Annotated in this window: 52 protein-coding genes, 1 tRNA gene and 1 pseudogene (1 of these 54 running past the window's edge); 22 read left to right on the forward strand and 32 right to left on the reverse strand. The window is 42.0% G+C overall.

Annotated features, from left to right (window positions below; genetic code table 11):
* Nucleotides 1-250: 250 nt before the first annotated feature.
* Both pyrE and rph read right to left on the reverse strand, forming a co-directional pair.
* Entirely contained in the window at nucleotides 251-895 is a 645-nt protein-coding gene (pyrE, locus tag H5203_RS07785) for an orotate phosphoribosyltransferase (RefSeq protein WP_145237117.1), read from the reverse strand.
* A gap of 20 nt (nucleotides 896-915) precedes the next feature.
* A complete protein-coding gene (gene rph / locus H5203_RS07790; RefSeq protein WP_145237114.1) occupies nucleotides 916-1,629 on the reverse strand; it encodes a ribonuclease PH in 714 nt (237 codons plus the stop codon).
* A gap of 178 nt (nucleotides 1,630-1,807) precedes the next feature.
* Here rph and H5203_RS07795 point away from each other — a divergent pair, with 178 nt between their 5' ends.
* From H5203_RS07795 to H5203_RS07805, 3 genes are all read left to right on the forward strand, one after another.
* Nucleotides 1,808-2,668 carry a YicC/YloC family endoribonuclease gene (locus H5203_RS07795; RefSeq protein WP_145237110.1) on the forward strand — a complete coding sequence of 287 codons (861 nt, stop codon included), beginning with the start codon at nucleotides 1,808-1,810 and terminating at the stop codon, nucleotides 2,666-2,668.
* A 315-nt stretch (nucleotides 2,669-2,983) separates the two neighbouring features.
* Nucleotides 2,984-4,234, forward strand: coding sequence for a site-specific integrase (locus tag H5203_RS07800; protein WP_182819554.1), 1,251 nt, complete (start codon nucleotides 2,984-2,986; stop codon nucleotides 4,232-4,234).
* Between the two features lies 1 nt (nucleotide 4,235).
* Nucleotides 4,236-4,574 (forward strand): hypothetical protein, encoded by a 339-nt coding sequence (locus H5203_RS07805; protein WP_182819555.1) that lies wholly within the window; start codon nucleotides 4,236-4,238, stop codon nucleotides 4,572-4,574.
* A 211-nt stretch (nucleotides 4,575-4,785) separates the two neighbouring features.
* Here H5203_RS07805 and H5203_RS07810 read toward each other — a convergent pair whose 3' ends face one another.
* Together H5203_RS07810 and H5203_RS07815 are read right to left on the reverse strand one after the other, a co-directional pair.
* Entirely contained in the window at nucleotides 4,786-6,015 is a 1,230-nt protein-coding gene (locus tag H5203_RS07810) for a type II toxin-antitoxin system HipA family toxin (RefSeq protein ID WP_182819556.1), read from the reverse strand.
* Nucleotides 6,008-6,319, reverse strand: coding sequence for a helix-turn-helix domain-containing protein (locus H5203_RS07815; protein ID WP_182819557.1), 312 nt, complete (start codon nucleotides 6,317-6,319; stop codon nucleotides 6,008-6,010). Before H5203_RS07815 ends, H5203_RS07810 begins: the two co-directional genes overlap by 8 nt.
* Nucleotides 6,320-7,083: 764 nt before the next feature.
* Between H5203_RS07815 and H5203_RS07820 the strand changes: the two genes are divergently transcribed.
* Nucleotides 7,084-7,773: a hypothetical protein gene (locus H5203_RS07820; protein ID WP_182819558.1), complete on the forward strand. Its 690-nt coding sequence runs from the start codon at nucleotides 7,084-7,086 to the stop codon at nucleotides 7,771-7,773.
* A 144-nt stretch (nucleotides 7,774-7,917) separates the two neighbouring features.
* Here the strand turns inward: H5203_RS07820 and H5203_RS07825 are convergent.
* The 9 genes and pseudogenes from H5203_RS07825 to H5203_RS07865 form a co-directional block, all read right to left on the reverse strand.
* A pseudogene (locus H5203_RS07825) lies at nucleotides 7,918-9,676 on the reverse strand (DUF927 domain-containing protein).
* Entirely contained in the window at nucleotides 9,663-9,905 is a 243-nt protein-coding gene (locus H5203_RS07830; RefSeq protein WP_182819559.1) for an AlpA family transcriptional regulator, read from the reverse strand. The pseudogene H5203_RS07825 and the gene H5203_RS07830 overlap by 14 nt, the downstream one beginning before the upstream one ends.
* A 526-nt stretch (nucleotides 9,906-10,431) precedes the next feature.
* Complete coding sequence (locus tag H5203_RS07835) at nucleotides 10,432-11,019, reverse strand: 4Fe-4S single cluster domain-containing protein (RefSeq protein WP_259401921.1); 588 nt, start codon at nucleotides 11,017-11,019, stop codon at nucleotides 10,432-10,434.
* Nucleotides 11,020-11,023: 4 nt separating this feature from the next.
* Entirely contained in the window at nucleotides 11,024-11,536 is a 513-nt protein-coding gene (locus H5203_RS07840) for a hypothetical protein (protein ID WP_182819561.1), read from the reverse strand.
* Nucleotides 11,520-11,744, reverse strand: a complete 225-nt coding sequence (locus H5203_RS07845) for a DUF2997 domain-containing protein (protein WP_182819562.1) — start codon at nucleotides 11,742-11,744, stop codon at nucleotides 11,520-11,522. Before H5203_RS07845 ends, H5203_RS07840 begins: the two co-directional genes overlap by 17 nt.
* On the reverse strand, nucleotides 11,737-13,962 hold the full coding sequence (locus H5203_RS07850) for a hypothetical protein (protein ID WP_182819563.1): 2,226 nt from the start codon (nucleotides 13,960-13,962) through the stop codon (nucleotides 11,737-11,739). The genes H5203_RS07845 and H5203_RS07850 overlap by 8 nt, the downstream gene beginning before the upstream one ends.
* Nucleotides 13,959-15,536: a hypothetical protein gene (locus H5203_RS07855; RefSeq protein WP_182819564.1), complete on the reverse strand. Its 1,578-nt coding sequence runs from the start codon at nucleotides 15,534-15,536 to the stop codon at nucleotides 13,959-13,961. Before H5203_RS07855 ends, H5203_RS07850 begins: the two co-directional genes overlap by 4 nt.
* 97 nt (nucleotides 15,537-15,633) lie before the next feature.
* Nucleotides 15,634-19,083 carry an AAA domain-containing protein gene (locus H5203_RS07860; RefSeq protein WP_182819565.1) on the reverse strand — a complete coding sequence of 1,150 codons (3,450 nt, stop codon included), beginning with the start codon at nucleotides 19,081-19,083 and terminating at the stop codon, nucleotides 15,634-15,636.
* A 10-nt stretch (nucleotides 19,084-19,093) separates the two neighbouring features.
* Nucleotides 19,094-20,689 (reverse strand): AAA family ATPase, encoded by a 1,596-nt coding sequence (locus H5203_RS07865; protein ID WP_182819566.1) that lies wholly within the window; start codon nucleotides 20,687-20,689, stop codon nucleotides 19,094-19,096.
* A 167-nt stretch (nucleotides 20,690-20,856) separates the two neighbouring features.
* Here H5203_RS07865 and H5203_RS07870 point away from each other — a divergent pair, with 167 nt between their 5' ends.
* The 6 genes from H5203_RS07870 (at nucleotide 20,857) to H5203_RS07895 (ending at nucleotide 28,161) form a co-directional block, all read left to right on the forward strand.
* Nucleotides 20,857-22,170 (forward strand): ATP-binding protein, encoded by a 1,314-nt coding sequence (locus H5203_RS07870; RefSeq protein WP_182819567.1) that lies wholly within the window; start codon nucleotides 20,857-20,859, stop codon nucleotides 22,168-22,170.
* Nucleotides 22,171-22,750: 580 nt separating this feature from the next.
* A complete protein-coding gene (gene gmk / locus H5203_RS07875) occupies nucleotides 22,751-23,371 on the forward strand; it encodes a guanylate kinase (RefSeq protein ID WP_145237107.1) in 621 nt (206 codons plus the stop codon).
* 117 nt (nucleotides 23,372-23,488) lie between these two features.
* Nucleotides 23,489-23,764: a DNA-directed RNA polymerase subunit omega gene (gene rpoZ / locus H5203_RS07880; RefSeq protein WP_064667923.1), complete on the forward strand. Its 276-nt coding sequence runs from the start codon at nucleotides 23,489-23,491 to the stop codon at nucleotides 23,762-23,764.
* A gap of 128 nt (nucleotides 23,765-23,892) precedes the next feature.
* On the forward strand, nucleotides 23,893-25,998 hold the full coding sequence (spoT, locus tag H5203_RS07885; protein WP_145237104.1) for a bifunctional GTP diphosphokinase/guanosine-3',5'-bis pyrophosphate 3'-pyrophosphohydrolase: 2,106 nt from the start codon (nucleotides 23,893-23,895) through the stop codon (nucleotides 25,996-25,998).
* Nucleotides 25,999-26,010: 12 nt separating this feature from the next.
* Complete coding sequence (locus tag H5203_RS07890; protein ID WP_145237101.1) at nucleotides 26,011-26,403, forward strand: RidA family protein; 393 nt, start codon at nucleotides 26,011-26,013, stop codon at nucleotides 26,401-26,403.
* A 153-nt stretch (nucleotides 26,404-26,556) separates the two neighbouring features.
* A complete protein-coding gene (locus H5203_RS07895) occupies nucleotides 26,557-28,161 on the forward strand; it encodes a DUF342 domain-containing protein (protein WP_182758928.1) in 1,605 nt (534 codons plus the stop codon).
* Nucleotides 28,162-28,212: 51 nt separating this feature from the next.
* Here the strand turns inward: H5203_RS07895 and asnA are convergent, their stop codons facing one another.
* Complete coding sequence (gene asnA, locus H5203_RS07900; RefSeq protein ID WP_145237095.1) at nucleotides 28,213-29,208, reverse strand: aspartate--ammonia ligase; 996 nt, start codon at nucleotides 29,206-29,208, stop codon at nucleotides 28,213-28,215.
* 198 nt (nucleotides 29,209-29,406) lie between these two features.
* Between asnA and asnC the strand changes: the two genes are divergently transcribed.
* From asnC to recG, 3 genes are read left to right on the forward strand one after another with little or no spacing between them, the layout of a single operon-like run.
* Nucleotides 29,407-29,865: a transcriptional regulator AsnC gene (asnC, locus tag H5203_RS07905; RefSeq protein WP_145237092.1), complete on the forward strand. Its 459-nt coding sequence runs from the start codon at nucleotides 29,407-29,409 to the stop codon at nucleotides 29,863-29,865.
* A 54-nt stretch (nucleotides 29,866-29,919) separates the two neighbouring features.
* Entirely contained in the window at nucleotides 29,920-30,606 is a 687-nt protein-coding gene (gene trmH / locus H5203_RS07910) for a tRNA (guanosine(18)-2'-O)-methyltransferase TrmH (RefSeq protein WP_145237089.1), read from the forward strand.
* A gap of 60 nt (nucleotides 30,607-30,666) precedes the next feature.
* Nucleotides 30,667-32,748 (forward strand): ATP-dependent DNA helicase RecG, encoded by a 2,082-nt coding sequence (recG, locus tag H5203_RS07915; protein WP_145237086.1) that lies wholly within the window; start codon nucleotides 30,667-30,669, stop codon nucleotides 32,746-32,748.
* A gap of 50 nt (nucleotides 32,749-32,798) precedes the next feature.
* On the opposite strand, the gene H5203_RS07920 is transcribed toward recG, so the two are convergent.
* Entirely contained in the window at nucleotides 32,799-33,716 is a 918-nt protein-coding gene (locus H5203_RS07920) for a porin (protein WP_145237083.1), read from the reverse strand.
* Between the two features lie 159 nt (nucleotides 33,717-33,875).
* Nucleotides 33,876-34,751, reverse strand: a complete 876-nt coding sequence (locus H5203_RS07925; protein WP_145237078.1) for a LysR family transcriptional regulator — start codon at nucleotides 34,749-34,751, stop codon at nucleotides 33,876-33,878.
* 91 nt (nucleotides 34,752-34,842) lie between these two features.
* Here H5203_RS07925 and H5203_RS07930 point away from each other — a divergent pair, with 91 nt between their 5' ends.
* Nucleotides 34,843-35,217, forward strand: coding sequence for a DUF413 domain-containing protein (locus tag H5203_RS07930; RefSeq protein ID WP_145237075.1), 375 nt, complete (start codon nucleotides 34,843-34,845; stop codon nucleotides 35,215-35,217).
* A gap of 89 nt (nucleotides 35,218-35,306) precedes the next feature.
* Nucleotides 35,307-36,542 carry a response regulator gene (locus H5203_RS07935; RefSeq protein WP_182758926.1) on the forward strand — a complete coding sequence of 412 codons (1,236 nt, stop codon included), beginning with the start codon at nucleotides 35,307-35,309 and terminating at the stop codon, nucleotides 36,540-36,542.
* On the opposite strand, the gene rarD is transcribed toward H5203_RS07935, so the two are convergent.
* Together rarD and H5203_RS07945 are read right to left on the reverse strand one after the other, a co-directional pair.
* Nucleotides 36,539-37,462, reverse strand: a complete 924-nt coding sequence (gene rarD / locus H5203_RS07940; RefSeq protein WP_145237068.1) for an EamA family transporter RarD — start codon at nucleotides 37,460-37,462, stop codon at nucleotides 36,539-36,541. The genes H5203_RS07935 and rarD overlap by 4 nt on opposite strands.
* A 52-nt stretch (nucleotides 37,463-37,514) precedes the next feature.
* Entirely contained in the window at nucleotides 37,515-37,970 is a 456-nt protein-coding gene (locus tag H5203_RS07945; protein ID WP_145237064.1) for a thioesterase family protein, read from the reverse strand.
* 111 nt (nucleotides 37,971-38,081) lie between these two features.
* On the opposite strand from H5203_RS07945, the gene recQ reads away from it, so the two are divergent.
* The 4 genes from recQ to H5203_RS07965 all read left to right on the forward strand — a co-directional run bounded on the left by recQ (nucleotide 38,082) and on the right by H5203_RS07965 (nucleotide 42,615).
* Nucleotides 38,082-39,905 (forward strand): DNA helicase RecQ, encoded by a 1,824-nt coding sequence (gene recQ, locus H5203_RS07950; RefSeq protein WP_145237061.1) that lies wholly within the window; start codon nucleotides 38,082-38,084, stop codon nucleotides 39,903-39,905.
* Between the two features lie 15 nt (nucleotides 39,906-39,920).
* Nucleotides 39,921-40,220: a DUF3630 family protein gene (locus tag H5203_RS07955; protein WP_145237057.1), complete on the forward strand. Its 300-nt coding sequence runs from the start codon at nucleotides 39,921-39,923 to the stop codon at nucleotides 40,218-40,220.
* Nucleotides 40,221-40,289: 69 nt separating this feature from the next.
* Entirely contained in the window at nucleotides 40,290-41,996 is a 1,707-nt protein-coding gene (locus H5203_RS07960) for a POTRA domain-containing protein (protein WP_404936449.1), read from the forward strand.
* 52 nt (nucleotides 41,997-42,048) lie between these two features.
* Nucleotides 42,049-42,615, forward strand: a complete 567-nt coding sequence (locus tag H5203_RS07965) for a mechanosensitive ion channel domain-containing protein (protein WP_145237051.1) — start codon at nucleotides 42,049-42,051, stop codon at nucleotides 42,613-42,615.
* Nucleotides 42,616-42,687: 72 nt separating this feature from the next.
* Here the strand turns inward: H5203_RS07965 and H5203_RS07970 are convergent, their stop codons facing one another.
* The 3 genes from H5203_RS07970 to H5203_RS07980 are packed head-to-tail and all read right to left on the reverse strand — an operon-like array spanning nucleotide 42,688 to nucleotide 45,077.
* Nucleotides 42,688-43,746 carry a succinylglutamate desuccinylase/aspartoacylase family protein gene (locus H5203_RS07970; protein ID WP_145237048.1) on the reverse strand — a complete coding sequence of 353 codons (1,059 nt, stop codon included), beginning with the start codon at nucleotides 43,744-43,746 and terminating at the stop codon, nucleotides 42,688-42,690.
* Nucleotides 43,733-44,638, reverse strand: a complete 906-nt coding sequence (gene rimK, locus H5203_RS07975) for a 30S ribosomal protein S6--L-glutamate ligase (RefSeq protein WP_145237045.1) — start codon at nucleotides 44,636-44,638, stop codon at nucleotides 43,733-43,735. Before rimK ends, H5203_RS07970 begins: the two co-directional genes overlap by 14 nt.
* 10 nt (nucleotides 44,639-44,648) lie before the next feature.
* Nucleotides 44,649-45,077: an ATP-dependent zinc protease gene (locus H5203_RS07980; protein ID WP_182778620.1), complete on the reverse strand. Its 429-nt coding sequence runs from the start codon at nucleotides 45,075-45,077 to the stop codon at nucleotides 44,649-44,651.
* 149 nt (nucleotides 45,078-45,226) lie between these two features.
* On the opposite strand from H5203_RS07980, the gene H5203_RS07985 reads away from it, so the two are divergent.
* Nucleotides 45,227-46,198, forward strand: a complete 972-nt coding sequence (locus H5203_RS07985; RefSeq protein ID WP_145237039.1) for a zinc transporter ZntB — start codon at nucleotides 45,227-45,229, stop codon at nucleotides 46,196-46,198.
* A gap of 6 nt (nucleotides 46,199-46,204) precedes the next feature.
* On the opposite strand, the gene H5203_RS07990 is transcribed toward H5203_RS07985, so the two are convergent.
* Nucleotides 46,205-48,310, reverse strand: coding sequence for an ATP-binding protein (locus H5203_RS07990; protein WP_145237036.1), 2,106 nt, complete (start codon nucleotides 48,308-48,310; stop codon nucleotides 46,205-46,207).
* 351 nt (nucleotides 48,311-48,661) lie between these two features.
* Nucleotides 48,662-48,736 (reverse strand) — tRNA-Arg (locus tag H5203_RS07995).
* A gap of 256 nt (nucleotides 48,737-48,992) precedes the next feature.
* Here H5203_RS07995 and H5203_RS08000 point away from each other — a divergent pair.
* Complete coding sequence (locus tag H5203_RS08000; RefSeq protein ID WP_145237033.1) at nucleotides 48,993-49,175, forward strand: helix-turn-helix domain-containing protein; 183 nt, start codon at nucleotides 48,993-48,995, stop codon at nucleotides 49,173-49,175.
* Here the strand turns inward: H5203_RS08000 and H5203_RS08005 are convergent.
* From H5203_RS08005 to H5203_RS08015, 3 genes are read right to left on the reverse strand one after another with little or no spacing between them, the layout of a single operon-like run.
* On the reverse strand, nucleotides 49,172-49,978 hold the full coding sequence (locus tag H5203_RS08005) for a phosphotransferase (RefSeq protein WP_145237030.1): 807 nt from the start codon (nucleotides 49,976-49,978) through the stop codon (nucleotides 49,172-49,174). The genes H5203_RS08000 and H5203_RS08005 overlap by 4 nt on opposite strands.
* Before the next feature lie 8 nt (nucleotides 49,979-49,986).
* Nucleotides 49,987-50,610, reverse strand: coding sequence for a nicotinamide riboside transporter PnuC (gene pnuC, locus H5203_RS08010; RefSeq protein ID WP_145237027.1), 624 nt, complete (start codon nucleotides 50,608-50,610; stop codon nucleotides 49,987-49,989).
* A gap of 25 nt (nucleotides 50,611-50,635) precedes the next feature.
* Nucleotides 50,636-50,887 carry a hypothetical protein gene (locus H5203_RS08015; protein ID WP_145237024.1) on the reverse strand — a complete coding sequence of 84 codons (252 nt, stop codon included), beginning with the start codon at nucleotides 50,885-50,887 and terminating at the stop codon, nucleotides 50,636-50,638.
* 131 nt (nucleotides 50,888-51,018) lie between these two features.
* Between H5203_RS08015 and H5203_RS08020 the strand changes: the two genes are divergently transcribed.
* Entirely contained in the window at nucleotides 51,019-51,258 is a 240-nt protein-coding gene (locus H5203_RS08020; RefSeq protein WP_145237021.1) for a DUF2960 domain-containing protein, read from the forward strand.
* Between the two features lie 9 nt (nucleotides 51,259-51,267).
* Here the strand turns inward: H5203_RS08020 and alr are convergent, their stop codons facing one another.
* The 6 genes from alr to H5203_RS08050 all read right to left on the reverse strand — a co-directional run.
* Nucleotides 51,268-52,347, reverse strand: a complete 1,080-nt coding sequence (gene alr, locus H5203_RS08025; RefSeq protein ID WP_145237018.1) for an alanine racemase — start codon at nucleotides 52,345-52,347, stop codon at nucleotides 51,268-51,270.
* On the reverse strand, nucleotides 52,347-53,726 hold the full coding sequence (gene dnaB, locus H5203_RS08030) for a replicative DNA helicase (protein WP_145237015.1): 1,380 nt from the start codon (nucleotides 53,724-53,726) through the stop codon (nucleotides 52,347-52,349). The genes alr and dnaB overlap by 1 nt, the downstream gene beginning before the upstream one ends.
* A 100-nt stretch (nucleotides 53,727-53,826) precedes the next feature.
* Entirely contained in the window at nucleotides 53,827-54,771 is a 945-nt protein-coding gene (locus tag H5203_RS08035; RefSeq protein WP_145237012.1) for a DUF4097 family beta strand repeat-containing protein, read from the reverse strand.
* Nucleotides 54,772-54,782: 11 nt separating this feature from the next.
* Entirely contained in the window at nucleotides 54,783-55,265 is a 483-nt protein-coding gene (locus H5203_RS08040) for a hypothetical protein (RefSeq protein WP_182731620.1), read from the reverse strand.
* Complete coding sequence (locus tag H5203_RS08045) at nucleotides 55,252-55,803, reverse strand: RNA polymerase sigma factor (RefSeq protein WP_182718069.1); 552 nt, start codon at nucleotides 55,801-55,803, stop codon at nucleotides 55,252-55,254. The genes H5203_RS08040 and H5203_RS08045 overlap by 14 nt, the downstream gene beginning before the upstream one ends.
* 191 nt (nucleotides 55,804-55,994) lie before the next feature.
* Nucleotides 55,995-57,671, reverse strand: partial view of a hypothetical protein gene (locus H5203_RS08050; protein WP_182819569.1) — the 3' portion only. 156 nt of this gene lie beyond the right edge of the window; the window shows 1,677 of its 1,833 coding nt (coding positions 157-1,833); the start codon falls outside the window, past its right edge — the gene reads right to left on this strand; its stop codon occupies nucleotides 55,995-55,997.

Consider the following 57,671-nt stretch of genomic DNA (forward strand, 5'->3'; position numbering starts at 1 on the left):
CTGATTAACTCTTGCCTCGCTAAGCGTTGCTGTCTGCCGTCTCAGTGGGGTCGCATTATAGGGCGCGGCGAATTTTACGCAAGCGTTTTTTAAAGAAAACTTGAAATAAAGTGCTGTTCGTTCAAAATTCAAGCCAAACCCTACAAAAGAGATACTTTTTTAACTTCAAAATAACTTTATACGGTTATAAAACGCAAAAGCCCGATGAAAATCATCGGGCTTTTGTTGAATAGCTTTAAGTATACTTAGATTAAGCTATACCATATTGCTCACGATAAGCTTTTACTGATGCAAGATGCTCGTTCATAGTACCTTTAGTTTCAAGGTAGCTAATTAAATCTGCAAGTTTTACTATTGAAACTACTTTAGTATTAAAGTCACGTTCTACTTCTTGAATTGCAGACAGTTCAGCTTTGCCTTTTTCTTGACGATCAAGAGCTATCAAGACACCACTTAAATCCGCACCATTTTCTGCAATAATTTCCATAGACTCACGAATTGCTGTACCAGCAGTGATCACGTCATCTACTAACATGATTTTGCCTTTTAGCTCAGAGCCTACTAATGTGCCGCCTTCACCGTGTGCTTTCTTCTCTTTACGGTTAAAGCAATAAGGCACATCTTTATTGTGATGATCTGCAAGTGCTACTGCGGTAGTTGTTGCAATTGGAATACCTTTATAAGCAGGACCGAATAAAACATCATATTCAATGCCTGCATCTTCAAGGGCGGCAGCATAAAAACGACCAAGACGTGCAAGGTCACGACCTGTATTAAACAACCCCGCATTAAAGAAGTAAGGGCTAGTACGGCCAGACTTTAAAGTAAACTCACCAAACTTTAACACCTGTTTTTCTAAGGCGAATTCAATAAACTCTATTTGATAATCTTTCATTACTATAAACCTATTACTTATTAAGCTAATGCTTGCTTCTGAACGTCAATGATTTCGCGGATTGAATGCTTCGCAAGAGTGAGTAATTCATCAAGCTCATCAAACGAGAAAGGTTCGCCCTCGGCTGTACCCTGCACTTCAATAATTTTACCTGTTTCGGTCAGAATTACGTTCATATCTGTTTCAGCGTCAGAATCTTCTAAATATTCTAAATCGCTAATAGCTTGGCCTTTATAAATACCTACCGAAATAGCTGCAATCATAAATTTAAGAGGATTTGAATTGATCATACCCTTGCTACGCATATGTGTTAACGCATCGACTAGAGCAACACAAGCACCACTGATTGATGCAGTACGAGTTCCGCCATCAGCTTGAATAACATCACAATCAATAGTAATGGTATTTTCGCCTAACGCTTTTAAATCAACTGCGGCACGAAGTGCGCGTGCAATTAAACGTTGAATTTCCATAGTACGACCGCTTTGCTTGCCACGCGCCGCTTCACGGCCATTTCGGGTATGGGTAGAGCGCGGTAACATACCGTACTCAGCTGTGATCCAGCCTTTACCTTGGCCTTTCATAAAACGCGGTACACCTGATTCAACAGTGGCTGTACAAAGTACTTTTGTGTTACCAAACTCAACCAACACAGAGCCTTCAGCATGCAAAGTGTAATTACGTGTAAATGTAACCGGTCTAATTTGGTTAGGTGTTCTTTCGCTTGGACGCATTCACGATCCCCTTAATTCAGAATTTCCCACATTATATGTATATATAGCTGTAGATGCCATGCTGATTTAAACAAAAGCAAATTGTAAAATTCGCAGCAACAAAAATTTCCGCTAGAGCTTAACCAGTGTTACGGTATAATCACTTTTAATATTGTTTAATAAAACTAGGAAACCATCCATGATCCACAGTATGACTGCTTACGCGCGTCGCGAAATAAAAGGCGATTGGGGCACTGGCACGTGGGAAGTTCGTTCAGTTAACCAACGCTACCTTGAAACCTTTATTCGCGCACCTGAGCAATTTCGTGGCATGGAGCCGGTGATCCGTGAGCGCCTACGTAAACATTTACAACGCGGCAAGGTTGAAGTGTTCTTAAAGTTTGTGGCAAACCCAGCCCATGTTGGTGAACTTTCAATTAATGAGGCGTTGGCTGCACAACTGATCAATAGCGCCAAATGGGTGCAACAACAAAGTAATGGCGATATTAATCCTGTCGACATCTTACGTTGGCCTGGTGTTATGGAAGCTGAAGAGCTAGATATGGATAGCGTTAACACCGCACTCATTGCTGGTTTTGATCAAGTGATTGAAGATTTTAAATCTGCACGTGGTGATGAAGGCGCTAATCTTGAAGAGATGATAGCCACTCGCCTTGATGCTATTTTAGAGCAAGTAGCGATAGTTGAAACTCACATGCCAGAAATTGCCAAATGGCAGCGTGAAAAATTAGCACAAAAATTAGAAGATTTAACTGCAAATATTGACGAAGCTCGCCTTGAGCAAGAGCTCATCTACCTTGCACAAAAACAAGACGTAGCTGAAGAACTAGACCGTTTAAAATCTCATGTCAAAGAAACTAAAAAAATCCTTAAAAAAGGTGGCGCTTGTGGTCGTCGTTTAGATTTCATGATGCAAGAGTTTAACCGCGAAGCAAACACCCTCGCCTCTAAATCAATCAATAGCGACATCACCAATGCTGCGGTTGAGCTTAAAGTATTGATAGAGCAAATGCGTGAGCAGATCCAAAACATCGAATAGTTTTTTTACCCGTCCAAGAATGTCTTAGAAGCCCTGTTATTTGCTTGTAAATACAGGGCTTTTTTATTTTTCCCGTCCAAATCGGTTTGCAGATGTCCGTTACCAACTACCTGTTTAGTGGTGGGCAGAATGGTGGGCAGCCCCCTCATTTTGGCTCAATAAGCGTTTTGCGGTGAGCAAATTGGTGAGCAGTAAGTTGCCCAATTTTCGCATTTAACTCGCCACCACAACAGGTTAGCTGCTGATTCAATAAGCAAATCGGTGGTGGGCAGCCATTATTGCCCCCTCCATTATTTCAGCAACTATGGAGTAAACATGGGAAAACTCACAGCAAAACAGGTTATTGCATACAGCAAAGCCGAACCAAAAAAATATTCAGATGGTGAAGGTCTATACTTTTGCGTCCGCAAACAGGGCTCGCCTTACTGGATGATCCGCTACACCACAGCCAAAGGAAGACGGGAAGCAACCTTGGGGCAATTTCCTTTAATGTCGTTGGCAGACGCTAGAATTGCCGCCGCATACTTTCGAAAGGAAGTACGTGACGGCATAGACCCTCTGCTAGAGAAACAGAAAATCGAGTTACCTGACATTGAAACCGTGGATCAATTGTTCCATGACTGGTATCGAACCGATCTGAGCCGACGACTAAAGCATCCCAAGATTCCGTATCGGGTTTACACCAAAGACATAAGCCCAGTCATTGGCATTAAGTGTATTGCTGAGGTGACTGCACGTGACGTGCGCGAAGTATTAGAGCGCATTCGAGAAAGTAAACGCCCTACCATCGCCAACGATACCTTGATGTACATGAAGCAGCTGTTTCGACATGCGATAAAGCTCGACTTAACGCTGAATAACCCCGCCGCAGCATTTACCGTGGACGATGCCGGTGGCGTAGAGTCCAGTAAAGACAGGATGCTCAGCAAAGAGGAAATTCACTACGCCTTCAGCGTGTTCCATACCCATATCAATAGCTTTGGCCGCGATAACTACCTCGCTTGCTGCCTGTTTTTGGTGTTGGGCGTGCGTAAAAGCGAACTATGCGAAGCCATGTGGCGTGAAATGGATTTAACCACGGGCGTGTGGGACCTACCCAAGGAACGAAGTAAAACTGGCGTGCCGATAAGCATTCCCTTACCACGCCAAGCCATTGCCTGGTTTAACGAGCTGCAAATCCGCGCTTGTGGCTCGCCTTATGTTTTCCCAGCCAGACGAGCAAGCCATCGTCCACATATGGGGCCAGATACGCTAAACCGAGCCATTTCTAAACTCTTTGGTCGCGAGCCTGGGCGCAAAAAACAGCCACCCAATAAAATGGGTAAACTCGAACACTTTACCGTACACGATTTACGCCGCACCTTTCGCAGTCTTGCTGCATCTTTAGGCATTGCAGGCAACGTGGCCGAACGCTGTCTTAACCATAAGCTAAAAGGCGTTGAGGGTATCTACGACCGACACGATTACTTTGAAGAGCGCCGTATTGCCCATCAAACCGTGGCTGATGTGGTTGAACCGCTGGTGAACTTTGAGCACCCTTCACAGCACAACACAGAAGGGCGTTAACATGCAACTGATGATGCGACTCGCCCCCATTACCTTTCCAATAGCCATGCTGGCAGGCCTTGGCTGGTGTATTGGCATTGCTTTACTCGAGCAATCTCATGGCGTAGGCTACACACTTACCCGATATTGCCTGACGACATTGGTGGTTTTCGCCCCGTGGCTGACGCTAAAACTCACGTTCTACGTGATTGTCAGCCTAGGACGTAAACTAGGACTCATCCCGCCTGCACGCCCAACGTATAGCCTAGGTTATGAAGAATCCCTCTATTGGTTCAGAGTATTGGCGTTCTTCGATGGCAAACGCAGCCGTATGCCAAAAAAGCCATACAGGCGAAACTAACTAGCCACCCACTTGCTCACTTACCGTGGGCAGTTGGGACAATGGGGCAACATTTGATACCACAAGCTTTAGAAGGTGAATAAGAGGAAATTAAACTGCCCCAAGGAATGGGGCAATTGTGGGCTTTGATTGACAAAAATAGGTCACTAAACATAATCTTCAAGCCAATATGGCCGACGCCTCTGCATTTCTGTACGCGTCGGTTCTCATTTTAGCGAAGCGGTATGCTTCGTAAGTGTGTTTCGATTGCTTCAATCATCGACTTGGTAAGGGGTAAATGCGCTTTTTCTTTCGCCCAGATTTCATGAAAGCCTGCCACGGTTTGCTTGGCGGTATCTAACACCAATTTTTCTGGCAACATGGCTTTAGCGGCTAAGTGTGATAACTCATCCAGCGTGAAATCACTGAATTTCTTGCTACGGCTAACCTTTAACGACGCACTATCATCGGGGATATAGGGAATGGTCGAAACAAAGTCATAAGCGGGCGCAATGGATGCCGTGCGCTTGTCTTTGTAAATCACAGACCAATTCTTCAAATGCATATCGGCATTGCCAATTAACGTATTGAACACCAATCTGCGTGTAAATTCTGCGATGTCCTCGTCTTGACCTTCGATGCCGATAACCTGAGCAATATTGCGCATACTGGCTTTTTTGTATTTATCTTGAGGATAGACGCCAAACACTTGCGCAAAATCTTCAATATGTACGGCTTGATCACCTGCACGATCAAAGCGCTTGATCACACACGCCTGAGCATTTTTAAAAGCATCACCAAATTTACCAATACCATCTGGGATATTAGCAATCTGGTTAATGGGGAGTAGCTGAGTCTCCGGCACATTCATGCCCAACATGCGCGCCAATTCCATCATCGAATATTCATTTTCTGGCACTGCTTCAAATCGAGACGACGGTAATTTCACAATCCACGAGCCACCTTTACCGGTTGCTGGAATGGTCAAACCACCGTTTGTCTGTTGTACGGCTGAAAACTTCAATTGCACACCCGCCAATGAAAAACGCATTGGAGCATCTATTTTCGTTTTATCTTCAATACCTTGGAGCACATTAGGTGGTAAGACTTCACCATCGGCCGGTTCAACCGTGATCGCGCCAGCTAAATCCTGCCCCAGTACCCACAATAAAAAAAACTCCCGCGCTGGATTAACACCGGCACGCTCTGCCAGGTAATTTCGCATGGTTTCTTCTGGCAAAAGGTTAGAGAAAAACGGAGTTAATTTGGTTTGGGTCGGTTTAAAATTAGTCAGTAAGCCACCCAGTGCATCTTTAAAACCCAGCCCCAACACAGGCCGCGATTCGTCATGAATGTACGAATCCATAAAAGCAAAAAGTGTTCTGTCATTGCCCACGTTGGTGATCGTTGCGATGGGTTCGCCATAGAGCAACACGTTGAGCGTAGAAACATGATTAGTCATCGTCGTCTTCCCCTAACTGATATGCGGACGACATTGTCTCACCTTCGTCGATGCTCTCTTGGCTGCTTCGAATAATCGACTTGATAGCTGGCACAGACTTTTTAGGCACAACAAATAACTCTAGGTCGAGTACACGGGCAAGTGCAATCAAACTGGACATTCTTAAATCAACACCGCCAGACTCGATTTTCGATATATGGCTTTGCGGCACACCCGAACGCGCACTTAACTCTCTCTGGCTAAACCCTTTTCGTACCCGAGCTTTTCGAAGACTTTCTAGAATCTGCTCTGTTACATAGCTCATTTCGATATGCCTTAATACATCAATTAACAATAATCATATACAAAAACATATCATCCTAATTCGAATACCACAAGAATGATTAGTTATTACACATCAAAAGCCTATATTTGATATGTAATTATAGATAAAAGTAACATCTACTCTCATTTACTGTGGGCAAATTGGACAATGGGGCATTAATTAGAACAGTTCGCTTACAAAATACCACACCCAGCTTTAAGCTAAATCAACCAACCCAATTACTTACTTTGAACAGCTGATGCAATCCCCCTCTATGCGTCATTTTCCATTCATGAGTTTCAACAGCCGCCACACACTTCCCCATGCCTTTACCCCCATACGCCAAAACCACTATCCGTTTGGCTTTTGGATCGAAACGCCAAACAGGGAAATTAGCCCATTTACTGTTTGGCTTCTCGATTGAAATCCAACGCTGATAGACCCTGCTAAGACTGGCTCAAAGCAAGGTTTGGCACTTTTTGTACCCTAAACCAACCTCGGCATCAAAGTACAAACCGTTTGTTTTTTCTAACCCAGAATGCAAACGATCGTTTGGCGTCTCGATTTTTTTGCACTAGTTGAATGCCGCCAAACAGCACCGTATTGGACTATGTATATCAAACAGTTAGCCGTACACAGGTCAGCATAAAAAACTGATTTGACTGGTTAGTTTGATGGCCATTTCTTTCATCTATTTCACCACCGAGTCTGCACCCGACGACTGAAAATAGACGGCATGAAAAATCAACAAGGGGATAAGTGACGTGTTATGGGCAAGTGGTAACGATTGGGATAGAGAATGGATACAGCAGCTAGTCGCGTTACTGGTTGGGCATGGCGCGTTTACCCTCTACCCAGTATTAAGCCAGTGCGATAATGCCGCCGAACGTTTAAGCCGCTGGTTGACCTATCAGTTACCGCGCGTTAAACAAGCGCACCCAGGCTGCCCAATTCACCAATGGCTGAATAGCATTGGCGCGCAAGTGATCGTAGAAAAATGGCAGAGCCCCGAGCAATGGCCAAACCTGTATTGGCTACCTTTACCTGAGGTTGAAGGCCACGCGCAAGGCGGGTTGGTTTTGTTACCGGCACATTTGTTACCGGTATATGTGGATTACACGAGCAAAACCAACACATTGAAAGCAAGCACACCGGCCAACGCCTGTATCTTTTGGTGCATTTCGCCTTTATCTAAAACAGGAAAGCGAGCTACCTTGCACCCCAAACAGCAAAACCGCGCCTTTTGCCTGCCCAGTTCGCCGGAGCAAATGGGTAAATCGTGCACAGGTTTATTACTGAGAGGTTTGAGAAAAGCCAACCGAAAACGAAACAGCAACGTGATCAGCCACCAGATCAACCTAGCGCTGCTGCACCACCTTTGTGGGCCGGAGAATGATGTGTGGATTACGAACAAATACTTTGGTAACGAGAAGGAAACTCAGCAACAAGGCTAAATAGGTGCTGGTTGTTGGTACGCTGGCGGTTCACGGGAATGCCTCTAGCGGTATTGACTGTGTTGGACTCAAGCCTCGCTAGCTATTTATGTTTACTGGCGGTTCACTGCAAGGCGACAAGCCTACACAGGATTCATCGCCATTTTAGTCATCCAAAATACTGCCTTTCACGCAGTACATTCGTGGGCGGGTGTTGTCGGGCAAGCTGACTTTGCGCTGTGGCCGGTTGCCATCGGGGACTAGGTAGCCTGAGGCCATCAGTGCTTTGGCGGCGCGATCTGGGCTTAGGCCTTCGGTGGCTTCACGCCAGCCAGTTGGGTAAAACAGGTAGAGGGTTTGCGGGCCGCTGGTGTCTATCCAACCCGCGCGTTGGCGTACCTGGCTGCTGTAACCGGTTTGTTTAGGTGTAAAACGGCTTTCACCATGCTGCTCAATAAAGCTGCGCACTTGGCGAATCGCTTGTTGGTCTTCATTGGCGGCCACACCACCGCGGGCAAGTATTCATTGGTTAAGCTGGCTTAAACAGGCGGCTTCGACATTTTGGGTTGGCCAATCGAGTACTTCGGCTTGAATGGCTAACAGGCCTGCGCTGGCCAGTAAGGCAAATTTTTCGGCAACTCGACGCACTTGGCCGTCTGAATCGGCTGGTAAGCTGGCTAGAAAACGTTGGCGCACATTTTGGAAAACGGGTCGCACCTGCGCGCTGTGCTGCGTTAAATACCGTAACCAGTCCAAGGCCAAGCTGCCGTAATGTTGGCGGCTTTGCTGTTTTAGGTGATCGGCTAAATCGGCGGCGTTCATGCCATGGCTCTGGTTAAACACGCCCATTTGCGCTCCGGCATCGGCACTGAGATCAATTACGCGCACTTGCTGGCCGGCTTTTACGCGCTTGCCGATACTGGCGAGGTGGCTTTCAAGTGTCACTTCACCAGTGGATAAAAACACCAAGCGCCAACGAGCTGGTAAGCGCATTTCACCATATTTGCCTGCGCGGGTTTTACCTTGGCCATTAGCAAGCATATAAGCGACATCACCCGCCTCTTTGGGGTCAACTTCGCCCATTTCATCGAGCGCCAGTAAGGCATCGTTATGCGCCAATGCTGTGCCTTCTAAACCGTTGGCCGTGGCACGCCAACTGTGGCGCAGTTGATTAGGCTCGCCCCACACCGATAACGCCGGATACAGCACCGCGGTTTTACCAGTACTGCTGGCACCGTAGAGGTGTAAACCAAAACCATCCCCCCCGCACAAGTGCAACAAAGGCGCAGCCAGCGCAGCGCAGACACCAACGATTAATAGCGGGTTATCCAGACAATAACAGCCTACGTGCTGCCGCCAACTGTCGCTACTGCCTTGTTGAATAAAGCCTTCTATCGGGTGCATGGTTTGCAGCACCATGCGCGGGCTGTTGCTGTATTCACTGGGGTAAAAGGTGAGGCGCGGATGCACATAAGCGTGATGATGCCAGCCAATGCAGTTCACGCTGATGGCCTTTTGCGTGGCCAGTTCGCCCATTTGTTGAATAAACAGCGAGAGCAACTGCCGCGCTTTGACACTGTTGCTTAGCCGCATGCCTCGGCTGAGTAGGATTCGACGGTACTCGCTGCCGTCTCCGGCCAATAGTTCTGCGGGCATGGCCCAATAGCGATGGCGATTGTCATCGTCTAACCAGTGTAATAAATAGCCGCCCTTTATTTTCAAAAGAAGTGTCCCCTTACGGATCGCGAGTACGGGCGGCCACTTGCAGCCAAGAGCAGATTTTAACTGGGCTATCTTGCCCCGCTGGTTGCATCACCAGCCAGTTTTGCGTGTTATAGGTAAAACCAGCCGGTAATGTTGGCACGTTGCTAGGCATATCACCGGCAGGTAATTGGTTTAATGCTGATGGTTTATCCACGGCCATAAGCAACACCGATACGGCGGGTTTCAATCCACTGGTCGATATCGCTTTCTAACCAGCCCACGGCACGCGCACCAATACGAATAGATCGCGGAAATTCACCATTGGCCATCAGAGCATAAATGGTGCTGCGGCCAAAGCCTGTTTTTGCCTTTACCTCGGGCAAGCGCAAAATCCGCTGCTGACGCGCTGGGTGTACTGAGTTTGTGGGTGATTGTGTAGTTGGGTTCATCGTTTTCTTCCTCACTGATCTGTTAAGTTCAGTTAGGAGTTTGCCAGCACTAAACGGACGCAGTAGGCAGATAAATGCCCAGATCGTGCAGCTTTCTGATGGTACAAGTAGCTACCTGCCCCAGTTTGTAGCTAGTGCCCAAAACAATAAATGCTCCGTGGGCAGGGTTGGTGTGTGGCTAAGCGGCGTGAATTAAGGCCTTGCCCATGCAGCCCCAAAAGCCCAGGGGATGCCTTACGACTTTGAAGCTTCCTTCTCAAAACTCGGTTTTGGTGAGTCGTTTGGCTTATGTCTTGATTTGTCGAGTGTATCGGCACACAAGAAAAATATGTCGAAAAAACTGTAAAAATCGACATGTAAAATTGATATGTCGATCTAATCGACATGACCTGCTCAGATCTTTGCTCACTTTACTTCGAGAGATTGGCAATTTATTGCTTTACAACTTGACGATAAAAGTGAAACTATAATTTCACTAATTTGAATTTAGAGAAAATATAGTTTCAAACAAATTCAGTTAAGAACGTCAATTTAGTGAGGTAATTAATTCGTCACTTGGAAACCCTAGTGTTGTGATCCCACCTTGATCGTCGATAATCAACTCCACCTGATTTAATGAAACTCTATCATCTTGTTCTCGTGAATTGTTCGGAAAAATAACTTGTTGATTATCTGAACCTATCCACTGCTGATTGATATTACGCAAACTATCGTTATATCGACCAACTGCAACAATATCACACAGATTTTCTATACGCTCTGCAAAACCAAATGCTTTAAGTTCACTCATTTCAAACCCGGTAAATAAAAAGGTGGTTAACTTTGAACGTTGTTTAATTTGCTCAAACAACCACCAAACATTATCCGCTTGATGCAAAGGCTCTCCACCGAGTAAAGTCACACCACGGATCTGTGGTGTGGCTAAAATTCGCGCTAACAATTGCTCTCGATGGATCAATTGATTCTCTTTAAATGACCACATGGCCTTGTTCCAACAACCTTGGCAAGCAAGGGCACAGCCTTGAAACCAAATCACCAATCGCTTACCTGGCCCATAAATGAGGCTGTCACTCTCGATATGAGCCAAATTAAAAAAATCACCGTAGCACTTCATCTCTCTAAACCATACGGGTTAAAACGAGTTGTATTTGCCCTTTACTGTTGTGAGTTTCCTTAACCGAATACCCTTGTGATTTAGCTTTTTCAATCGCCTGTAAGCGGGTTGCCTCCACTCTTGTTTTGCGTTGCTCTTCTAATCTAAGTCGCTCTTGTTCGGCAAGTTCTTGTAAATACTCTTGGTAGACAATGTCATATTCTTTACTCAACAAACTAAGAAACTTTTGCACAGAGAGGTATTCGCGTGATGCCATAGTTGAAGCGGTAATATGTCCGTTCATTTCATCTGAATCATGGCGTAATTTCCAACGTCCTTGCTCAAAACGAAAATGCTGAATTCCGTTATAATCTTTTCGATTTGTAAAAATATCGCCAAGTTGTACACCGCCATTGTGCTTTAAAGACGTGATATTTGATGCATCAACTTTAAGCGGCTCGACACCTAGAACTGCTAACGCCTTAATCAAAACCGTTTCAATAGCAAAAGGAGTAGTCGTCTTAATTACTGCACTCATTAAGACCTCCCTTTAATGGTTTGGATGTGCGCTTTTTTAACCGCTTGCAATGATGGTACTCGTCCGTTTTTTTTACCTCACCTACGACACCGTTTAACTCGAGTAAGTCCTCAAGCGCCTCCAAACAACTTTCACCTTTAAATCCTGCGGTTTTGGCTGTTATGACTCCATCATCATCGATAGTGATCACTATTTTTTGCTCAGGCATCCACAGCCTCCTTATCACACACAATTTTAGCATTGAGACGAGCCGCGTCTTTTTGGGCTTGTTCAAGCTGCTCTTTTTTGTCAATAATGAGATAGCGCTGTTGTTTATATTGGCGTAGCTCAGTTTGATTTGATGGTAATTCTTCAGCAGGCCACACAAATTTGACTTGTTCTTTATTACCCTCTTTCAGCCCTAATTGTTTATCTAACGCATCAGAGGGTTGATTGGGCTGGTAAGTAAAAGCGTCTCCATGATCTATCAGTGCTTGATCTGCTTGTTGACGTTGTAAATGGCTTTGCTCAAACGCTTTTTTTACCTCTTGAATGTCGCGTTCGATTTTCTTATTCGCTTCATCAACATTATTTAATGCTTGCGCAAAGGCCTGGCAGTGTTTTCTCCAAACTTTTTCTTTTATGGTATTTTTCCAGTTTTTAGCTTGGAGGATCGTCATATTAGAAAGCGCAAGTCGTTTATACTCAGGTAATAATGATGCATTCACTTGAGGTGCTTCATTAGTTGGTATGGCTAATTCGTCCAACTGTTTTTCATTTAAACTGGCAGATGCCTTTTGCCAACTCACCATAAAATGCTGTTCAGCTTGCTTTAGCGTTTCTTCTCGTTCGTCATTCTTTTGCTTAAAGGTTGCTTGTTTTTGTTCTGCAACGGCTGTCTTTTGGGCTAACTCTGTTTTTAACGTCGATTTTTTAGCTTCCCAATTATGGTGCTGTTTCGCTTCGTCGAACTTCACTGAAGTATCAGCCTTTCGCTGCTGAATGCCCTGTTGAAAATCACTGAGACGTTTACGATATGCTTCGCGCTCAGCGGGTGTGGCCGCTGTCACTGACCACGCTTTTAATGCTTCAAGTTCTTTTTCGAATTGTTTTACCGACTGACCTTGCCCAAGTAAAAAGCCTTTAATAAATCCTTTAAGCGAATCAGCGATGCTATTTTGCTGTTGATTAATCGTATTTTGCAACGCTTCAAGTGTTGACAAGTTTCGCTGCCAATCGTCTTCAGCGTGCTGCCAATGTTGGTACAAAGCGTCTTTTTTTGCTTCTTGTGGGCAATATGGGGGATGGATTTTGACACTAAAGTCCACGCAGTGAGCAAGACGGTCACGTCGCCATTGCGTCGAGTTTCTGGCAAGCTCATCAGCCGATTTAGCAAAAAAATCGTCAATAGTATCAGTGAAAACATCATTTAACCGTTCGCTTCTTAATAACTCAACGGTCAATATGTTTTGTGGATGATCACTAAATCGCACTGCTTGCTGGGAAGGGAGGTCAGCCAAATTAGCATTGGTTTTGAACTGCCACGCAGCGTTATCATGAGCCTGTTCAAAGGCTGCTATCATTTGCTTACTTTGACTGGCAGATAACTTAAGGCACCAGTTTGTCACCGAAAATTCAGTGACATCCGGTAATAGCCAGTCACCATCATCTGAGAATAATATGTTGGGGATATTTGATTCTGTTAGCACTACACCATCATTTGCTTTACTGCCGATAAGTTTTGAATCTGTTGACAGTAAAAGCCTTGACGGTGTATTTGACGAATTGAAATCTGAGCCGCTAGCTGCCTTTAAGCTTGAGAACGAATCAGTTAAGCACGCTTGTAAGGTGCCATAAAGATGATGCGAATGGTTGGCCGCTATCTTGCTATCTGGATTTTCTACCGATTTTTGCTGCTTATTATGCTCAAGGTATTCATGAGTGGCTTGCTCCCAAAATAACTTACAAAAACTGCGATAGCTGTCTTCTCGTTGCATCGCCTCCAACTCAATTGCTCGCGACTGAGCTTGACTATCCACAAGTACATCATTACTGGTAAATAAGAAACCTTGCGCTAGGGATGTTACATGATCGCGGAGTAACAAAGTGCCTTGTTGCTTAATACCGGTACGAATTAAACATCGGCCAGATAACATATCAATCGCCGTCTTACTTTGGGTTTCGTCACCTAATAACAGATAGATACGAACACCTTTATCGGCCTGATTTTGCAGCAGCTTAATTACTGCCAGGTCTTTTATTGATTCACAAGCAACTAGCACGGTTAAGCGTGCTTGATTGATGAATTTAGCTAGCCATGCGTTATCTATTCTGAGTAACGACTTAGATAATTCACTATCTCCAGATTGCTGGTAAAAAAAGTTGGACAGTGGCTGTTGTGTAAAATCTATTTGAAATCGTTCATTTCTGGTGAGTTTAGACATCATTCGACAACCTCCATGCTTTGTAACTCGACGGCTGTGCGCCTTAATTGTTGCTGTAAAAATTGCGGAAGTTCAGATCGCTCTTTAGGAATAAAGGTAGGATACCCATCGATGAAGTAATAGCCTTCTTGCTCTTTAATAAAATCAAGCCCACTAGTACATTCCCAGCAACTCACTTGGTCTTGGCCAATAAAAATCCAAAATCGCCCATGATTTTCATTTCTCTTTTCAATTATTCGCTTCTGCCAATTATCAGGTAATATAGCTTCCTTCCCTTTTTGAGCCGCTAACGTTAACAACTGACCTTGCGCATCACTAAAGCAACGCGCAACTGCGGCTAAGTTTCGATTTTGCCGAGAGGTATGCACATAACGATCTGAATAAATCACGGATTTCACATGCTCACCACCACTAAGTTGATGCATAAGCTTAGCTAAAACCAACTTATCGCCCTCAACTAAATTAATCGGTAAGTGTAATTTTTTGCTGTTTGATGGGGTTAAATCGGCCAACGCGGCTGCGTGCCAATATGCTTTGGGCTGCTTGTCGCGCGACAATTTTGCCAGTAAGTTCTGTGGGTGATACAGCGGTAATTCATAACATTGCAACGCGGCATGATCGAGCCAAGTAGCCTGTTGCTTACGAGCCGATGCGCTTGAGTGGTAAGCGTCATGATAATAATTCTCTAACCAATGGTGATGCCAAGCTTTCGCATCTTGTTGGTTTATAGGCTTAATAGGTAAATTGGATGCTTCCCATTGGCTATAGTTTCCAGTCGCTAACATCAAATTACTTTGTGAAACCTTGCCTAACACAAATCGCTGTACCGCGTTTGCATCACGTTTAATAGTTTCCAGTTCCACTGCGACTCGTTGGCTCTCTTGATGCCAACTGCCATTACATTTTTGAGCGATGACTTCCATCACATCAACGAAATGCTCATCAAACCCGCTCAGCGACATTTCCAGCTTAAACGGTTGGTTACCTCCTTTGTTGTGACTAAACTGCAAGGTCTCTATTTGCCCTTGTAACATTAAAGAAGAAGTGGAAAAACCCAGTTGCCAACTCAGCTGGATCGTCGCCTCTTTTTCTGGTGAGCAAATAACTTCAGGGGTTAATCCAGCAAGGCCTAATAACGAGGGCTCCAACCGAGTGGAGGAGCTTTGTAGCATTTCTTCCAAAACCTGAATATCAAGCGGCTGTTCTGTATTCTCAAATTTAAACTGTGAGTTTTTAGCGTCGATCCCTTTCTTCCAAATAGTCTGCTTCGGTTCAAAAAAAGCCGTATCTCTTTGAATAAAAATAGGTCTTGTGCCAAAAAGAGGATCGCTTTCAGTATACCAAATATGATAAAAACCTCGCTCTTGGGTGTTGAAGTACCCACTCGCTTTCACTTCTTCACCCAAGTTGGTTAAAGCAGCATCGGTCTTATTCCACAGTTTTTCCCTGCTTAAATAGTCGACAAGCCTATTAGGCATTTCTCTATGACTATTCTGCACTGCCGTCAACAGCGAAACTAAATCAGGTCGCTCACGAAAAAAAGCCAACTGAGCAATCATAGGATAGCGCTTTAACATGACCGATCTTTTCATTGTCAAAGAAAAGGACCTAGCATCAATCTCGCTGACGTGGTTTTGCGACTCTAATTTAGCTGACGCTGGTTGTTTTTTATTTTTAGCCACTAACTTTACTTCCCCTGTAATTGGAATTATGCCTGCTATTTTTAGAGTTATGAGTCTCTAAGGCTTGCGCTGAATTCGCTAAATTTTTCAGCTCTTCTGTGCGTGAGCGGTTGCTGAAGTAACCATGATTACCAGCAATAACAAGTTGATATCTGGCTCGAGTAATGGCTACGTTGAGTCGATTGGGCGAATCCATAAAACCATCACGATGCGTGTTCACCATGGATAGAAAAACGACATCAGCTTCTTGGCCTTGAAAGTAATCGACCGTTGCCAACTTAATGGCTATACCTTTGTAATTAAAACGAGCATAACGGCTTTGATTTCCGGGTAGCTTTTTCAGCGCATCGCGCAAGGCTTTTTCTTGTCCTTTGTAAAAAGTCAAGATGGCCACATCGTATGGCTCATTTTTTTCATTTTTCGCATTATCTTCAGCCCAGTCACAAAAAGCTTTTAGCTCGGCCATTACTGCTTCAACTTCTTGCGGGTTGCTATTGCCTTTTTGAGTCTGACCATTCACATTCAACCAGATATTGCGCGAAACATAACGTGGGTAATCCCAGTCACGCGCACTGGTGGTATATTTACCATCAACCAAAACACCTTGGGGATAAAACTGTGTTCGTGGGAACTTAGCTATCTCAGGGTGCATACGATGCTGATAAGTTAGTGTGGTGTGCCGTTGTTGTTTTTCGCATGCAGTAAAACCTTGGTTGAGGGTGGTAGGTTGATCTTTCCTGCGCTTCACTAAACCATCACCAGAGAGTGCCTCTAATATTGATGGAAAAGCGATATTTTTTACCATGTGAATACGGCCATCAACATCAATAGATTTAGGGAATAGGCGCTGTAAGGTTTCTTCAAGGTAACCCGTTTTTCGCTTTTGATTTTGTGATAAACGCAGCCAATATTCACGCTCTAACCGCCAACAAACTTCCTCAGACCATTTACTACTGCTAAATCGATCTAACAATTCGCTTTGAATATCAAGGCTATTTGTAATTTCGCTATTTTTGATTTTAAAAGCTTTGGTATTTATACCTTGGCGATAATATTGACTCGCATGTTGCGTTCGCCACCAGCCTGAGTGTAAGACGATACAGTCTTGCGGAATGAGAGGCTGAATATCATCCAGCCTCGTTTCATCAACAAAGCAGAGAGTAAACTGATAAAAATGCCATGGTTGCGCCTTGATGTCTTGAACATCTTTTACCCATTGAGGATCATTTGGTAGGCGCTGAGAGGGAATCACAAGGATATTACCCAAACCTGCACTGAGCTGTTTTTGCTGTTTTCTATGAGTCACTTCTTGCTTTATCGCACTTATAACCCCAGAAGTTAAAGGTAGGATCATAGGCTGTGAGTAAGGTGTTTCTTTTGAGCCTCTAAGCTCTTCCAACAAAAAACACGCACGCTGTACATCTGCTGACAGGATTTGCGCTTTGCTCTTACCTCTAGCTGGCGTGATCATCAAATTGTCCAGATTCGCAACGATTTGTTCTCGGTCAGTAAATGGTGACAATTGACGAATGTCACCCACTAAGACCCAGCGCTTTGCAAAGCGAGCAGGCACTAAAAACTCCTGAAAAGTCGTTTTACTGCATTCATCGATAATCATGACATCAAACGGTGGCTCCCCCGCATCTAACACTATGTCCCTATCATTAAATAAGCGCAGAATACCGATTGTGGTGCCGCAAACCAGATTGGATGAATCAACCATGAGCTGCTTACTTATTGAGGAACCACCTGCCACTGATTTGTATTGGTTTAGTAAGTTATCGAACTGAAACTCTTCAACACCCGTCGCATTGCTCTCATCACCAACTCGCAGGGGATGTATTACTTGACTTAAACTCTGACTTTCTTTAACTCGCTCTAGTACATTATTAATGGCCGCATGAGTGGATGCTGATAGCAAGACTCTCTTACCCTTAGTCACTAGTTGATAAATGAGCTCAAGAATAGTCGTTGTTTTTCCTGTCCCTGGTGGGCCATCTAAAATGGTAAAGTCATTATTTGCCAACGCTTTGCTCACAAACTCCCGCTGCTTATCGCAACCGTCAAAATCGAGATCGGATAATACTTGCCAATCAATCCACTGTTCAGGCATTGGAGTCACTTGAGGCCATTGAGTCTGACTTCGCTCTTGTAATAACTGAATAAGCGGCCAATGCACCTTTGCTGGGCGACACATCAATTGGTTCAGCGCTTCTTTTTGCCGGCGTAGTTGACTGGTATCGACACTGATGCGGATCTCACGATTTTTACCATTTGAATGTGGATATTCACTCTGGTGGTTTTTTTTAGCTCGTTGATTTCGAGCTAATAAAATTTGTCGCTCTTCCGGTCGCGCTTTTAAGATTCTAAAACCATCGTCATGTTTGCGCTGAGTCACATCAAGAATTTTACTGTTTTGATTGTCGTCAAAAAAATAATCAAGATCCGACTTTCCTGTATCATCTGAACCGATTTTTTCGACAAGTTGAATCCATTTTTCTTTATTTTCAATAGCAGTGACCTGCCACTGTATTTTTGGAAAAGTGAGACAGCTAATTTTTTGAATCTCAACACTTTGTTCTTCATTTATTTTTTCAAGGACAATGCTGTTCTTTTCGGTTGAAACTCTCCATGAGTCAGCATGTAACGTGAGACCCTCGGCGTTAAAGTGACTTGTGCTCAAATCAGCTAAAGACTTATGGGTAATATCGTTCAATTGGCATGCATTGATAGTTGGCCGCTCCTGAGAAAAAACCAACCAACCTTGTTTATTAGACTTGATTGACAAGGATCCTAGCTTTGTTTTATCAAAGGATTTGATCATCGAAAATGTTATATCTTGACCATCAATAGATAAGTGACTACTCGCTTCTACATAGGCTTGAATGTTGAAGCGTCCGTCGGATTGAGAAACGACCTTACAAGGTTGACCATCCACATAAATGGTATTCAACTGGCCAATATCTACGGCTAATGACCTAAGATCCAATTGGTAGCCACTCCAAGAGACAGGCTCCTCATCTAACTCCATGCTCGGTAGATAAAGACGAAAATCGGGATATTTCTTATATCCGCATTCAGCAAGTTCATGTTCTCTTTTGCTTTTCCCTTTACCCTGAATAATTGGATCCATTTCATCTGGATCAAACTCCGCATCTGGTTGTTCACCGTCAACAGACATGATTTGATACCAGCCAGCCAGCTCATTTATGATTTCTATTTCTGTATTAGGCACAAGTTGCCAAATACGTTGTTGCGGTGTAATACGATAACGCTGCCCACCGACAGGAAACCAGTTGCAACTGACTTCTTTATTCTCAAGCGCTTTAATGCTGTTCTCTAAATAATGACGAAAAGGCATTAACTGGTCATTAGTTTTCTTCTCGGCGACAGCAGCATTAGCGCCTTGCATCTCCAACGCACTAAAAAATGGGTTTTCCATAACAACTCACTTAGATAAACGGGTTCTCACCTTCTTGCTTAAGGCGTGGTTTTTTATTATTTGAATCATTTTCTAATTCTTCTGGCTGTGAAGAGCTTGCACAAACCGCACGCCCTTTGGCCCATTTTCGTGTTTGACTAATCATTTCTGACATGGTTAATGACAGTGGAGACGTTGCAGAAACGGCTTTTAGAATATCTTCTTTCGCTAATTGGTGGCCTTCATCAAAGGCAATAAACATCGCTTCTTTTACGGCTTCTTCGAGTTCTGCGCCTGTAAATCCTTTTGTAGCGCCCACAATAGTGTCGAGATCACAGTCTGAAAAATCATCTAAGCGATTACGCCTTTTAAGGTGAATCGTAAGTATTTCTTTGCGATCATGCTTAACCGGCAAATCAACAAAAAATATTTCGTCTACTCGGCCTTTACGCAATAACTCTGGCGGTAACTGTGCAATATTATTCGCTGTAGCAACCACAAAAACGGACTTTTCTTTCTCCTGCATCCAAGTTAAAAAAGTACCTAATACACGCGATGTTGTGCCGCCATCAGTCGCGCCTGAACTCTGCATACCTGATAAGCCTTTCTCTATTTCATCAATCCACAAAATACTAGGAGCCAGAGCCTCCGCAGTTTGTAAGGCTGAACGGATATTGGCTTCTGATTGTCCGACAATACCGCCATAAATTTTTCCCATATCTAGTCGCAGCAAAGGTAGTTGCCAAGCATTCGCAACGGCTTTGGCTGCTAAACTTTTACCCGTACCAGGTAAACCAAGCAATAAAACTCCGCGCGGTGTTTCTAAGCCAAAATCACGGGCATCTTTAGTAAAAGCTTGTTTTCGGCGGTTTAGCCAAGACTTTAGGTTATCGAGTCCGCCAATATCATCTAAAGTGGCTTTGGGATGAAAGTATTCCAAGTGACCACTTTTGCGGATGACTTGCTCTTTTTCTTTTACTATATGAGATATTTCTGACTCAGTGAGTCGCTTAAATTGATAAGCTACTTTGGAAAAAGCGAGTTGCGCTTCACTGGTGGAAAGTCCTAGAGCGGATTCAACTAATGCGGGGGTTTCTTGATAGTCTCTGGCATCAAGTTGAAAACGTTGCTGAGCTTGGCGCATCAACTTAACTAAATCGTCAGATGAGGGCAAAGGAAGTTGCATAACTTGTACTTCCTTTTCGAGTTCAATCGGAAGCATTTCCATGGGCTGTGAAAGTACTAACGAAATACCTTCGATTTGTCTACTGGCAACTGCAACAGTATAAGAGCGCAATCGAGAAACAAGAGTATGTTCATGGAAATAGTGGTGAAAATCTTCAAGCAGAATAATACTTTCGAGGGAATCATTGTTTTTCGATATTTCATTAATCCAATCTAAGATTTCAAAAGGTTGACCGACGTCTTCAACATTTTGAAACTGCTTATCACTCGGATTATATTGTTTTAATCCTTCACTGCCATTCCACAAATAAAGATCACGATGTAACTCTTCCGCAGCCTGAATACAATAAGCTCTAATTCGCAAAGTCTCATGGCTAATAACCTGAATTATAGCCGCTAATGACTGAATATTAACCTTAAGTTGATCGCAAAAATTACTCATATGAAATCCGTTTCGTCAAAATTAAATAAAGAGTAACATGCATGCAACAGATCTAACAAACACTTTTATGCGCATAAAAATGTAAAATATAACACTTTTCTGCGCATAAAAGTGTAGACTGAGTTATACTACAGGCAGTTAACAGTCTTAATTGGCCGGAAATGACAATGCAGCGCAACTTACTCAACGCCCTAATAGCATGGAAAAATCAACCTGTACGCAAGCCATTATTGATTGACGGCGCAAGACAAACAGGTAAAACCTATCTACTGCAAGAGTTGTTTGGGAATACCTTTGCCAACATCCTTCGTATCGACTTCCTTGAAAACCCAGCTTACAAAGAAGCGTTCGATGGCTCGTTGTCACCTGACGAGCTAGTAATGAACATTGAGTTGTTAACCAACCAAGCGTTCAATCCAGACACCGACTTGCTGATATTAGATGAAATTGGCGAATGTGAACGAGCAGTAACTTCGCTGAAGTATTTTGCCGAAAAAGCACCGTCTTATTTTGTCGCAGCCAGCGGTTCGAACATTGGTTTGCTCAATACCTTCCCTGTAGGCAAGGTAGAACAATACAATTTACGACCACTGACCTTCCAAGAATTTATTTACGCATCCAACGAGCAAGCACTGATCAAAGCATTTGATAGTCAAGCAAGCACACCGGCGGTGCACACTAAATTGATGGATAAACTAACCGACTATTTTTTTACCGGTGGTATGCCGGAAGCCGTTTCTGCTTGGTATCAGTTTAAGGATTCAAGCATTCTAGAGCGTGTTGAAAAAGTCACAAAAATTCATGCCGATTTAGTTGAAGGTTATCGCCGCGATTTCGGTAAGTACGCGGGCAAGGTCGATGCCACACTGATTGAATCGGTGTTTAATAGCATTCCAGCCCAGCTATCACTTGTCAGCGATGAGTCGGTTAAACGCTTTAAATTTAAGCATGTGCATGAGCGTAAATCTCGTTATAGCGATTTTGAAACCGCGATCCATTGGCTTAACTGCTGCCGCTTAGCTTTGCCAAACTACCCTATTGAAGGATTACCGAAATCTCCGTTGGCGGCCTATAAAAAAGACAATATGGTTAAACTATTTCTGTTTGATGTGGGCCTTCTCAATCATATGCTGGGCAGCAGTTATAAAGAGATTAAGCAACAAAACTATGAATACAAAGGCTATGTGGCTGAAAACTTTGTGCAACAAGAGCTCACAGCTATTGGCGTTGACCCAAGCTATTCATGGAATGACGCCCGCGCCGAAATCGAATTTATTTTGGCGACCGATGAAGGCGATATAATCCCTGTTGAAGTCAAAAGTGGTAAACGTACAAGAGCAAAATCGTTGGCATCCTACGTTGAAAAATGTACTCCAAGTAAAACCTTTAAGTTAACGGGTACACAAGGCTCTTCAGCGTTAGAACAAACCAATATCGTGATGCCTTTGTATTTCACGCAGTATTTACCTCAGAGATGGTAAAGGCGCGTTGCCTAGCCCCGAAGGTCTACACAAAGTTACCTTAGGGATAACAATTTGTAGACCTGATGCTTACCATTCGACACTCAGCCTTATCTCTCTTGGATACCATAGTATCCATATTGAGCTTATTTCTATTAAAATGGACACTATAATGTCCATTTCAGGCTAAGTGAGCTTTCTGCTGACTCATTACTATCGCGTAGAACCAGTGAAAAAATGGCAAAGCTATGTTGACGGAAATCGTGCTCGATAAAGCCCTTCAAAACTGCTATGTTTTAGCTCTAACAGCAGCACAAAAACGACACTGTTTTTCCATTGCTAACCACTAAGATTTAGTAAAAACCATAGGCAAGTGGTGGGCAGTTTGGTGGGCAAACAGGCATTTTTGAACGGTTTATTTTCGATAACTTATTGAGTTTATTGGGGCCTAGGTTACTACTCAATGAGCAGATCCAGAATATTGAGTAAGTGTTTCTTGGCTCAACTTGAGCAGTGTTTGGTTATTAAAGTATAATGGTGTTATCTAAGGCTTGAGTTACTTGTAACTCAAGCCTATTTATTTTTAGTAGAGAGCAAAGTAATGACGCAAACTCGCGGAAACTTATTTATTTTATCGGCACCATCTGGTGCGGGTAAATCCAGCTTAATCAATGCATTGTTAACTAAGTATAATGATATGAAAGTATCTGTATCGCATACTACTCGCTCGCCTCGTCCGGGCGAAGCAAATGGCGTGCATTACCACTTTGTAAATGTTGATGAATTCAAATCATTAATTGAAAAGAATGATTTTTTTGAATGGGCGCAAGTGTTCGATAATTACTACGGTACATCAAAGCAAGCAATTGAAGAGCAGCTTGCAGCAGGTATTGATGTATTTTTAGATATTGATTGGCAAGGTGCACGTCAAGTTCGTGATCTGGTCGCTGATGTTGAAACCATTTTTATCCTACCACCGTCAAAAGTTGAGCTTGAAGCGCGCTTAAATAATCGCGGCCAAGATTCACAAGAAATCATTGCTGGTCGCATGGCAAAAGCACAATCTGAAACGTCTCATTACAATGAATATGACTATGTCGTGGTTAACGATGATTTTGCAACTGCGCTGAAGGAAATTGAGACGATCGTATTGGCAAAACGCTTATCGCTACAAAGCCAAGCTATTCGCCATCAAGATTTACTCGTAGACTTACTGCGTTAAATCCTAATTTGGGTTCAGTAAGTATTTTATTTGTTTAAATTAACCACAAGCTATTGGCGAATCTGACTCGGTGCAGTAAACTACGTCTTTGCTTAAAAATTTATTTGGAGTGCTAAGATGGCTCGCGTAACTGTTGAAGATGCAGTAGATGCAATTGGTAATCGTTTTGATTTAATTTTAGTTGCGGCCCGTCGTGCCCGTCAAATCGCGGTCGGTGGTAAAAAGCCACTGGTTGATCCTGAAAACGATAAACCAACGGTTGTTGCTTTACGTGAAATTGAACTTGGTTTAGTAGATAGCTCATCAATGGATCTTATTGATCGTGAAGAGCAACAACATCAAGAGGCGGCTGAAATGGCTGCAGTTGCAGCTATTGTAGGCGGCAACCAATAATCTGACTTCCTTGTCTGATTTAGCCAACGGTATAGTATTTCTATTCTAGCCGTTGGCAATCCCTTCTTTTCATCGTATATTCTTAACATACCGTTACCTATTTGCTTCACGAGAACATTGGAGTGTGAATGTATCTTTTTGAAGGTCTAAAAAAGAAAATATCAGAATACTTACCTGCTGCTGATGTAGAGCTGGTACAAAAAGCCTATGTGGTAGCCCGAGAGGCCCATGAGGGTCAAACTCGCTCAAGTGGCGAACCTTACATTACTCACCCTGTTGAAGTAAGCCAAATTCTGGCTGGTATGCATTTAGATCACGAAACGTTAATGGCTGCATTAATGCATGATGTGATTGAAGACACCGACTTTAGCCAACAAGATTTAGCCGAAATTTTTGGCGAGACAGTCGCCGAATTAGTTGAGGGCGTAAGCAAGCTTGATAAGCTCAGCTTTAAAGATAAAAAAGAATTCCAAGCTGAAAACTATCGAAAAATGATTATGGCAATGACACAAGATATTCGTGTTATTTTAATCAAACTTGCTGATCGTACTCATAATATGCGCACTCTTGGAGCATTACGTCCTGACAAACGTCGACGTATTGCCCGCGAAACGTTAGAGATTTATGCGCCGATTGCTAATCGTTTAGGTATTCACGATATTAAAAATGAGTTAGAGGATTTAGGTTTTCAAGCCCTCTACCCGATGCGTCATCGCGCTTTAAAGTCAGAAGTTGCCAAAGCGCGCGGCAATCGCAAAGAAGTCATTTCAAATATCCAAACCGAGATAACAGCACGCCTTGAAGAAGCTGGTATTACAGCCACTGTTTCTGGGCGCGAAAAACACTTATATAGTATTTATAAAAAAATGCTTAATAAAGAGTTACTGTTTAATGAAGTCATGGATATCTACGCATTTAGAATTGCAGTTGATTCAATGGATATCTGCTATCGGGTACTTGGTGTTGCCCATAATTTATATAAGCCAATCGAAACTCGCTTTAAAGATTATATAGCAGTACCTAAAACTAATGGTTATCAATCGTTGCATACCTCATTAGTTGGTCCACATGGGATCCCTGTTGAGATCCAGATCCGTACTCACGATATGGATCACATGGCAGATAAAGGAGTTGCTGCTCATTGGATGTATAAAAAATCCGGTGATAGCGCAGGCCACACTGCACAACAACGTGCACGTCAGTGGATGCAAAGTTTGTTGGAATTACAACAAAGCGCAGGCTCATCATTTGAATTTGTTGAAAACGTTAAAACAGAGCTATTCCCAGAAGAAATTTACGTGTTCACTCCTGATGGTCGCATAGTCGAGTTACCTATGGGTGCAACCGCCGTTGATTTTGCATACGCGGTCCATACCGATGTTGGTAATACCTGTGTGGGTGCACGCGTTAACCGTAAACCTCATCCGTTAAGTAAAGCATTAGATACGGGTCAAACAGTTGAAGTGATTACCAGCTCAGGTGCGCACCCTAACGCAACGTGGTTAAACTTTATTGTTACCGGTAAAGCACGTTTAGGAATTCGCAATTACCTGAGGAGCCAACATCATGAAGAAGCTTTATTACTTGGCCGTCGCTTACTCGACTCAGCTTTAGGTGAAACGAAGTTCGATGATCTGCCTGACGAAAATATTAGTCGCGTATTAGCAGAACATGAACTCAATACTGTATTAGAGCTATTAGTTGAAATTGGCTGCGGTAATTTAATGAGCATGCTGATCGCACGCCGCTTACTGCAAAATGACAATGATGATTTAGGCGATATGACTAAAAATGCTAAAGCGACCATTATTGGCACTGAAGGCATGCTAGTTAATTATTCTAAATGTTGTCGACCAGTGCCTGGGGATGCTATCACCGCACATATAAGCCAAGGTAAAGGCATCACGGTTCACCGCCAAGAATGTAAAAATATTCGCGGCTGGGAAACTGAACGCTCCAAGTACTTGGTTGTTAAATGGGATGATAATCCAGAAAAAGAATATATTGCAGCACTGCGTGTGGAAATCATAAACCACCAAGGCGCACTCGCAAAACTAACCAATGTAATTGCTACAACCCAAGCAAACATAGTGGAAATTGCCACAGATGAAAAAGAAAGTAATTTATACGTGATAGATTTAGGGATCACCGTGAAAAACCGTGTCCATGTTGCTAATATCATGCGCCGCATTCGCGTAATGCCTGATGTGCAAAAAGTCTATCGTAAAAAATAACATAGGAAAATCATGAATAAAGCATTTATTTCTACGGATCTAGCACCTGCTGCCATCGGCACTTATAGCCAAGCAGTAAAAGTTGGTACAGCAGTTTACTTATCGGGTCAAATTCCATTAGTTCCAGCAACGATGGAAGTGATCTCTGAAGATTTCGCAGAACAAACACATCAAGTATTTAAAAATATTAGTGCGGTATGTGAAGAAGCCGGTGGCAACATCCAAGACTTGGTAAAAGTTAATATCTATTTAACTGATCTATCTAACTTTGCGACGGTAAATGAAGTAATGAGCCAATACTTCAAAGCACCTTACCCTGCCCGAGCAGCAATTGGCGTGCGCGCATTACCAAAAAACGTGCAAGTTGAAATTGACGGTATTATGGAATTGCCTTCAACAAATTAAGCTTACAGCAATACACCTAGGTATTTATGCTTAGGTGTATTAACTCATCAGTCCCCTTTTCCTCGATTTTCTTGACAGTTATTCAAATCTCTAGCACTCTATCCTTATATAATTATAAAAACCTTTAACTTAAGTGTTGTAAAAGGATGATCCGTGTTTAAGCTTGCTCATAACGGTAATGTACTACTCGATGTTATAGAACATTCGCCGCCTAGTGCCGCTTTTGTTATTGAGGCTCTAGAAAAATCAACATTCTGTGAATGTCGCATAGACTATGATGCTATCAATGCTTTTTTTAAAGAGCCTAGTAGCGAACGTAGTTTAGTGGTTGCCAGTAAGCATGACGCCACACTAACTGTTACACTCAGTGATGATAAAATGTTAGCAACAGGCGAACTCACACTCGCACAAGGTGGCAAAGTTTTAGCCCTTGATCAAGCGAAACAGCAGCTGATCAAAGCTGGGGTTGCTCGGGGCTACAAACAAGCATTTTTAGAGCAGCTGCTACAAAAACAATTTGAATTACCCGCTGGCACTACCGTTAAAGGTATCCTCGCTAAAGGTCGCTTACCAGAAGACGGCAAATCATCAAAATTACTCCCTCAAGTATTAACTTTAAAAGAGCGTTTGCATACCCCGAAACTGCGCGAAGATGGCACTGTCGATATGCGCGACTTTGGCAAGTTAGCAAGTGTTGAACCCGGTACATTGTTAGTTCGACAGCAACCCGCAACCCCTGGTAAAGAAGGTTTTACCGTAAAAGGCGATGTACTTCCGGCAAAAGCAGGAGAAAGTAGCCCGCTAGTTGCTGGTGAGGGCAGTGAAATATCAAAAACTAATCCTCTTGAATTAATCTCAAGTATTGCGGGCGTACCAGTCGAAATACAAAATGGCATGCGCGTTGATGATATTTTTACGATTGGCGATGTCACAGTTAAAAGCGGCCATATAAACTTTGATGGCAGCATTATTGTCACTCATAATATAGAGCCAGGCATGAAAGTAACCGCGAAAGGCGATATAACTGTGATGGGGACGGTTGAATCCGGAGAACTGACAGCGCAAGGTAATATCACCATTAAACAAGGTGTGATTGGCCACCAGCTAGATGATAAAACACTTTCGTGCAAAATTATTTGTAACGGTGATATTCATTTATCTCACGCCCAATATAGCTACCTTGAAGGTAATAATATTTTTATTGAGCGCCAAGCTAGCCACTGCGCAATGAAAGCGACTAAGCTTTTACAGATAGGCCAAGCAGACAATCCACATGGGAAGTTATTTGGTGGCGAGATCCTGGATGCCGGAATGATTATCGCTGGTGAAATTGGTAATGAATCTGGCGCTAAAATGCTCATAAACATGGTTGCCTCAGGAAAGTCTGTTACTACTGAAACCGATGAATGCCTTAAAGAATTAGCTAAAACCGATGAGCAATTAGACACCCTGCAAGCAACGCTAGAAAAGGCCGATTTAGTAAAAGATTTAGATAAGAAAAAACTATTGCTCGCTAAAATTGGAGCTACTCAGCAACATTATTGCCAACAAGCAGAGCAGCTAGAAAAACGCCTAACAACGCTAGAACAAAGTCTATATGAACTACTTGATAATGCTAATTTAGCGGTCAATAAAAAATTGCATTCTGGGGTAGAAATCCACATTTTCGATAAAGTATTAAGAACAAATCGCAGCTATCCTCCTTGTAACGTAAAACTGCAAGAAGGAAAAATAGAGATTGAATTTAAAACCAGTTGATCGCAAGCAGATAGAGACTAACAGCAGATAGTCTCTATTGTCTCGTCTACGTTATAAAATACCAGCCACTTGTTGTTTTAACTCCTCCGGCCATACACTTACTTGTACTTGACCGATGTGAGGTTTTTGTAATAACAACATCGCCAATCGAGATTGACCAATGCCACCACCAATTGTCTGTGGTAATTGTTTAGCTAGTAGTTGCTTATGCCAATCAAATTCTAAACGAGCTTGGTCACCGGTAATTGCAAGCTGTGCAACTAATGCTTCTGGTGATACGCGAATACCCATTGATGAAATTTCAAAAGCATCTTCAAGCACAGGGTTCCACAGTAAAATATCACCATTTAAGCCACTGTATTGCTCGCAGGTCTGAGTCGACCAATCATCGTAGTCAGGTGCGCGTACATCATGAATCTTACCATCGGCTAATGCCCCACCAATGCCTATCAAAAACACCGCACCATATTCTTGTGTAATCGCTTTTTCGCGCTGCTTGGCGGTAAAATCAGGGTACATTTGACGTAACTGTTCACTGTGTACAAAAGTAATATCAGCGGGTAAAAATGGTGATATACCAAATTCATCAGCAACAAATTGCTCGGTTGCTTTTAAGCCTTTATACAAGGCTTGTACTGTTTCTTTTAACTTATCAAGAGAGCGCTCAGAACTGGCACAAATTACTTTCTCCCAATCCCACTGATCAACATAAACAGAATGGATGGGGCTTAATGACTCTTCATCCGGGCGCAACGCTTTCATATGTGTGTATAAACCTTCACCAATTGCAAAGCCGTGCTCAGCTAGTGTTTTTCGCTTCCATTTTGCCAAAGAGTGAACCACTTCAAATTGACTCGCTGGAATAGTTTTAACTTTTACCGCAACCGCATTTTCAGTGCCACTTAGGTTATCTTGGATACCATCGCCTACTTTAGCCAGAATAGGCGCTTGTACTTCAATTAACCCTAGCTGTTGTTCTAGCTGGTGTGAAAAATACTGTTTAACTTTACTAATTTGCAGCTGTTGCTGGACAAAGTGTGAACTCATAATAATTGGCCTCATTCCCAGTTATTGTTACTTGTATAAATGCATGATTGCACTATGAGCAACCATGTCGTTAAAGCAATCCTCAATCATTTTGCACTTTAATTCAATAACCAATAACAAAAACACCTTTACCATATTAATTTGATTAATTTAGTGGTATAAAAAATGATGATTCAATAATTTAAAGATGATATTTATATGGAAAATTATCAAATCGATAATCTTGATAAACAGATCCTCCACGCATTAATGGATAATGCTCGCACAGCCTATGCAGAATTAGCCAAACGGTTCGCCGTTAGCGCAGGTACAATTCATGTACGGATTGAAAAAATGAAACAAGCGGGGATCATTACAGGCACCCAAGTTAGCGTCAATGCCAAGCAGTTAGGCTACGATGTGTGTTGTTTTATTGGCATCAACCTCAATAATGCTCGAGACTACCCACAAACCTTATTGCATCTAAAGGAACTCGAAGAAGTCGTTGAGGCTTATTACACAACCGGTAACTACAGTATTTTTATTAAGGTAATGACCCGTTCAATTGATCATTTACAAGATGTATTGATCAATAAGATTCAAGCTATCGAAGCTATTCAGTCAACCGAAACGCTAATATCACTGCAAAACCCAATTAGCCGCTCAGTAATGCCTTAAGACGGTAATTCCCGTATAATAGCGGCAATTTTATGAGTTCAGACAAGGCTAAAAATGGAAAACACCCGCTATCATCGCATTAAACACGTACTAGATCGTCGTCAAACCGATTTAACCGTGTGCTTAGAAGATGTGCACAAACACCATAACTTGTCTGCAATTGTTCGCAGCGCTGATGCTGTGGGTTGCCATAATGTTCATGCAGTATGGCCACAAAACCAAAAATGGCTCACCAATAATACCTCTGGGGGCAGTAAAAATTGGATCGCAACTCACTTACATAAAGATATCGACAGCGCTGTGGCTATGATGCGCCAGCATAATCCGCAAGTACAAATACTCGCTACTAACTTATGCCCTGATGCTGTTGACTACCGTGAGATTGATTATACTCTGCCAACAGCCATTATTGTCGGCCAAGAAAAAACCGGGATCTCTCCACAAGCACTTGCCCACGCAGATAAAAACATTATTATTCCAATGCAAGGTATGGCGCAGTCTCTGAATGTGTCTGTGGCCGCTGCACTGATATTATTTGAAGCACAAAACCAACGCCTGCAAGCTGGCTTATATGAGCGCACCATGCTGGATGAGAGCATAAAACATAAGATGCTATTTGAAGGTTGCCACCCAATCATTGCACAAAAATGCAAAGAAAAATCGCAACCCTATCCAGCCCTCGATGAAAATGGTGAAATCATCGCTGATGATGAGTTTTGGCACAAATTAAAACATGCTTGATGACAGGCCTGTTCGCACGTAAACTAAAAAGTATCTAAAAATGAAAGATTTGAGCGTATTGTGTCAAAGCCAACTTTAAGCCGCTACCCAATCACTGACCTCAAAGGCGTTGGTCCAAAGATGGCCGAGCGGCTAAAAAAACTCGGCATTAGCACAGTGCAAGATATGCTCTTTCATCTACCGCTTCGATATGAAGACCGCACCCGTATTTATGCTATCAGTGATTTAGCTATGCATAGTCATGTCAGTATTGAAGCCACCATAGAAACCAGCCAAATTACCTTTGGTAAACGTAAAATGCTCGTGTGCCAAGTTAACGATGGTACTGGACGACTCACCCTGCGATTTTTTAATTTTACTGCAGCACAAAAGAATACCTTAAGTAGCGGTAAGGTGATCCGCTGTTTTGGCGAGGTACGACGTGGCAGAGTCGGTTATGAAATGACTCATCCTGAATACAGCCTCAGCGATACACCGAGCGAACAACCAACAGCAACCACACTAACGCCTGTTTACTCGACAACGGAAGGGTTAAAACAACTGTCGATCCGTGCATTAAGTGATCAGGCGATTGCATTACTTGAAAAATATCAGGTAGAAGAGTTATTGCCAGTGCAATTCCAACACGCTGGTATGGATTTAACTCAAGCACTGCTACTTTTACATCGCCCCGCTAATGATGTAGATATCACCGCATTAGAGCAAGGCCTGCACCCGGCTCAACAACGTTTAGTGTTTGAAGAGTTACTGGCGCAAAATTTGAGCTTATTAAAATTACGTCAACAAGGACAGCAAGTAAAAGCAGTTGCTCTGAACCCTATTAATCATCTGGAGCATGATTTTTTAGCGCAGCTCCCCTTTGCTCCAACCAACGCGCAAAACAAAGTCGTCGCTGAAATAAAAAACGATTTGCAGTCTCCTTATCCAATGATGCGCTTAGTACAAGGCGATGTTGGCTCAGGTAAAACCCTAGTTGCGGCACTGAGCGCCTTAACAGCTATCGCACAGGGCTATCAGGTGGCATTAATGGCACCCACCGAAATTCTGTCAGAACAACATGGCATTACTTTCGAAAATTGGTTTACGGCTTTAGGTATAACTACAGCATGGCTCGGTGGTAAAACCAAAGGAAAAGAACGCAGCGCAACGCTTGAAAAAATAGCATCAGGTGAAGCGCAAATGATTGTTGGGACTCATGCGTTATTTCAAGAACAAGTAACATTTAATAACCTAGTGCTTATTATTATTGACGAACAACACCGCTTTGGCGTCCATCAGCGCTTATCGCTACGAGAAAAAGGCCGTTTTGGTGATTGCTATCCCCATCAACTGGTTATGACAGCAACACCGATCCCACGTACACTGGCGATGACAGCTTATGCCGATTTAGAAACGTCCGTGATTGATGAGTTGCCACCAGGACGTACCCCAATTAAAACCATTGCACTACCTGATACGCGTCGTGATGAAATTATTGCTCGTGTAAAAACAGCCTGTACCGAGCAAGGTCGTCAAGTATATTGGGTATGCACCTTAATTGATGAATCGGAAGCATTGCAATGCCAAGCAGCAGAAGATAGCGCACTGCAATTAACTCATGCACTGCCAGAGTTAACTATAGGATTAGTTCATGGCCGTATGAAAGCAGCAGAAAAGCAAGCTATTATGAGCGAGTTCAAAGCTGGAAAGATTCATATATTAGTGGCGACAACGGTCATTGAAGTCGGTGTAGATGTGCCGAATGCCAGTTTGATCATCATTGAAAATCCTGAACGGCTTGGCCTTGCACAATTACATCAGTTACGTGGTCGAGTTGGTCGTGGTGCAATCGCATCCCATTGTGTGCTTTTATACCACGCACCGCTGTCTCATACTGCACAAAAACGTTTGGCTGTTCTAAGAGATAGCAATGATGGTTTTGTAATTGCAGAACGTGATTTGGAAATTCGTGGTCCAGGTGAAGTGCTCGGCACAAAACAAACAGGTTTAGCGGAATTTAAAATTGCTGACTTAACCAGAGATAAGCACACACTCAACTTAGTCAGACCTATCGCACTACAAATGCTCCGCCAGTATCCTGAACAAGTAGAACAACTAATCAATCGCTGGCTTGCGGGTAAATCAGTGTATGCACAAGCTTAATTGTAAAAAGCCTTACTGTAATAAGTAAGGCTTTTTCAACAGTCTAAAGACTAAAACTTGTATTCCATGCCAACACCTAAGTAATCTTGATCAACATTGCTGTCCATATCAAAATTAGTGTAGAAGGCAAATAGCGTAGTGTTTTTGCTCAATGAGTGATCAACACCAGCAGAGATAGCTGATTTTTTATCACCCGCATCAAAATCCATTATCTGGTATTGAACTTTAAATGTATTGCTATCAAGGGTATAAGCCGCATTAACTAAATAACCATCGGCATCACCGCTACCATCCACTTTTTCTTGGCTTTGGTACATTGCACCTAGTTTAATATCAGCCACTTTACCTTGCACGGTAGCGCGTACAACATCATAACCATTGACTTCACTGTCGGCAGCAATTGATGCATAAACGTTACTCTTCTTCAGCCCAGCATCGCCATAAGTAAGTGCTAATGAATAACCGCTATCGCCATCACTGTCTTTTTCTGCAACGTAAGTTGCAAGCACTTTAAAGCCACTTAAATCCTTTGATGAATAAGTAACTGTATCACTAAGACGGTTTTCACCTTTGAATAAATTTTTAATATCGCCTTCAAGGTCATTAAATAAATCAAGCTTACCTTGCGATTGCTTTAAAGCAGTATCATTACGACCAAGCACAACTTGACCAAATCCACCTTTTAAACCGACGTATTGATTACGTGACGTAAACGTGTCTTTTGAATCATCAGAAACATTAACTTGAAATTCGAACTTATAAATAGCTTCTAAGCCATCACTGATGTTTTCAGAACCTTTAAAACCGATTCGCGATGCATTGCTTTTAATTTCGCTGAATGACCCTTCACCGTCATCCGAAGATTGCACAGAGACATTTGCTTTACCATACACATCAACATCAGCAAATGCAGAAAAAGATAAACCACTTAACACAGCTAGTAATAGGCTCGACTTTGCAAATTTCATATTATTTCCTCAATAAACGCAACAGACTAATTTTTAATTCGCTGCATTTTGCCTGCGGTAAATGACAGAAATATTACAACAGAAATATTTATGACTCATATTATTCATAAAAAGGAACAACAAAAGACATCAAATCAACACAAAACTGTCATATATAGCTTACTTAGCACTAAATTCACTGCTTATTGTTGGTGTTAATTCCAGTAATAAATTAACCAACGTCTCAAGCAAGGGTTTTTGTTCATTATCTCTGTGATAAGCGACAAAAATATCCCGAGAAGTATGTTCCACATCAGACACTCGATGTAGCTCCCCTTTATCTATATGGCTTTTCGCTAAAACTTCAGGAATAAATGCACTACCTCCACATTGTAGTATCAAATCTAATGCAATGCGTCCTGTGCTGGTACGAAAATATGGTGGAGTGTGGCCAGTAAATTGCCGTGCATGCCAAAGTGAGAAGGTAGTTCCCCAGTCAACATAGACATATTGATTATCAAAAAAGTTATCATTAGCAGCTCCTTCAAATGCACTGATAGGTATAATTGGCAAGGTGCAAATACGCTCAACTACTAATTCATCCACTTTTGGTGGATCAAATAAAATCGCTAGATCTAAGGTGCGCTCTAATAATAACCTTGTACTTTCTTGCTGTGCTTTAACTTCAGCCACCAGCGATACCCCTGGCATTGCAGAAACAATATTAGTGATACCAAACTGTAAAAAAGCATCCCAAATATTGGGCGTCCCTGCTAAACTTACTTGCTTATGCATATTATCAGCAAGAGCAACATCGACTTTAGCTCGTTGCATACCAGTAATAATCATTTGCGCATGGGGTAATAAGCGCTCCCCTGGTGCAGTCAATTGGATGTTATTACGTTGGCGGATAAATAAATTAACCCCTAGTCCTTGTTCTAATTGACGAATTCGAAAACTCACCGCAGACTGCGTAATGTAAAGGTTTTCAGCCGCTTTACCAAAGTGACGAGTACGTACCACTTCGACAAAGGTTTTCAATAAATCTATATCCAATTATTTATCCTCACGATAAAAATTTTTTGTTTAATAAATTGCGCAACTTGATCCATACTCCAGCTTGAAAATAGGGTATGAGGAAACAGCCATGAGCAATGATATTTCACTACTTCGCCAAGCATTTGTAAGCCAACGTCAGTTTTATGATGATCAAAACTTTCCGCGCGGATTCGGCCGCAGCGGTAATTTCACCTTACTAGAAGCCAGTATCCTTGAACAACACGGTGTTGTTCTAAAAGGGTTATATAATAAAACCCTTGAACCACAAAATGAAATCCAAGAACAATTTTTTGCCGTTGTCTCTGGTAATCAAGAACCAACCAACGCAATTGAACGTGCGTGGATTAAATACCTAAAGCTAACGACCTGTAAAGCAAAGTTTCATACTCTGTTTGGGCGTTCTAAAATTTCAAGTCCTGCACCACAAAATCCAGACTACTATTCGGAGTCTGATAGTTTATAAAAGTAATGGTGTTATTTGCTTTTTCGTGTTTTAACAGTTACAACTTGTATAACTGAATAAACTTGGCTATGCCAAAAACAAGGTGTTACGTGACACGAAAAATACTCATCATTGAAGATACGCCAACTATAGCGCGAGTGCAAAAACACATTGCAATTAAAGTTGGCTATGACGCTGATATAGCTGGCACATTAGCGCAAGCAAAAGAGTTAATCAGCAAAAATAGCTATTTTTGCGCAGTGGTAGATTTTATTTTACCGGACGCTCCGCAAGGGGAAGCAATTCCCTGCACTATAGCAGCTGATATCCCCACCATTGTCATGACAGGTAACATAGATTTAAAAACCCGTGATACTGTTGAAAAATACCCAATCATTGATTACATCACCAAAGAAAATAAACAAGCTTACCAATATTTAGAAAAACAGTTACAACGCTTACCTCGTAATGAAGAGGTCAAAGTATTGGTGGTTGATGACTCTGTTGCAACTCGACATCATATCTGTAATTTACTGAAACGCCATAAGTATCAGGTTTTAGAGGCCAATGATGGTGTTGAAGCGCTCGCCGTACTGGAAAAAACTCCCGATGTAGCCGTGATCATTACTGATAATGAAATGCCCAATATGAATGGTGATGAATTATGTACTGAGATCCGCCGTTTATACAGCAATGATGAAAAAGCCATTATTGGTATTTCAGGTTCTGATACTTCACACCTTTCCGCACGCTTCTTAAAAAATGGTGCTAACGATTATTTACGTAAACCATTTAACAGCGAAGAGTTTTATTGTCGTTTGAGCCAAAACGTTGACATGCTAGAGCAAATTACGACTATTCGCTTGCAAGCCAATACTGACTATTTAACTAAACTACCTAATCGTCGCTACTTCTTTGAAGAAACCGCAAAATCGTTAAAACAACTGAAGAAACAAGAATTAACACCTTCTTTAGCAATGTTTGATATTGACCACTTTAAAGCAATCAATGATACCTATGGCCACGATGCTGGTGATGAAGTACTAAAAGGACTTTCAATTTGTTTTGCAAAATACTTTACAAAAGACTTGGCGGCTCGTTTAGGTGGTGAAGAGTTTGCAGTGTATTTTAATGACACAAATAAAGATGAAGTATTAAAACGTCTGGATAATTTTCGTCACTTTGTTGAGCTCAATAGCCCTGAATTTAGCAAAGAAAAAATTCAATTTACGCTCTCTATTGGTTACGCACACGGACCTGTTTATCAAATCGATGAATTATTAAAACAGGCCGATATTAAGCTTTATGAAGCCAAAGAGACTGGCCGCAATAAAGTCATTGCTTAAACAGGCTTAGTGGGTGCAGGGATATTTTCACGTTTACGCTTTTGTGATTGTCGATAGGAGTCCCAACTAAAGATAGCCAGCGCACTCCAAATACAAGCAAATGTTACTATTCGTTCAGCACTAAATACTTCACCATAAAATACCACCGCCAACACAAACATTAAACTTGGCCCAATATATTGGAAAAACCCTAAAGTAGTATACTGCAATCGCTTGGCAGCACCTGTAAAGCAAAGTAGTGGCAGTGTGGTAATAACGCCTGCACTGATCAACAATACATTAGTATGCCAATCATTCGCTACGAAATCAGAGCTATTCGATGGCGCCATTAACCACCAATATACTAAAGCAACTGGCAATAATATTAATGCCTCTAGTAGTAACCCCGGCAATGATTCGATAGGTAACTTTTTACGAAGTAAGCCATACACCGCAAATGACCCTGCTAATGAAAGTGCGACCACCGGAAATGAGCCAAAACTAATAACTTGGATCACCACACCACATAACGCCAGACCAACCGCTAGCGCTTGCCATTTGCGTAGTTTTTCACTTAAAAAAAGCATACCTAGCAGTACGTTTAATAACGGATTGATATAATAACCAAGACTTGCATCAAGCATATGATCATTATTAACCGCCCAAATAAATAGCCCCCAGTTAAAGCCAAGTAAGGTGGCCGTAATAACCAGCATAGCAATGAGTTTAGGGTGTTTAAGCACATGCTGTACTTTATGCCATTGCTTCATTACTGCAACAATGATGACGATGAATAATACCGACCAAACCACACGATGCATCAGTATTTCAAAAGCTGATATATGCTGTAGTAATTTAAAATAAATAGGTGCTAAGCCCCACATAAAAAAAGCCATACAGGCTAAGATAACACCTTTACGCTGTTCAGGATTAGTTGGCATAGATTGTTTCTGATGTAGTTTAATGGCGGCTAGTTTACCTGCCAGCTACGCTTTATCCAACTAAATAAGTTGCCGTACCAAAAGCTATTTGAATGCCTTGTTCATTATGGAGCTCCATCCGGCATACACATACTTTATTACCGGAGCGAATTAGCTTAGCACTGGCGGTAAATTCAAGCCCTTTGCCTGGACGCAAGTAATCAGTGCGCAAATCGATGGTGCCGAGTGTCGCTAGCTTGGTTTGAATACTAACTATATTAAGCTCAGTGAGCTTATCTATCATCGCCGCCGCCGCTAGCATCCCCCCCACATTATCAAGCACCGCAGAGATCACCCCACCGTGGAGAATTTTTTGAGCAGGATTACCAATAAAGACATCCTGCCAAGGAAAGCTTATTTGCGCTTGTTCCGCATCTAGTGATTTAACTTTTATTTGTAAAAACTGGTTAAACGGCATTTGCTCTACAAAAACTTTAGCAACTTGGTCAATTAAAATGGCTTTATTCATTATTATTATCTGCAAACTTTATAACTGGTAAGATGAGTAAAGCACAACTAAAAAGAAAGTGCGATAAAAAGCACCTATGCAAGGTCGTCTAAAAGCTCTAAAATGTCCGCGATGAATACACCAAATCCCACAGCAAGCACCGTAGTGCGCAGTCCCGCAGCTATACTCAAACAAGTGTTTGGTTATAGCGAATTTCGTGATGGCCAAGAAACGGTGATCAATGCAGCCCTTAACGGCCAAGATTCGCTAGTATTGCTGCCAACTGGCGGCGGCAAATCAGTATGCTACCAAGTGCCCGCGCTTGCCTTAAGCGGTCTGACAGTCGTTATTTCGCCATTAATTTCCCTTATGCAAGATCAAGTATCACAATTGCAAGCGCTCGGGGTGAAAGCAGCGTATATCAATAACAGTTTAAACCGCGACGAACAGCAGCAAATATATCAACAACTGCACAGTGGTTTGCTCAAGCTACTGTATGTTGCACCTGAAAAAGTGCTGCAACATGAATTTAAAGAGCGCTTAAGTCATCTTAATATTAGTTTATTTGCGATTGACGAAGCTCACTGTGTATCGCATTGGGGCCATGATTTTCGCCCTCACTACTGCCGCTTAAGCGAACTAAAACAGCGCTTTGCAGATGTGCCTATGATGGCGCTCACAGCGACAGCTGATAAAGCCACGCGGTTTGATATTGTCCAGCAGCTTGGTTTAAATGACCCCTATATACACACTGGTAGTTTCGATCGACCAAATATTCGTTACACCATTGAAGAAAAATTCAAACCGCTGGCGCAATTACTTCGCTACTTAAAAGAACAACAAAATCAAAGTGGTATTATTTATTGCACCAGTCGCAAACGAGTTGATGAAATAGCTGAAAAGATCGCTGATGCGGGAATCAACGCAGCGGCTTACCATGCTGGTATGAGTAACGAGCAACGCCAATTTGTACAAACCGGTTTCGCCCGTGACGATATTCAAATAGTGGTGGCTACTGTTGCCTTTGGCATGGGCATTAATAAACCCAACGTCCGTTTTGTACTGCATTATGATATTCCCAAAAGTATCGAGTCTTACTATCAAGAAACTGGCCGTGCTGGCCGTGATGGCTTGGCCGCTGAAGCTATTATGTATTTTGATCCGGCCGATATTGGCCGTGTTAGGCGATTTTTTGAAGACATTGAAGATGAACAACGTCGTCGTGTCGAAGAGCAACGTTTTAACGCCATGGCCAGCTTCGCAGAAGCACAAACATGTCGTCGACAAATACTTCTTAACTATTTTAGTGAATATCAACGCGAACCGTGCGGTAACTGCGATATTTGCCTAAATCCACCAAAAAGTTTTGATGGTACTTTAGTGGCACAACAAGCCCTTTCGTGTGTGTATCGTGCCGAACAACGGTTTGGTTTAGGCTACATAGTTGAGCTACTGCGCGGAGCAAATACCAGCCGCATTAGGGATAACAATCACCACCAACTCAGCACTTATGGTATTGGTAAAGACCACAGTAGTGAATTTTGGCTCAGTATTTTACGCCAACTTATTCACCAAGGCTTACTAAGTCAAGATATCACCCAAGGCTCAGCACTGCGCTTAACAGAAGGTGCTCGCGCTATTTTGAAAGGTCAATACGCGCTGCAAATGGCTGAACCACGTCTGCAAGCGAAGCACGTATACCAAGACAAGCTCGCTCAGTTTAATTACGATAAAAAGCTATTTGCCAAACTACGTGCCTTACGTAAAGAGCTTGCCGATGCGGATGATGTGCCACCATATGTGGTGTTTAACGATAAAACCCTCGCAGAAATGGCGCAACTAATGCCAACCAATGACAGTGAATTTCTCAAAGTGTCAGGAGTTGGCTTTACTAAACTCAATAAGTACGGCAGCCCTTTTTTACACGCCATACGCGACTACTTAGCCCAGTCTTAAATAAAGAGAAAATTGATGACTCAGCTGCAACTAGATAATCAACATAATGCTATTATTATTATCCCCAGCGAAATGCCCAACGATGATGATTTCGAGCTTTGGGCGCAGTTATTTTTACATGGCCCAGAAATAGTAATTGGTGAATTTGCAGCGGGAGCGGATCGCCACCAATGCCGCTTTACGTATGCGCAGCAGAGCTTTAATTTAAACTTTGAACATTACAGTAACAGCATTTGGATTAATGGCGAAGGCATTGAAGCTGAGCATTTATTAGCAGCTTTAGCACACTATTTTCTTACACTATTGCAACAATGAGGTAGACTTATACACTAACTTAGTGTGTAGTGGGTAAACGCTAAAAACCCATAATCAAGGATTTCAATGGTGATAAATAACGCTTATGCACTTTTATTGTCTAGCTGTTGCAGCACTTTGCTCTATTCATCCTATGGCTTAGCGCAATCGTTTGATGACGGGCAGCAAAGTTGCAGTAATCAGCGCACAACTACACCCACTGAAAAAAATCTCCGTCGCCAACTTGATGTTGATATACAGCTGCCAGAAAAAACTAATAATGCAAAAATAGCCCAGGTCGAACTTGAGCAACTCAACGTCTTCAATACCAATTTAGAAGCAGAAAATAACGCATTATTTCGCTTTGCCAATCGTGTTCATATGACCACTGAGCCAGACGTTATAAAAAATATTTTATTGTTCGAACCTGGTGATCACTATGAGCCGAAAAAACTCGCCGAATCAGAGCGCTTATTACGTCGTCAAGGTTATCTATACGATGCCAGAATAAAAGCAGAAACTAACTGCGATGGTGACATTAATGTAAAAGTGATCACCCGCGATTTATGGACGTTACTCCCAGAAATTAGTTTCAGCCGCAGTGGTGGCGAAAATAAATCGAGCATTGGGTTTCGCGAATCCAATTTATTTGGCTGGGGTAAACGCTTGTCACTTGCTCGCACTACCGATGCAGAACGTAATGGTTACCTGTTTGTTTATGATGATCCTAATATACTTTCAAGCCGCTACCGTGGTCGTATAGAATACTCAGATAACGACGATGGTAAACGCCATTTATTCGAGCTTAGCTACCCTTTTTACTCTATTGATACGCCTTACAGCTATGGTTTATTAAGCTTTTCTGATCAACGAATTGAATCTCTTTACAAACGTGGTGAAGTATTTAGTCAGTTTACCCAGAAAACAGACTATAATCGTATTCACTTTGGTCACTCTAAACAGCTTGCTAATAATTGGACTCAACGTATTAGCGTCGGTTACACCCATGAACAACAAGCATTTGAAAGCACTGTAAATACCGTCACACCATTGGCAGAAAAGCGAGAGCTAAGCTATCCATATATCAGTGGTCATTGGTTTGAGGATCACTACATAAAAGTGCGTAATTTCGACAGTATTTATCGTACTGAAGATTTAAATCTTGGTTGGAATGTGCAAGGTTTATTAGGCTATGCAAGTGAAGAGTTAAGCAATGACGATAGCCGCGCTATTTACTCTTTTGATGCGAAAAAAGCTCATTTTAGTGGCGATAATACCCTTTGGCGCTTTCATGCTAGCCTAGATGGTAATTGGAACGAACAACAAAGCAAAGTAGAGAACTTACTCGCGAGCACTCAAGTGCAGTATTATTTAAACACCAGTTTGGAACAATCGTGGTATGCCAAAATACGCTTAGACTATGCTAAAAACCTAACCCCCGACAAACAGCTAATCTTAGGCGGCGAAAATGGCCTACGTGGCTATCCGCTAGACTACCAACAAGGCGATCGTAGTTTTTTAGTTAACCTTGAAAAACGCTATTACTGGGAATACGACCTGCTTCAACTGTTTAAAGTTGGTGGAGCTGCATTTTTTGATATTGGTCGCGCTTGGTTTAATGACCAAAATAACGGTAAAAATGGCCAAGTATTGAAAAATATAGGTATCGGGTTACGACTCGCCCCAAGCAGAGCAAATGCAGGTACTGTGATCCATTTAGATATCGCCGCTCCACTTGATAAAAGTGATGATGTTGATTCTATTCAATGGCTAGTCACTGTAAAAAATTCCTTTTAAAGTGTGCTAAAAACGCTAAACTAGTTGCTCCTAAACCGCATTTGGATTGATTGTGGAACTGTTAGATATTCTTAGCACGCAGTATAAACTCGTCGTCACTTTAGTTGCTCTGTTACTTTTTCCTGTACTATTAAAACTGACTAAAAAATTACTCGAAAAAACTATTAAGGGCAAAGTCGATATTCACCGTAAATATCGTGCCGAACTATTACTGAAAATTATTCTCGCATTTGTAATGCTGTGCTTAGTGTTAGTTTTTTGGGGTATTGAATTACGGGGTTTACTGGTACTTGGCTCATCTTTGTTTGCCATGCTAGGTGTTGCACTATTTGCAGCTTGGTCGCTATTAAGCAATCTAACCTCGTTTTTGCTAATGTTTATTCAAAATGACTGTCGTGTTGGTTATTGGGTTAGAGTTATTGACGGCGCGAACTTTGTTGAGGGGCGTATTGTCGAGATGGGCTTGATGAATGTGGTATTAGAACATGTTGATGGGCACCGAGTTATTTATCCTAATAACCTATTTGTTACTCGCCCGGTGATGGTTTTAAATAAAGAGCCGAAACCTACTAAAGCAATCGCGGTTAAGCGCGCTATTGGACCTAAAAAGCTGCAATAAACGAAAAGCACATAACAAAAAGCCGTTTAAGAATATCCTTAAACGGCTTTTTTGATCAGTTGCAATCAGCAATTAATTATTTAATTCCGCTGTTTTTAACTCATCTTCAATATCACTTATTTCATCAATAAAGGTTTCAAGCTGTTGTTCTACCAAGCTGTTTGCGTGAGCAAAATATGCTAAATGAAACACTGCATCACCTTCATTAACCAGTGGCATAGTTTGTTGACCAATCACTATACCACTTCTTGGCGCTAATAATTCCAGCTCAGAATCACCGAGCGGGCTACTGATATAAGCTAATATTTGCCCTTTCATTACTCGCTCACCCAATGATACTTGCGCACGCACAATGCCATCGACTTCAGCACGCACCCAACTGGTTGAGCTGGCAATAATTGGCTCAGGTAACTTTTTAGCGCGCTTGCCACGGATCATTTTTAAATGACGCATGACATAATCAACGCCTTGCATACCAGCCGCTATTGCAATTGGATCAAACCGCAGCGCTTCTCCAGCTTCGTATGTGATCACCGGAATACCTAAGTTCGCGGCCTCACTTCGCAGTGAACCATTACGAAGTGAGGCATCAATAACGGCTGGTGTACCAAATGCATTCGCCATTTGTGCCGTTGCTTCATCACTCAAATCTGCGCGAATTTGCGGTAAATTGGTGCGATGTATTGCGCCAGTATGTAAATCAATAATATGCGTACAATGAATGGCCACTTGCGAAAAAAACATATGTGCCATACGTCCAGCAAGCGATCCACGAATAGAACCTGGAAAGCTGCGATTCATATCACGGCGATCAGGTAAATAACGTGACTTATGAATAAAACCAAATACGTTAACAATCGGTACAGCAATCAGCGTACCACGCAGCTGGTTAGCATCTATTTTTGCTAATAATTGGCGTACGACCTCTACGCCATTGAGTTCATCACCATGAATAGCCGCACAGACCATTAAAACAGGCCCTGCTTGAACTCCATTCACTACCTCTATTGGGATATTCAACGGCGAATGGGTGTACAGCTTAGCTGCTTCTAGGGCCAGCGTCTTACGCTCACCGACACCCACCGTTTCACCTAATAAAGTAAACGCACTATTGATTCTAACCTTTGCCACGCGTTGCGGTCCTTTTGGTTGCAGCGGTTTTTTCGATAAATTCGATCACCATACCTGCAATATCTTTTCCTGTTGCTACTTCGATACCTTCAAGACCTGGTGAAGAGTTAACTTCCATTACCAAAGGTCCGCGAGATGAACGAAGTAAATCAACCCCAGCTACGTTCAAGCCCATTGCTTTAGCTGCAGCTACTGCTGTTCTACGTTCTTCTGGCGTAATACGCACTAATGTTGCACTGCCACCGCGGTGTAAATTAGAACGGAACTCACCATCTTGTGCTTGACGCTTCATTGCGGCAATCACTTTGTCACCAAGTACGAAACAGCGGATATCAGCACCACCAGCTTCTTTAATATACTCTTGTACCATGATATTAGCTTTTAAGCCCATAAAGGCTTCAATAACACTCTCAGCAGCTTTACGTGTTTCAGCTAACACCACACCAATGCCTTGAGTACCCTCTAACAGCTTAATAACTACAGGTGCACCGCCAACCATTTCAAGTAAGTCTTTAACGTCATCTGGCTTGCTAGCAAAACCGGTTACCGGCATACCAACGCCTTTACGTGATAACAACTGTAACGAACGTAATTTATCTCGCGAACGTGAAATAGCAACTGATTCATTAACAGGAAATACATTCATCATTTCAAACTGACGCAGTACTGCACAACCATAAAAAGTAACTGAAGCACCAATACGCGGGATTATGGTATCAAAATCTTTTAAATTTTCACCGCGATAATGGATCTCTGGTTGCTCAGAGTTAATGTTCATGTAACAACGTAATGCATCGATCACTTTTACTTCATGACCACGCATCTCAGCGGCTTCAATTAAACGACGCGTTGAATATAAATTCTTGTTACGAGATAAAATACCAATTTTCATAGTTAAAACCTTAACTATCTAATAAATGAGATAAAGCCGGATCAACGACTATACGATTTTCCATGGCTGTGCGCCCTAATAACATTCTAAACTTCATACTCGCTCGGCTGGTCAAAGTGACTTCTATTGGCCAACTTTTATCACCAGCGCAGAGCTTAGTCTCAATAAAATACCGCAACTCACGCTGCCCACTTGAGCTGGTTACATATTTCATCTTTTTTACTTTAGCAGCACACTCAATTTGAGTGTGCTCATCTTCTTGCAAAGGCTGAGCAATAAATTTAACCCACTTTTCGCCTTCTCGCTCATATTCTTCAATATTAAGAGCATGAATACATGACGTACGGGCGCCCGTATCAATCTTAGCCTTAATTTGATTAATGCCAAGCTCAGGTAAACTTAACCACTCACGCCAACCAACAATTATCTTTGCCGTCATAAATGTGCCCTTTAATAAAAAACTGTCTTATACGCTACACGGATAAAAACACAAATGAAATAATTTTATCCAAATGATAAGCTAATTTAATTGACCTAAGTCACTCAATAGTCAACTATATTAACATACAGGATTAATGAGAATTTACTATGTTCAATGGTTTACTACACGCACTTATACTTGATGAACAAGGCGGCGCACGCACAATTGATAATAGCGCAGACCTACATAACTGGCAGCCTGAGCAAGGTAAATTGTGGGTTCATCTTGATTATAGCCAAAGTGAAGCCATAGATTGGTTACAAAACAGTGAATTGTTGACTGATTATGAACTTGCATCATTAACAGCCGATGAAACACGCCCTCGTATCACCAAAGTAACTAACGGTTGTATGTTGTTTTTACGAGGCGTGAATTTAAATCCTGCGCAGAGCCCTGAAGACATGGTCTCAATTCGTTTATTTATCAATGAAAATGTAGTGGTCACTACCCGAAAACGCCGTTTACTTTCAGTCCAAGATATTTTAGCTGCACTGGAAGAAAAAACTGGGCCAGTTAGCATTTCTGAATTAGTTTGCCAACTTACACAAAATCTTACCTCACGTATGCAAGGGGTAATTGATGGTTTAGATGACACTCTCGATATTTTTGAAGATGAAATTGACGAGCCGACCAAGCGCTTTGATAACCAAGGACTGTCGCAGTTACGCCGTCAATCAATTGGTTTAAAACGCTACTTAAGGCCACAAAAAGAAGCGCTCAGTACTTTAATGGCAAACAAATACAGCTGGCTTAGTGAAAACGACAAAGCCAAGTTAAACGAAACCACCAATCTACTGATCCGCTTTATTGAAGAATTAGACAGCTCTATTGAACGTGCGCAAATTATTCAACAAACCATTACTAATCAGGTTTCTGAACAATTAAATCAGCGTATGTATGTGATGTCGGTGGTTGCGGCACTGTTTTTACCGCTAGGATTTTTAACCGGTTTACTTGGCGTAAATGTAGGCGGTATCCCTGGTACAGAGAGCCCTTACGCATTTAGTTTTTTTGTTATATTTTTAGTCGTGATCACCGGTGCCATCGGCGTTTACTTCAAAAATAAAAAGTGGCTTTAAAAATACTCACGGTTGTTCAATTACATTGATTGGTATAGTAATGATAAAAGTAGTGCCAGTACCTAATTGACTCTGGCACTCTATCGTACCGGCTAGTTTATGTATTACTAAATTATAAACAATGTGCAACCCCAAACCTAAGCTCAGTTGTGCGTTATTCGTAGAAAAGAACGGGTCAAATACTTGCTTGCGGACATCTTCTGGCATGCCTTTACCATTATCGCTGATTATCAGCTGAAGTTGTTCATCATGTTTACTCACTGTAATGTTCACCTCCCCAGGCGTTGAATCATCAAAAGCGTAAACTAAGGCATTTTCCACTAGCTGCCCTAAAATTTGCGAGAATGCACTTGGTGAGGCAAAAAAACGAATTTCTTGCTGGTATTGGCATTTAACTTTATGAGGGGTTTGGTCAACACGTGAGTGGATTGACAGCAGAATATTATCGATATACTCACCTAAGTTAAACCAGCGATTTTCCTGTGTATCGTTGTCTACCGCAACTTGTTTAAAGTTATTGATTAGATTGGTAGCTCTGTGGAGATTAACGCTCAATAACTCTGTGCTTTGTATTATATGATCATAGGCCTGATTAAACTCCTCTCTCGACATGTTACCCGCAGCCGCTTTGCCATGAATAGTTTTCGAGGTGCTTTCCAGTACTGATGCAGCCGTGACGCAAATGCCCAATGGGGTATTTATTTGATGAGCAACTCCAGCAACTAATCGTCCTAACGACGCATGCTTTTCATTTTCAATTAACTGTTGCTGAGTACGTTTTAGCTGTTCCAGCGATAATGTTGCTTCTTTGGTCTTAGTCTCAAGCTCAGCAGTACGCAGAGCCACTTTACGCTCAAGTACCGCATTTAACTGTTTTACTTGTTGCTGTGAAGACATCAACTTGGTATTCGCATCTTCAATCTCACTGACGTAGCTTTTTACTTGTAAGTACACATCATTTAAAGCAGTAATAATTGGGGTAAACTCATTGCGTTTAGCATACTCAACTGGCAGTAGATTAACTTGCTTATTACTACCATAACGAATAGAGCTTTTTATGATATTTAATACCTGATCAAAAGGGCTAAACAAAGCTTTGAGGATAAAAATCATCAGTATAATAAAGCCGAGCCCTATGCCACTGCCTGTGATTAAGGCCCAAGAAGACACTTTATCAACTTGTTTACTTAAATCATTTTTAGGAACTAATGAGCCAAAGATAAAACCGCTCTCACTAAGCTGATAAAAAATATACTTATCTTCAATTGCTAGCTGCTCAAACCCAAAGCTATTGACCTTACTTAACCGACTTTGAGCTACTAATGTTGCCGCCCAAGGAAAGTCATCGGTCAACTGCTGTACCGTTTGAGGCTTGTCTGTAAAGCCAATAATTAACTCAGAATCCCGGTGAAATAAAAATGATTGTGCATTTTCGGTCACTTTAATGCTGACTAAAAACTCACTTAACTCAGCTAAAGACCAGTCGAGCGTCGCCATACCAATCGGACTGCGGTTATCGTCAAGCATCACCGCATCTATGGTCATCATCAACGAGAATGAGCCTGCATCATCGTAATAAGGGTTAGTCCAAAATATAGGACGATAGCTTGATTGGTTTAATCCCCACCCTTGCTGTACAGCAAGCTGGTACCAATCCTGAGAAAAATAATCGTACTGTGGTGTATTGAGGTCCCACGTAAATTGCAGCTGTTTATTTTCTTTATATACATATGGGCCAAAATAACGATACTGCTCATCCAGTACCTGCGGTTGATACCAAAGCCCTCCGCCCATAGCTTGCTCAAAACTAGTAAACTTGTTTTGTAACGTGCGCTGAGCCAGTTCCTTGATATCAGCCATGGGAGTAGATTTTTGATGACGCAGAAAGTATAACTGCTCACCACTTAGAGCCAGATCGATCGCATGACCTTGCATTTGTTCTGTAAGATGATTGATACGGGAAATAGTGCCATTAAACACAGCCTGAATTTCATTTTGCTTAAATTCATCCAAAGATTCTTTGTAAATTAGCGTGTTGAATAACTGTAGGGTTGAATAAGCCAATATCTCAAACAAAATGACAAACACCAGAATACGGGTTTTAATATTCATTCAATCTCCAGGGTACCCTTTGCTAAAGAGCTCATTTAACACAACACTCACAGGCATTGCCAAATAACAACTGTGCTCGACTTACTTAGTATGCAAAAGGACATGAAACTGTAATCCCCCCATTTTTAATGGAGGCGAGCTGTAGTACATAATACAATTCCCTAAGATAATGAATTATGAGTATAGTCCAGTTGTCAGTTTTACCACTTGTGCAATTTATTTAATTCAAAATATTAGTAGGGGTTTATTTACATCATGAGTACTAAAATAGTGTGATTGAGGGCAAACACAGTGGAGTAAGATAGAGAGTTTATTGATGGCCTTTGATGAAAGGCTGGGCATTATTGCAAATGGCGCTCTCGGTAGGGATCGAACCTACAACTCAGCCTCCGGAGGGCCACGTGATATCCATTTCACCACGAGAGCACATTTGTGCCACCACACCAACTCGCGATATCAGTGCTTAGGCCGAGCAATAATAAAGGCATATGCAATTAAATGCTAGCTTCTATCGCTTAGATGCTTAATAATTCAGCAAATTATAATAAATTACTTCACAAGCAAGCAAAAAACAGCTATTAAATTATACTTAATAAAAATCACTAACCATTTTGCAACATATAAATGCCCGTTTAACGACTTTTTAAGGCGCTTGTAAAAGGTTTAACATGAGGAAGTATCTATGAGTTTAATGTCAACCGAGCAAGTAGCGGAGTTTTTAGGGGTTAAAGTTGAACGTGTAAAGCGTCTTGCCCGGGAAAGTTTATTAATATCGAAATCTGTTGATGAAAACGGCGAACCACTATTTGATGCAGATGAAGTTGCAAAATACAAAGAACTTGCGGCGCGTTTTGGTGGTCTTTAACGATGCTCCATTGAGCTAATCAAACAATCCAACTGCGTACGCAACTCAGTCACTTTATTATCGACTGAGCGTGCGCTATACCAACAAATACACAACACTAAAAACACCAACTGATAGCATTCAAGCTTTTGCAGTGAATAGTGAAATTTTTGAATAGCAGGCAATTGCTGTTGGTAGTTTGAAAGTAAGCTATTTTTTTGCTTATCATTCAACGCAAAGCTAACAGTTAGTGCTGCTAAATCGAAGTATACGTCATTACTTTTAGCGTACTCAAAATCAATTAAAAACATGCCTTGGCTATTCACAATAATATTTTCTTTTACTAAATCATTATGGCAAAAACCTTCATCACGGGGTAATAACGCGATTTGCTTTAATGCATCCTCAACGCTTGCTTGATATTGCTGATATAAGCGAGTTTGTTTATAAAAATCCAGCTCATACTTTATATCCATCGCCTCAGTAACAACATCATGGCAATGAAAAGCAATCAACTTTTGCAACAACTCTAAAGTGTAATCCCCTTGTGCAATATCCCCCTCTAGGTATTCAAAAATCGCCAGCTTGTTAACTTCATCAGTCCACAGTGGTTTGGGGCATACCTGCTGCTGCGCAAATACAGTTTGTGCTGCCAAGCCTTGCGCTGGCCAATGCTCGCGATAGCACTTTAATAAAAAAGCCTGCTGTGCAGTACGCACTAAAAAGTTATCGTTACTTAAACCGCTAAATAGCCGCTCATTGCTCAATACCTTTAGTTGTGGATCAAAAGCGGCAAAAATGCCGCTAATTTCTTTACCTGTCATACTGCTTCTTATAATTGCGCCAAAGGCTTAGCTTGATTTTGCTCATACTCTTCATACCAGGTTTTAAACCCCCATGCTGCCATTATGGTGTAGAAAATAAACAGCGCTAATGTTGGGTAGTAGCCTTTCTCGTAATACAAATACATCGAAGCCGCATCAATAACAATCCAATACAGCCAATTTTCCAGTACTTTTTTCGCAACTAAATACGTTGTAACAACAGCAAAACAGGTTGTAAAACTATCTAAATAAGCAAAGTCTGCATGGGTGTGATTGTTCATCACATAACCAAATATTAATGCCACAATCGAAGTCGCAATAATAATGAATAAGTGTTGATGCAAGCACCATGAGGTAATCACTAATTGATGTTTATTAGCGTCGCCTTTTCGCCATATTACCCACCCATAAACCGCCATATACATATAGTAAAAATGCAATAGCGATTCCATTAATAAAGCACCATTCCAATACATTATGGTATAAATAAGGGTGCTAAAAAATGCCGCAGGCCAACACCACAGATTTTCTTTTATTGCTAATAGCAAATATGCCATAGAGAGCGCCACTGCGATATATTCCCAGTGCGACATTGCAGTAAACCCTGCGAGAGTTTCTGTAATAAATTCCATAATTGATCCACTAAGGCTTTAGCTGCTATTGGGGAGAGAGATCACCATTGAGGAATTTACAAACAAAAATAGCTTTGCCAAACTCTTCGTATGAACGTTTTATCTCTGTACTAAGCACTGACATTACTAAATCGTAATCCCCAAAAATTTGCGTCGACAAAGTATTTGTTATTACTTTTAAATCGTCATATTCATTTAAGCGATCAATAAACCCCTTAATAAATGGGATATAATCTTGATGAAGTGGGTACTTACTGATCTCTACAGATAATTTCATGACAATTCCTTGGTTTATTTAAAAATATGACCGTTATTGTAACTTGAGCTAAGCTACAAGTCATTCAAAGGTAGAGCGGATGTCGAAGAAGGTGTAAAATTAACGCAATTAAATTATTTTATGAGTGACTCATGGCACGACGCATTACGTACAAATTTAAAAATCAGCCTCGCGAAATTAATTTTGCAAAAGATAAATATCGCGATATGTATCAGGCTATTGCCGCGGCTGAAGGGATTGATTTAACAAATTATTTAAAGATGGAACAACAAATTGCTATGACTTCAAAAGGTTCTGCGGCAGTGCGTAATTTTCGTGATGAAGAGTTTGCTCGCATGGGTTTTAGCGATGTGTATTTTATCAAAGAGTAACGCTTAGCATTACTCTAAATATTCATAGCTTACCCGTGGGGTAATATTACAGACTAACTCGTAAGGGATTGTCGTGGCACATTGGGCGATTTCTTCAACGGGTAATTCTGGGCCCCACATCACCACCTCATCGCCGACTTTGATGCCATCAGCATTTGCACCAATATCAACACTGATCATATCCATAGAGATGTTGCCAGCAATACCATAACGTTTGCCAGCAATCACTACAGGTGTGCCATGTCTAGCATGGCGCGGATAACCATCACCATAGCCCATGGCAACCACTGCAAGCTTAGTCGGCTGAGCACTTTGCCAACAACCACCATAACCAACACCTTGCGCGGCATCAACATCGCGAATTGCAATGACCTTAGTGGTTAAGCGCATCACTGGCTTCAGCTGATGGTCTTTGCCAGAAGTGTTAAGCATTGGTGATACACCATACATCATCAAGCCTGGACGTACCCAGTCGCCATGACCTGCAGGCCAAGCTATAATACCAGCCGAATTTGCTAAACAATGTGCTTGTTGTTTGCCTTGCACTAATGAATCAAACAAAGCAATTTGCTCAGCTGTTTTGGGATCATTAACATCATCGGCACTGGAAAAATGCGTCATTAAATTGATTGTATCTTTAGCGTTATTCGTCGCTTGCAAGCGCTGATAAAAATCATTCAACTGCGTTGGTGCAATCCCTAAACGATGCATACCGGTATTGATTTTTAACCAGCAACTGATTGGTTCATCGAGCTTTGCATTTTCAAGTGCCCTGAGCTGATTTTCATCATGGATAATGGTTTGAAAGTTATTGGCTAATAAAATCGGCAAATCATCTTGATGGAAAAAACCTTCCAGCAACACAATAGGCTTGGTCAGCCCACCCGCCCGCAGTGCTAGAGCTTCATCTATTCGTGCCACTGCAAATGCGTCAGCATCATTAAGGTGCTGCGCTATTTTCACTAAACCATGGCCATAAGCATTGGCTTTTAATACCGCCATAACTTTACTATTAGGCGCAAACTGTCGCACTTGCGCTAAATTATGAGCAAGTGCTTGTAAGTTAATTTCGGCAATAGCTAAACGCATCAGTAATCATCATCTACAGCAGGTCCGGCGTAATTATCAAAACGCGAGAACTGACCTTGGAAAGTTAAACGTACTTTACCAATTGGACCATTACGTTGTTTACCTATGATAATTTCAGCAATCCCTTTCTCAGTACTGTCTTCGTTATATACTTCGTCGCGGTAGATAAACATGATTAAATCGGCATCCTGCTCGATAGAGCCTGATTCACGTAAGTCGGAGTTAATTGGGCGTTTATCGGCACGCTGCTCTAGAGTACGGTTTAGCTGCGACAGTGCTACGACTGGGCATTGGAGTTCTTTTGCTAATGATTTAAGTGACCGTGAGATTTCAGCAATCTCTAAAGTACGGTTATCAGAGAGGCTGGGAACGCGCATCAGCTGCAAGTAATCGACCATGATCATACTTATCCCACCGTGATCACGAGCTATACGACGCGCACGTGAGCGAACATCTGTTGGAGTTAGACCTGATGCATCATCAACATACATCTTTCCTTTTTCCATCAGTAGCCCCATGGTTGATGAAAGACGCGCCCAATCGTCATCATCCAATTGACCGGTGCGCACTTTGGTCTGATTAATTCGACCAAGGGATGCCAACATCCTCATCATAATCTGCTCCGAGGGCATTTCTAATGAGTAAATAAGCACAGGCTTATCTTGTGTCATTGCGGCATGTTCAGCTAAGTTCATCGCAAATGTGGTTTTACCCATCGACGGACGGGCGGCCACAATGATTAAATCTGATGGCTGCAAACCAGTGGTCATTTTATCTAGATCGGCATAACCGGTACTTACCCCCGTCACACCATCTTGTGGCGACTGGTACAACTCTTCGATTTTATCGACTGTTTTTTCTAAGATGCTGTGAATACTTTGCGGACCATCGTTACTTTTTGTCCGCTGCTCAGCAATTTTAAACACTTTACTCTCTGCAAAGTCGAGTAAATCGTGGCTGGTGCGCCCTTCCGGATTGAAACCTGCTTCGGCTATTTCATTGGCAACGCCAATCATTTCACGTACCACAGCACGTTCGCGTACGATATTCGCATAGGCGTCGATGTTCGCCGCACTTGGCGTATTTTTAGCAATTTCAGCTAAATAAGCAAAACCACCGATACCACTGAGTAAATTCTTTTTCTCTAAGCTCTCTGATATGGTGATCAAATCGATTGGATCGCCTATTTCAGCAAGCTCGACCATGGCTTCAAAAATAAGCTTATGGGTACGTGTATAGAAATCTTGCGAAACGACCAACTCGGCAACACGGTCAAAGGCTTGATTATCAAGCATTAAGCCACCTAAAACAGATTGCTCTGCTTCAATGGAATGAGGAGGAACTTTAAGAGTGTCGACTTGTTTATCTGGTTTAGCCATAACTTCGCAATACTAACAATGAATGGCCTCTATTCTATCTACTTGGCTACGTTGTGCAAAGAGCAAAGCAGGATTTCTTTTCCTACTTTGCTACGGGAGATTACTTTTGCTTACGTAATTCTATGCGCCCACTGATAGTGTCTATTTCAATATCAGCATCACCACCATTAACCGCAAACTCCAATTCACTTGATGGCCCATATTTCGCTTTTTTAACTTTATCGTCACTCAACTCATTAATAATTTTACCATTGGCATGCGCTTCAATTTCAAACCGCGCAGAAACATCCGTCGGGAAGTAAAAATCGGCATCGCCACTAACAGATTCATAAGTAATTTGCGCACCTTTTAGTAACTCATTAATATGTATTTCACTCTCACCATTTACCGTGCTAATACGTAAGCTTTTTAATGCCTGAAAAGCAAAGTCGATATCGCCATTAACATTCTCTAAGCGAACTTCTTGAGCTGCTGTTTTGGATTTAATATCACCATTGACAGCAGTAAAGCGCAGCGTGCCTTGTGAGTCTTTGTCATTAATTTCGCCGTTTACGGTTTCATAGCGTATATCACCTTTTAAGCCTATCGCACTGACATCACCATTAACGGTATCCACACTAATATTGCCACTGATGTTTTGTAAGTTAATATCACCATTAACGACATCAATATCAGCCCCGGCGATCAAATTTTTAGCACTGATAGTGGCGTTAACACCGGTAAATTCAAGTTCGCTGCTATTTGGCATATAAATAACTAATTGAGAACCATCGCCACTATTCCAACCGTTATTATTGTTACGCGGCATTTTAACGATAAATTCGATACGATCTCCTGCCACTTCTAAACGATACCCTTGTGCTTTATCATCAAGCTCACCGGTGATCTGTAATTGTGATTTATCCCAGCCCTCAATACGTACATCACCGCGTTGGTTATCTATAAAAATACGCTTATTAGCGGGCACCTCAATTTGTTCATTGATTTTCTCACCAGCAGAGGCGAAAAACGGCAATAAAGTTAGTGCTAATAGTAATGTTTTCATGGTTGATACTCCTAAATTTGTTGCCACTTCGGTGCATGCACCTTATTGATTAGATCTAATTGCTGCTGATAAACCTGTGCGAGCATTTTTAATAACGCTGGATTCTCAGGCTCATTGTCGAGGGCTTGCTTTATTGCCCGCTCAGCGTCCTCTAATTCTGTTAATTGCTGTTGCCAGTTATCTGTCAATGCAGGCTGATTTTGATATTGCACCAACAAGGTTTGTTTTTGCTGGGTAAAATAGTCACTCATCACCACACTTGTCGCAGGCTCAGAGCCGGAAAACAGCAACTGCACGGTTAATAAAGCCGCCACTGAGCATGCTGCCACACCCGCTAATTTAGGCCACAGCGCAGCTTTACCTTGCGCCTGAGGAGCATGCGTTAATGCTTTTTCGATACCTGGCCATAAATCTTTTTGTGGTGAGATCTCTGACTCAGTGTTATTGATTGACTCAGCTAAAAATGTTTCAAAATTAGGCTTACTCATTTTCATACCACTCTTTTAATAACTGACGGGCGCGATGAAATTGCGACTTACTAGAACCCACTGCCATTCCTAACATAGTGGCAATCTCTTCATGGCGATAACCTTCAATGGCGTGCAGCACAAATACCATACGAGCTCGCTCAGGTAGTCGTAATACTAACTTGTCGAGTCCATTTAGACCTTGGCAATCTGTTGCGCTTTGTTCATCCATACCGCTTTGCTCGAAGCTCACTACTTTTTGCAACCAATTCTTATGTTTACGTAAATAGCTAATCGCAATATTACTGGTGACACTGTGCAGCCAAGTTGAAAACTGTGACTGTCCTTCAAAGCTAGCGATTTTATGCCACAGCTGCACAAATACTTCTTGAGTTGCATCTTCGGCATGTTCGCGATCTGCGAGTAACCGTAAGCACAATCCATAAACCCGCTTTACATGTAATTCATAAAGTGCAGCATAAGCATTTTGATCACCGCTTTTTACACGGGTAATAAGTGCATCTTCGCTTAGCTGTGTAAAAGCATGTTTTGCATCTATCAACATCGTTGATGTTGTCCCTTTATGATTATTATTATGAAATGAGTATACCTAAGCACTCAGGAAATACGATCTTTCAGAATTTTAAGTTTCTTGAATAGTTAGACGTGAGATGTAAGTGAAAAGGTTTAAATGACATGAAATTATTTTTAACAAAAAACGGCTAACTTATCAGCTAGCCGTTTTATCAAGTGGTTTTATAACGTTGCTTCTGGGGGATCTTCTTCGGGCCCTTCAGTGGTTTTTTCCGGTACTTTATATGACCAGCCAAGGAAAACTAATTTGCCGTCAGACGCGCTGCCCCCACCACTACTTATATTTGCTAGATTTGAATCATGGTGAATACCACCTTTGCCAGACGCTGAAACCGTTTTGCCCCGAATTGAGCCACTGAAACCACCATTAGCGACGACTTTAACATCAGTCTTTGGCGCATAGATGGCTGCATACAAATTAGCATCAGCATCAATATCAATACCATTGGCTTGTTCATTGCTGGAATAAATACTGAATACCGGTTTACCAGTTTTGGTTAACCCATGCTTCATTGTGATCGACCCTGGAGACGCTTTCAATTTTACTTTACCGTTGACATAAAGGCTTAAGCTGCTGCCTTGTGCTATATGGATCTCTGAAGCGCCTTCCATCATGAAGTGACCATTTACTATCAAGGTTACATCACCACCCGCGACTTTTAAAATGCCATTATTTAATGAGAAGTTACCTGCTTTTAATACTTTTACATCAACAACGTTCTCAATTGTGTTTAACGTATAATTAAGTGTCGCAGGACGTGCGCCTAACCACTTTTCCCATACATAATCACCTTGATTTTCAATCTTAGACTGAGCTATCTCAGGCGTTAACTCGTAGATAACACGTGTTTCTGGCTTATCAGAGACTAGTGTTGAACTACCGTGTTTCACAATAATATTTTCGGCGCTAGGATCAACCAGACCATCAACAACCGTTGTTATATTTATTGAATCGCACTGTGTTTGCCCTGCTGTAAAATTATCAGGATCTTGAAAAGGTACCAACTCAACATTTGGTGATATATTATAACGTGGATCTGAGTAAGGAATACCACCTTGTTCAAGGTGTGGTGCTAAATCTTTTGCATTTAATTTGCCGCCATATAAAACGTCTAAGCCGTCATTATTTCTATTTTCTAGCACAGTACTCGCACTGTTATTAGGGAAGTTAAGATCTTTATTTGCTCTAACTACGCCTAATATTTTTCCTTGCTTCCAGGTAACCCCTCCCGCCGATAAAACATCTCCGCCTACAGCTGTATCAAGTGGAAAACCATCGGGTAAAACAGGATCAGTCGATACTGTAAAATTCGAATCAATTGTAATATGGTTATTTGCACGCAATGTGCCTGTGATTGGAGATGAGCCGGAAAAAGTAATACTGCCAGTCGCATGAACACTCCCCCAAATAGTTGAAGCACCTGATAATGTAACATCCTTATCTTTATAAACCGTGCCTATGACAGCGCCAGCCTCAGCCTTGTCAGGATCGTAATCCCCTTTACTTGAGTCATAGCTATCAATTCGACCACTGGCACTGAGTGACACCCCTTCACAGCCCACAATTGCGTTCTCAAAAACAGAGCCTCCTTTACCTGGCGTAAATCCAAACCGTGCGACTAAATTACTTTGTGCATCACCACCATAACGCTCACCCAAGCTGATGATTTCTAGCTCTCCAGCAGCATTTTTACTAATACTGGCATTATAAGTTGCATCTTCACCAATCAAACCGCGGCCTGATGCTGTGCCTGTCGCTGCGATCAAGCCATCGATATCTAAGGTTTTATCATCTGAAAAAGCTTGCTGTAATAACTTAGCTTCTTCGAAAACACCTTT

Source organism: Pseudoalteromonas sp. SG41-1, assembly GCF_014164575.1.
GTDB classification, from domain to species: domain Bacteria; phylum Pseudomonadota; class Gammaproteobacteria; order Enterobacterales; family Alteromonadaceae; genus Pseudoalteromonas; species Pseudoalteromonas rhizosphaerae.

What these genes read in the sequence shown, in the direction of transcription:
- H5203_RS07980 (WP_182778620.1), bottom strand. Translation starts at nt 45,077, where the DNA reads ATGACGGCAAAGATAATTGTTGGTTGGCGTGAGTGGTTAAGTTTACCT.
- H5203_RS07800 (WP_182819554.1), top strand. Translation starts at nt 2,984, where the DNA reads ATGGGAAAACTCACAGCAAAACAGGTTATTGCATACAGCAAAGCCGAA.
- H5203_RS07795 (WP_145237110.1), top strand. Translation starts at nt 1,808, where the DNA reads ATGATCCACAGTATGACTGCTTACGCGCGTCGCGAAATAAAAGGCGAT.
- H5203_RS07835 (WP_259401921.1), bottom strand. Translation starts at nt 11,019, where the DNA reads ATGAAGTGCTACGGTGATTTTTTTAATTTGGCTCATATCGAGAGTGAC.
- H5203_RS07840 (WP_182819561.1), bottom strand. Translation starts at nt 11,536, where the DNA reads ATGAGTGCAGTAATTAAGACGACTACTCCTTTTGCTATTGAAACGGTT.
- rarD (WP_145237068.1), bottom strand. Translation starts at nt 37,462, where the DNA reads ATGCCAACTAATCCTGAACAGCGTAAAGGTGTTATCTTAGCCTGTATG.
- H5203_RS08035 (WP_145237012.1), bottom strand. Translation starts at nt 54,771, where the DNA reads ATGAAAACATTACTATTAGCACTAACTTTATTGCCGTTTTTCGCCTCT.
- H5203_RS08005 (WP_145237030.1), bottom strand. Translation starts at nt 49,978, where the DNA reads ATGACAGGTAAAGAAATTAGCGGCATTTTTGCCGCTTTTGATCCACAA.
- spoT (WP_145237104.1), top strand. Translation starts at nt 23,893, where the DNA reads ATGTATCTTTTTGAAGGTCTAAAAAAGAAAATATCAGAATACTTACCT.
- H5203_RS08015 (WP_145237024.1), bottom strand. Translation starts at nt 50,887, where the DNA reads ATGAAATTATCTGTAGAGATCAGTAAGTACCCACTTCATCAAGATTAT.
- asnA (WP_145237095.1), bottom strand. Translation starts at nt 29,208, where the DNA reads ATGAGTTCACACTTTGTCCAGCAACAGCTGCAAATTAGTAAAGTTAAA.
- H5203_RS07830 (WP_182819559.1), bottom strand. Translation starts at nt 9,905, where the DNA reads ATGAACCCAACTACACAATCACCCACAAACTCAGTACACCCAGCGCGT.
- H5203_RS07805 (WP_182819555.1), top strand. Translation starts at nt 4,236, where the DNA reads ATGCAACTGATGATGCGACTCGCCCCCATTACCTTTCCAATAGCCATG.
- H5203_RS07855 (WP_182819564.1), bottom strand. Translation starts at nt 15,536, where the DNA reads ATGTTAAAGCGCTATCCTATGATTGCTCAGTTGGCTTTTTTTCGTGAG.
- H5203_RS08000 (WP_145237033.1), top strand. Translation starts at nt 48,993, where the DNA reads ATGAGTTTAATGTCAACCGAGCAAGTAGCGGAGTTTTTAGGGGTTAAA.
- H5203_RS07870 (WP_182819567.1), top strand. Translation starts at nt 20,857, where the DNA reads ATGCAGCGCAACTTACTCAACGCCCTAATAGCATGGAAAAATCAACCT.
- H5203_RS07860 (WP_182819565.1), bottom strand. Translation starts at nt 19,083, where the DNA reads ATGGAAAACCCATTTTTTAGTGCGTTGGAGATGCAAGGCGCTAATGCT.
- asnC (WP_145237092.1), top strand. Translation starts at nt 29,407, where the DNA reads ATGGAAAATTATCAAATCGATAATCTTGATAAACAGATCCTCCACGCA.
- rimK (WP_145237045.1), bottom strand. Translation starts at nt 44,638, where the DNA reads ATGAAAATTGGTATTTTATCTCGTAACAAGAATTTATATTCAACGCGT.
- H5203_RS07865 (WP_182819566.1), bottom strand. Translation starts at nt 20,689, where the DNA reads ATGAGTAATTTTTGCGATCAACTTAAGGTTAATATTCAGTCATTAGCG.
- rpoZ (WP_064667923.1), top strand. Translation starts at nt 23,489, where the DNA reads ATGGCTCGCGTAACTGTTGAAGATGCAGTAGATGCAATTGGTAATCGT.
- H5203_RS07890 (WP_145237101.1), top strand. Translation starts at nt 26,011, where the DNA reads ATGAATAAAGCATTTATTTCTACGGATCTAGCACCTGCTGCCATCGGC.
- rph (WP_145237114.1), bottom strand. Translation starts at nt 1,629, where the DNA reads ATGCGTCCAAGCGAAAGAACACCTAACCAAATTAGACCGGTTACATTT.
- H5203_RS07990 (WP_145237036.1), bottom strand. Translation starts at nt 48,310, where the DNA reads ATGAATATTAAAACCCGTATTCTGGTGTTTGTCATTTTGTTTGAGATA.
- H5203_RS08045 (WP_182718069.1), bottom strand. Translation starts at nt 55,803, where the DNA reads ATGTTGATAGATGCAAAACATGCTTTTACACAGCTAAGCGAAGATGCA.
- alr (WP_145237018.1), bottom strand. Translation starts at nt 52,347, where the DNA reads ATGCGTTTAGCTATTGCCGAAATTAACTTACAAGCACTTGCTCATAAT.
- pyrE (WP_145237117.1), bottom strand. Translation starts at nt 895, where the DNA reads ATGAAAGATTATCAAATAGAGTTTATTGAATTCGCCTTAGAAAAACAG.
- H5203_RS07945 (WP_145237064.1), bottom strand. Translation starts at nt 37,970, where the DNA reads ATGAATAAAGCCATTTTAATTGACCAAGTTGCTAAAGTTTTTGTAGAG.
- gmk (WP_145237107.1), top strand. Translation starts at nt 22,751, where the DNA reads ATGACGCAAACTCGCGGAAACTTATTTATTTTATCGGCACCATCTGGT.
- pnuC (WP_145237027.1), bottom strand. Translation starts at nt 50,610, where the DNA reads ATGGAATTTATTACAGAAACTCTCGCAGGGTTTACTGCAATGTCGCAC.
- H5203_RS07930 (WP_145237075.1), top strand. Translation starts at nt 34,843, where the DNA reads ATGAGCAATGATATTTCACTACTTCGCCAAGCATTTGTAAGCCAACGT.
- H5203_RS07850 (WP_182819563.1), bottom strand. Translation starts at nt 13,962, where the DNA reads ATGATGTCTAAACTCACCAGAAATGAACGATTTCAAATAGATTTTACA.
- dnaB (WP_145237015.1), bottom strand. Translation starts at nt 53,726, where the DNA reads ATGGCTAAACCAGATAAACAAGTCGACACTCTTAAAGTTCCTCCTCAT.
- H5203_RS07815 (WP_182819557.1), bottom strand. Translation starts at nt 6,319, where the DNA reads ATGAGCTATGTAACAGAGCAGATTCTAGAAAGTCTTCGAAAAGCTCGG.
- recQ (WP_145237061.1), top strand. Translation starts at nt 38,082, where the DNA reads ATGAATACACCAAATCCCACAGCAAGCACCGTAGTGCGCAGTCCCGCA.
- H5203_RS07985 (WP_145237039.1), top strand. Translation starts at nt 45,227, where the DNA reads ATGTTCAATGGTTTACTACACGCACTTATACTTGATGAACAAGGCGGC.
- H5203_RS07810 (WP_182819556.1), bottom strand. Translation starts at nt 6,015, where the DNA reads ATGACTAATCATGTTTCTACGCTCAACGTGTTGCTCTATGGCGAACCC.
- H5203_RS07955 (WP_145237057.1), top strand. Translation starts at nt 39,921, where the DNA reads ATGACTCAGCTGCAACTAGATAATCAACATAATGCTATTATTATTATC.
- H5203_RS07845 (WP_182819562.1), bottom strand. Translation starts at nt 11,744, where the DNA reads ATGCCTGAGCAAAAAATAGTGATCACTATCGATGATGATGGAGTCATA.
- H5203_RS08020 (WP_145237021.1), top strand. Translation starts at nt 51,019, where the DNA reads ATGGCACGACGCATTACGTACAAATTTAAAAATCAGCCTCGCGAAATT.
- H5203_RS08040 (WP_182731620.1), bottom strand. Translation starts at nt 55,265, where the DNA reads ATGAAAATGAGTAAGCCTAATTTTGAAACATTTTTAGCTGAGTCAATC.
- H5203_RS07920 (WP_145237083.1), bottom strand. Translation starts at nt 33,716, where the DNA reads ATGAAATTTGCAAAGTCGAGCCTATTACTAGCTGTGTTAAGTGGTTTA.
- trmH (WP_145237089.1), top strand. Translation starts at nt 29,920, where the DNA reads ATGGAAAACACCCGCTATCATCGCATTAAACACGTACTAGATCGTCGT.